The organism is Corynebacterium sp. ACRPJ (genome assembly GCF_022347345.1).
Classification (GTDB): domain Bacteria; phylum Actinomycetota; class Actinomycetes; order Mycobacteriales; family Mycobacteriaceae; genus Corynebacterium; species Corynebacterium tuberculostearicum_D.
Genome location: NZ_JAKRNC010000011.1, coordinates 56,719 through 101,669 on the forward strand (window position 1 = coordinate 56,719; position 44,951 = coordinate 101,669).

At 59.7% G+C, this 44,951-nt stretch carries 46 protein-coding genes, 2 tRNA genes and 1 pseudogene (1 of these 49 running past the window's edge); 14 read left to right on the plus strand and 35 right to left on the minus strand.

The genetic code is table 11. The features are described from left to right. Together MHY08_RS08615 and MHY08_RS08620 are read right to left on the minus strand one after the other, a co-directional pair. Window positions 1–93, minus strand: partial view of an S-(hydroxymethyl)mycothiol dehydrogenase gene (locus MHY08_RS08615; RefSeq protein ID WP_005327163.1) — the 5' end (the start) only. The gene continues 993 nt to the left of window position 1, outside the view; 93 of the gene's 1,086 nt are visible here — the first part of the coding sequence; the start codon lies at window positions 91–93; its stop codon lies off the left edge, out of view. A gap of 52 nt (window positions 94–145) precedes the next feature. Beyond that, the gene (locus tag MHY08_RS08620) at window positions 146–961 is read right to left on the minus strand and encodes a GDSL-type esterase/lipase family protein (protein WP_239236288.1); all 816 of its coding nucleotides are present in this window, start codon (window positions 959–961) and stop codon (window positions 146–148) included. 151 nt (window positions 962–1,112) lie between these two features. Here MHY08_RS08620 and MHY08_RS08625 point away from each other — a divergent pair, with 151 nt between their 5' ends. Beyond that, window positions 1,113–2,735, plus strand: coding sequence for an AMP-binding protein (locus MHY08_RS08625; protein WP_239236289.1), 1,623 nt, complete (start codon window positions 1,113–1,115; stop codon window positions 2,733–2,735). A 57-nt stretch (window positions 2,736–2,792) separates the two neighbouring features. Here the strand turns inward: MHY08_RS08625 and MHY08_RS08630 are convergent. Continuing rightward, a tRNA-Thr gene (locus MHY08_RS08630) sits at window positions 2,793–2,868 on the minus strand. 88 nt (window positions 2,869–2,956) lie between these two features. Next, on the minus strand, window positions 2,957–4,156 hold the full coding sequence (locus MHY08_RS08635) for a DNA polymerase III subunit delta' (protein WP_370658410.1): 1,200 nt from the start codon (window positions 4,154–4,156) through the stop codon (window positions 2,957–2,959). A gap of 37 nt (window positions 4,157–4,193) precedes the next feature. Here MHY08_RS08635 and MHY08_RS08640 point away from each other — a divergent pair, with 37 nt between their 5' ends. Continuing rightward, complete coding sequence (locus MHY08_RS08640; protein WP_239236290.1) at window positions 4,194–5,729, plus strand: adenylate/guanylate cyclase domain-containing protein; 1,536 nt, start codon at window positions 4,194–4,196, stop codon at window positions 5,727–5,729. 12 nt (window positions 5,730–5,741) lie between these two features. Continuing rightward, entirely contained in the window at window positions 5,742–6,986 is a 1,245-nt protein-coding gene (locus MHY08_RS08645) for a DUF418 domain-containing protein (RefSeq protein ID WP_239193771.1), read from the plus strand. Here MHY08_RS08645 and MHY08_RS08650 read toward each other — a convergent pair. Together MHY08_RS08650 and topA are read right to left on the minus strand one after the other, a co-directional pair. After that, complete coding sequence (locus MHY08_RS08650) at window positions 6,930–7,517, minus strand: hypothetical protein (protein ID WP_204610416.1); 588 nt, start codon at window positions 7,515–7,517, stop codon at window positions 6,930–6,932. The two genes, MHY08_RS08645 and MHY08_RS08650, sit on opposite strands and share 57 nt — an antisense overlap. A gap of 18 nt (window positions 7,518–7,535) precedes the next feature. Further along, window positions 7,536–10,511, minus strand: coding sequence for a type I DNA topoisomerase (gene topA, locus MHY08_RS08655; RefSeq protein WP_239236291.1), 2,976 nt, complete (start codon window positions 10,509–10,511; stop codon window positions 7,536–7,538). A gap of 248 nt (window positions 10,512–10,759) precedes the next feature. Here topA and MHY08_RS08660 point away from each other — a divergent pair, with 248 nt between their 5' ends. After that, window positions 10,760–11,389 carry a DedA family protein gene (locus MHY08_RS08660; protein ID WP_239230236.1) on the plus strand — a complete coding sequence of 210 codons (630 nt, stop codon included), beginning with the start codon at window positions 10,760–10,762 and terminating at the stop codon, window positions 11,387–11,389. A 30-nt stretch (window positions 11,390–11,419) separates the two neighbouring features. Here MHY08_RS08660 and MHY08_RS08665 read toward each other — a convergent pair whose 3' ends face one another. Beyond that, the gene (locus MHY08_RS08665) at window positions 11,420–11,623 is read right to left on the minus strand and encodes a cold-shock protein (RefSeq protein WP_204610420.1); all 204 of its coding nucleotides are present in this window, start codon (window positions 11,621–11,623) and stop codon (window positions 11,420–11,422) included. A gap of 175 nt (window positions 11,624–11,798) precedes the next feature. Here MHY08_RS08665 and MHY08_RS08670 point away from each other — a divergent pair, with 175 nt between their 5' ends. Then, complete coding sequence (locus MHY08_RS08670) at window positions 11,799–14,162, plus strand: DEAD/DEAH box helicase (protein ID WP_239236292.1); 2,364 nt, start codon at window positions 11,799–11,801, stop codon at window positions 14,160–14,162. Window positions 14,163–14,169: 7 nt separating this feature from the next. On the opposite strand, the gene MHY08_RS08675 is transcribed toward MHY08_RS08670, so the two are convergent. The 10 genes from MHY08_RS08675 to MHY08_RS11810 all read right to left on the minus strand — a co-directional run bounded on the left by MHY08_RS08675 (window position 14,170) and on the right by MHY08_RS11810 (window position 20,090). Further along, window positions 14,170–14,367 (minus strand): hypothetical protein, encoded by a 198-nt coding sequence (locus MHY08_RS08675; RefSeq protein ID WP_239236293.1) that lies wholly within the window; start codon window positions 14,365–14,367, stop codon window positions 14,170–14,172. Continuing rightward, entirely contained in the window at window positions 14,364–14,717 is a 354-nt protein-coding gene (locus tag MHY08_RS08680; RefSeq protein ID WP_239236295.1) for a hypothetical protein, read from the minus strand. Before MHY08_RS08680 ends, MHY08_RS08675 begins: the two co-directional genes overlap by 4 nt. Continuing rightward, window positions 14,714–15,040, minus strand: a complete 327-nt coding sequence (locus tag MHY08_RS08685) for an Rv3654c family TadE-like protein (protein WP_239236298.1) — start codon at window positions 15,038–15,040, stop codon at window positions 14,714–14,716. Before MHY08_RS08685 ends, MHY08_RS08680 begins: the two co-directional genes overlap by 4 nt. Beyond that, window positions 15,033–15,347, minus strand: a complete 315-nt coding sequence (locus tag MHY08_RS08690) for a hypothetical protein (protein WP_005323101.1) — start codon at window positions 15,345–15,347, stop codon at window positions 15,033–15,035. Before MHY08_RS08690 ends, MHY08_RS08685 begins: the two co-directional genes overlap by 8 nt. A gap of 55 nt (window positions 15,348–15,402) precedes the next feature. After that, a complete protein-coding gene (locus tag MHY08_RS08695) occupies window positions 15,403–15,540 on the minus strand; it encodes a DUF4244 domain-containing protein (RefSeq protein ID WP_083798057.1) in 138 nt (45 codons plus the stop codon). A gap of 1,062 nt (window positions 15,541–16,602) precedes the next feature. Next, the gene (locus tag MHY08_RS08700; RefSeq protein WP_239236300.1) at window positions 16,603–16,881 is read right to left on the minus strand and encodes a hypothetical protein; all 279 of its coding nucleotides are present in this window, start codon (window positions 16,879–16,881) and stop codon (window positions 16,603–16,605) included. A 555-nt stretch (window positions 16,882–17,436) separates the two neighbouring features. Next, window positions 17,437–18,177 carry a hypothetical protein gene (locus MHY08_RS08705; protein WP_239236302.1) on the minus strand — a complete coding sequence of 247 codons (741 nt, stop codon included), beginning with the start codon at window positions 18,175–18,177 and terminating at the stop codon, window positions 17,437–17,439. 18 nt (window positions 18,178–18,195) lie between these two features. Next, window positions 18,196–18,453 (minus strand): hypothetical protein, encoded by a 258-nt coding sequence (locus tag MHY08_RS08710; RefSeq protein ID WP_239236304.1) that lies wholly within the window; start codon window positions 18,451–18,453, stop codon window positions 18,196–18,198. A gap of 797 nt (window positions 18,454–19,250) precedes the next feature. Further along, window positions 19,251–19,445, minus strand: coding sequence for a hypothetical protein (locus MHY08_RS08715; RefSeq protein WP_239236305.1), 195 nt, complete (start codon window positions 19,443–19,445; stop codon window positions 19,251–19,253). 258 nt (window positions 19,446–19,703) lie between these two features. Continuing rightward, window positions 19,704–20,090 (minus strand): type IIL restriction-modification enzyme MmeI, encoded by a 387-nt coding sequence (locus MHY08_RS11810; protein ID WP_370658795.1) that lies wholly within the window; start codon window positions 20,088–20,090, stop codon window positions 19,704–19,706. Between the two features lie 490 nt (window positions 20,091–20,580). Between MHY08_RS11810 and MHY08_RS08720 the strand changes: the two genes are divergently transcribed. Together MHY08_RS08720 and MHY08_RS08725 are read left to right on the plus strand one after the other, a co-directional pair. Next, entirely contained in the window at window positions 20,581–21,297 is a 717-nt protein-coding gene (locus tag MHY08_RS08720; RefSeq protein WP_239236306.1) for an ATP-binding cassette domain-containing protein, read from the plus strand. Further along, window positions 21,297–22,085, plus strand: coding sequence for an ABC transporter permease (locus MHY08_RS08725; RefSeq protein WP_239236307.1), 789 nt, complete (start codon window positions 21,297–21,299; stop codon window positions 22,083–22,085). Before MHY08_RS08720 ends, MHY08_RS08725 begins: the two co-directional genes overlap by 1 nt. 431 nt (window positions 22,086–22,516) lie before the next feature. Here the strand turns inward: MHY08_RS08725 and MHY08_RS11680 are convergent. The 8 genes and pseudogenes from MHY08_RS11680 to ssd form a co-directional block, all read right to left on the minus strand. Continuing rightward, window positions 22,517–22,633 (minus strand): annotated as a pseudogene (locus tag MHY08_RS11680) (helix-turn-helix domain-containing protein); the annotation flags it as partial. Between the two features lie 1,032 nt (window positions 22,634–23,665). Beyond that, window positions 23,666–24,667, minus strand: a complete 1,002-nt coding sequence (locus MHY08_RS08730; RefSeq protein WP_239236308.1) for an AAA family ATPase — start codon at window positions 24,665–24,667, stop codon at window positions 23,666–23,668. Window positions 24,668–24,835: 168 nt separating this feature from the next. Further along, complete coding sequence (locus tag MHY08_RS08735) at window positions 24,836–25,117, minus strand: hypothetical protein (RefSeq protein WP_239236309.1); 282 nt, start codon at window positions 25,115–25,117, stop codon at window positions 24,836–24,838. A 2-nt stretch (window positions 25,118–25,119) separates the two neighbouring features. Then, on the minus strand, window positions 25,120–26,790 hold the full coding sequence (locus MHY08_RS08740) for a recombinase family protein (RefSeq protein ID WP_239236310.1): 1,671 nt from the start codon (window positions 26,788–26,790) through the stop codon (window positions 25,120–25,122). Between the two features lie 112 nt (window positions 26,791–26,902). Next, window positions 26,903–27,499, minus strand: a complete 597-nt coding sequence (locus MHY08_RS08745; RefSeq protein WP_239236311.1) for a type II secretion system F family protein — start codon at window positions 27,497–27,499, stop codon at window positions 26,903–26,905. Then, entirely contained in the window at window positions 27,496–28,284 is a 789-nt protein-coding gene (locus MHY08_RS08750) for a type II secretion protein F (protein ID WP_239236313.1), read from the minus strand. The genes MHY08_RS08745 and MHY08_RS08750 overlap by 4 nt, the downstream gene beginning before the upstream one ends. Beyond that, complete coding sequence (locus MHY08_RS08755; protein WP_239236314.1) at window positions 28,277–29,455, minus strand: TadA family conjugal transfer-associated ATPase; 1,179 nt, start codon at window positions 29,453–29,455, stop codon at window positions 28,277–28,279. Before MHY08_RS08755 ends, MHY08_RS08750 begins: the two co-directional genes overlap by 8 nt. Next, on the minus strand, window positions 29,452–30,519 hold the full coding sequence (gene ssd / locus MHY08_RS08760; RefSeq protein ID WP_204610425.1) for a septum site-determining protein Ssd: 1,068 nt from the start codon (window positions 30,517–30,519) through the stop codon (window positions 29,452–29,454). The genes MHY08_RS08755 and ssd overlap by 4 nt, the downstream gene beginning before the upstream one ends. A gap of 459 nt (window positions 30,520–30,978) precedes the next feature. Between ssd and MHY08_RS08765 the strand changes: the two genes are divergently transcribed. Continuing rightward, window positions 30,979–31,860, plus strand: a complete 882-nt coding sequence (locus MHY08_RS08765) for an HAD family phosphatase (RefSeq protein ID WP_239236315.1) — start codon at window positions 30,979–30,981, stop codon at window positions 31,858–31,860. On the opposite strand, the gene MHY08_RS08770 is transcribed toward MHY08_RS08765, so the two are convergent. Then, the gene (locus MHY08_RS08770; RefSeq protein ID WP_239236316.1) at window positions 31,857–32,573 is read right to left on the minus strand and encodes an oxidoreductase; all 717 of its coding nucleotides are present in this window, start codon (window positions 32,571–32,573) and stop codon (window positions 31,857–31,859) included. The two genes, MHY08_RS08765 and MHY08_RS08770, sit on opposite strands and share 4 nt — an antisense overlap. 108 nt (window positions 32,574–32,681) lie before the next feature. On the opposite strand from MHY08_RS08770, the gene MHY08_RS08775 reads away from it, so the two are divergent. After that, the gene (locus MHY08_RS08775) at window positions 32,682–33,185 is read left to right on the plus strand and encodes a phage holin family protein (RefSeq protein ID WP_370658409.1); all 504 of its coding nucleotides are present in this window, start codon (window positions 32,682–32,684) and stop codon (window positions 33,183–33,185) included. A 120-nt stretch (window positions 33,186–33,305) separates the two neighbouring features. Then, complete coding sequence (locus MHY08_RS08780; protein ID WP_239236317.1) at window positions 33,306–34,220, plus strand: alpha/beta fold hydrolase; 915 nt, start codon at window positions 33,306–33,308, stop codon at window positions 34,218–34,220. On the opposite strand, the gene MHY08_RS08785 is transcribed toward MHY08_RS08780, so the two are convergent. The 4 genes from MHY08_RS08785 to nth are packed head-to-tail and all read right to left on the minus strand — an operon-like array spanning window position 34,217 to window position 37,398. Further along, window positions 34,217–35,413, minus strand: coding sequence for a MarP family serine protease (locus MHY08_RS08785; protein ID WP_239193749.1), 1,197 nt, complete (start codon window positions 35,411–35,413; stop codon window positions 34,217–34,219). The two genes, MHY08_RS08780 and MHY08_RS08785, sit on opposite strands and share 4 nt — an antisense overlap. Window positions 35,414–35,470: 57 nt before the next feature. Further along, on the minus strand, window positions 35,471–36,172 hold the full coding sequence (locus MHY08_RS08790; protein ID WP_239193747.1) for a CoA pyrophosphatase: 702 nt from the start codon (window positions 36,170–36,172) through the stop codon (window positions 35,471–35,473). Further along, on the minus strand, window positions 36,169–36,732 hold the full coding sequence (locus MHY08_RS08795; RefSeq protein ID WP_239236318.1) for a TlpA disulfide reductase family protein: 564 nt from the start codon (window positions 36,730–36,732) through the stop codon (window positions 36,169–36,171). Before MHY08_RS08795 ends, MHY08_RS08790 begins: the two co-directional genes overlap by 4 nt. A 9-nt stretch (window positions 36,733–36,741) precedes the next feature. Continuing rightward, window positions 36,742–37,398 carry an endonuclease III gene (nth, locus tag MHY08_RS08800; RefSeq protein ID WP_239230271.1) on the minus strand — a complete coding sequence of 219 codons (657 nt, stop codon included), beginning with the start codon at window positions 37,396–37,398 and terminating at the stop codon, window positions 36,742–36,744. Between the two features lie 340 nt (window positions 37,399–37,738). On the opposite strand from nth, the gene glxR reads away from it, so the two are divergent. After that, a complete protein-coding gene (glxR, locus tag MHY08_RS08805) occupies window positions 37,739–38,422 on the plus strand; it encodes a CRP-like cAMP-activated global transcriptional regulator GlxR (protein WP_005323128.1) in 684 nt (227 codons plus the stop codon). A 221-nt stretch (window positions 38,423–38,643) separates the two neighbouring features. Here the strand turns inward: glxR and MHY08_RS08810 are convergent, their stop codons facing one another. The 4 genes from MHY08_RS08810 to MHY08_RS08825 are packed head-to-tail and all read right to left on the minus strand — an operon-like array spanning window position 38,644 to window position 40,463. Continuing rightward, a complete protein-coding gene (locus MHY08_RS08810; protein ID WP_239236319.1) occupies window positions 38,644–39,459 on the minus strand; it encodes an MBL fold metallo-hydrolase in 816 nt (271 codons plus the stop codon). A gap of 18 nt (window positions 39,460–39,477) precedes the next feature. Then, a complete protein-coding gene (locus MHY08_RS08815; RefSeq protein WP_239236321.1) occupies window positions 39,478–39,936 on the minus strand; it encodes a RidA family protein in 459 nt (152 codons plus the stop codon). Then, window positions 39,937–40,095, minus strand: coding sequence for a DUF4177 domain-containing protein (locus MHY08_RS08820; protein WP_005323131.1), 159 nt, complete (start codon window positions 40,093–40,095; stop codon window positions 39,937–39,939). It abuts the gene before it with no gap. A gap of 44 nt (window positions 40,096–40,139) precedes the next feature. Continuing rightward, a complete protein-coding gene (locus MHY08_RS08825; RefSeq protein WP_005323132.1) occupies window positions 40,140–40,463 on the minus strand; it encodes a WhiB family transcriptional regulator in 324 nt (107 codons plus the stop codon). Window positions 40,464–40,607: 144 nt separating this feature from the next. Here MHY08_RS08825 and MHY08_RS08830 point away from each other — a divergent pair, with 144 nt between their 5' ends. Beyond that, complete coding sequence (locus tag MHY08_RS08830) at window positions 40,608–43,121, plus strand: transglycosylase domain-containing protein (protein ID WP_239193737.1); 2,514 nt, start codon at window positions 40,608–40,610, stop codon at window positions 43,119–43,121. Between the two features lie 27 nt (window positions 43,122–43,148). On the opposite strand, the gene MHY08_RS08835 is transcribed toward MHY08_RS08830, so the two are convergent. Continuing rightward, entirely contained in the window at window positions 43,149–43,613 is a 465-nt protein-coding gene (locus tag MHY08_RS08835; RefSeq protein ID WP_204610441.1) for a GatB/YqeY domain-containing protein, read from the minus strand. Window positions 43,614–43,646: 33 nt separating this feature from the next. Here MHY08_RS08835 and MHY08_RS08840 point away from each other — a divergent pair, with 33 nt between their 5' ends. Further along, window positions 43,647–44,537 (plus strand): metallophosphoesterase, encoded by an 891-nt coding sequence (locus MHY08_RS08840; protein ID WP_204610443.1) that lies wholly within the window; start codon window positions 43,647–43,649, stop codon window positions 44,535–44,537. A gap of 78 nt (window positions 44,538–44,615) precedes the next feature. Further along, a tRNA-Pro gene (locus MHY08_RS08845) sits at window positions 44,616–44,692 on the plus strand. Window positions 44,693–44,951: the final 259 nt, after the last annotated feature.

The window sequence follows — 44,951 nt, forward strand, 5'->3', positions numbered from 1 at the left end:
GATGACATCGTTAGGGCCGGGGTCAGGAACGACAATGTTGACGGTTTCGACTTCCGCACCCTTGGAACGGGCGATAACAGCTTTTACAGTCATGCGCCCGAGCGTACCGATATTTTCAAAACCGGCGCATTATTGAAAACTCTTTTTAAGAGTGGGCGATGACGTTGGCCGCATGCTCGTGACCACGCTGGTTCATATGGATGGGCAGGTTGCCGTCGCCAGCAGTAAAGTCCACCAGACCAGCCCACATGCGCTGGTTTGCATCGGCGCACATGCCGTTATTGCGGGTAGAGGGCTTCAGATCCAGGAACTGCACGCCGGTGCGCGCCGCCAAGTCCACCTGCATCCACTGCGCCTTATTCTCAAAGTCTTGGATGCCCGGCAGGAAGGTGGAATCGGCCGGGCGCGGACCGAAGTGGAAGAGGCAGTAATAAGGGCCGGTGCCGATGGTGGGGTATCCTACGATCTGGACGCGAGCGTTCGGGGCAGCGCGCTTAATGCGCTCGATCTGCGGGGCGGTGCGGTCCGCGAACTGCTTGCGGATCTGCGGCAGGTTCATATCGCGGTGATTGTAGGTGTCATTAAAGCCGGTAGTAATAACCACGCGGTTGGTAGCCGGGCTCAGCGCGCCACTGCGAATGGCGGCATCCACCTGCTGGGACACCTGCGGGCCAGGGGACATGGACACAGCACCGGAACAAGAGAAGTCTCGCACGGGTAGGCGCAGCTTTGCCCCGGCGCGCTTGGCGTAATTATTGGAAGTGGGGCAATCTACGCCCGCAACCTTAGAGGGATCGAAACGGTGAGCAAAGTAAGAGCCAGCGTCTGGATCCGCGAGGACGGAATCACCGAAGGCGACTAGGTTACGCTCCGCGGCGGCGGCCTGCGGCGCTACTACCACACCTACGACGGCCAGCGCGGACGCCACCACGGAGAGGACTTTGAGCTGCAGAGATTTCATGAGATCCTTTTCTAGAAACACCAGTAACTTCAGATAACTGTAGTCACTTCTGTAACATAATTCGAGTTGGCGGCAACACCGCGCGCCTCTCTCACGATATCGTCCATGGTTACCTTTTTGTTATCTTCGCCTATTTGGAGCTATCCCAACCGTGAATTTCTCTGATTTCAAATTCCACGCCGCAGCCCTCGGCCGGTTCGTTCCGGCGCTTCTAAATGCCGGAATCGTCAGTACCCAAGGGGGCGTGAAGGCCCAGCTCAGCATGCTGCCCAATTTGGCTCGCTACCGCTTCACCACCGCGCGCGAGATCGAACAAGGCTACCTCGCCTGCCCGGAGCGTTTGGCGCTTATCGACGACGACGGCGCCCTCACCTACCGCCAGCTGCGCACCCACACGCAGGGCTTCGCCCGCTACCTCCGCTCGCTGGACCTGCCCGAAATCCGCCTCGGCGTCATGGCACGCAACGGCCGCGGCATCATCATTCCACTCGGTGCCAAAGGCTATGCGGGCGCTTCTATTTACCTGCTCAACGTTGGTTCCTCCCCGGAGCAGTTAGCGGGCTGCATCGAGGAAAACGGTATCAACGTGCTCGTGGTTGATGATGAGTTCATTAACCGCGTGGACACCGATATCCCCGTCATCATCGCGCACGATACCGGGGCAAGTGATCTGCCAAAGCTAGACAAAATTGTGAAGACTCCACCGGCCGCGACGCTGCCGCGATTCCCCAAGCACGGCCCGATCGTGCTCATGTCTTCCGGCACCACGGGCATTCCGAAGGGCATTGTGCGGCCGGAGCCAACCCTGCCGGTGGTACTGGCCTCCATCGTGAACACAATTCCGTGGCGCGGCGACCAACGCCTGCAACTGACCGCCTCTATCTTCCATACCTGGGGTTGGGCCTGCATCAATATTGCACTGGGCCTGCGCAATACCATTGTCACCCGCCGCGTATTCGACGCGGAGCAGGTGCTTGACGATGTCCAGCGCTACCGCCTCGATGGCATGATCTCCTCCCCCATCTTCTTCAAGCGCTTGGTGGAGCGGGATCCGGCCGGTGAGTTCGATACCGCGAGCTTGAAATTCATCGCCTCGGCCGGCAATGCGCTGACCCCGGAGGTGGTCAAGGAGACCAATGCGCGCTTCGGCGCGATCCTCTGCAATGTCTATGGCTCCACCGAGCTCGCGCTGGCGACGACCGCCACCATGGACCAGGTGGCCGCCAACCCCACCATCGCCGGACGCGTGGCCTCCGGCACGAAGCTGCGCATCCTCGATAAGGAAGGCCACCCGGTGCCGCGCGGCGAGGTGGGCGAGATTTATCTGACCAACTCCACCGCCATGACTGGCTATACCAACCCGAATCTGCGCCTCAATAAGGTGGACGGTCTCATTTCGATTGGGGACCTGGGCTATATCGATGAACACGACTTCCTGCACGTTGTCGGCCGCGCCGATGACATGATCATCGTCGGCGGCGAGAACGTCCATCCGCAGTCCGTCACCGAGATTCTCGAGGCCATGCCGGGCATCCATGAGGTCCACGCCGGCGGTGTTGAAGATAGCGAAACCTTCCAGCGCATCGCCGTGTGGGCAGTGCCTACTGCCGACGCCACCGGTAAGGCCCTGACCGCCGACGCCATCCGTGACTGGGTCCGCACCAAGCTCGCTGACCACTCCGTGCCGCGTGATGTGCACTTCATGGACAAGCTCCCACGCAATGCCACCGGCAAGGTGGTCCCGCGCCTGCTGAAAAGCCACGGGGACGCTTAAGCCACGCGCTGCCCCCAAAACAGCGAAAGGCCGCAGGCTATGCACCTGCGGCCACTGTGGAGCCGCCTGCGAGAATCGAACTCGCGACCTTTTCATTACGAGTGAAATGCTCTACCGACTGAGCTAAGGCGGCACGCTGCTTAGCATATGCCAATGCAGCAAGAGAAAGTTTAACCTAGGGGCGCCGCGGAATAGAAATCGGGCCCCGAGCAGGCACCCGTCTATAGGCACGCGCGGCGCAGGCGGCCCACCAGCCCATCAAAGGCAATTTGCGTGCCGACGTTTTGCGTCAGCTGTTCGCGGCATAAGGTGATGGCCGCTTGGCAGTCCAGCAGGCCTTCCTCGCTCACCCGCTGCGCGAGCTCGCCAGAAAGACCAGCGAAGTCCGGATGAGTCAGATCCACCTGCGCGCCGACCTTCTGCATGAGCGCATCGCGGTATACGCCAGAGAGATCGATAAGTACTAAATCCAAGTTGTCGATTACTCGGCGCTTCGCCCGCTTCTTGTGCTGCTCCTGAAGATCCTTGATGGCGGATCGGGCGTCGCGCTGTGCCTTGGCCGCACCCTTGCCCTTCGCACCGACGCCGAGGGTCTGCTCCAGCTTCGCCAGTTCGGCTTCTTCCTGTTCCTTATGCGATTCCTTCGCCTCTGAATCGACCAATTTCAGCAGCGAGGTCACCGCCTGAAAGCCTTGGGAGCCATGGAAGACCTCTTCTGCCAGGTTGATGGCCACGGCGCGGCGCTTTTGCACCGCCGGGTCGTTGACTAGGCGCCGTGCCCGGCCGACGTGGCGGAGGGAGGTGAGGGCGGCCAAGTGGGCGTCGTGATCCGAGGCGCCCTCGCTGACCAGCTGGGCGGTAATGCTCTCCACCGACGGGGAGGGGATGTAGAGGTGGCGGCAGCGCGAGCGGAGGGTCTGGGAGAAGTCCTCGGGTGCGTCGGAAGGAGCACACATAATAATCACAGTGCGCGCCGGCGGCTCCTCCACCGTCTTGAGCAGGGCGTTCGCACCGTTGTTAGTAAGGCGGTCGGCATTGTTAAAGATCACCACGCGCCACGGCGCCACCGTGGGCAGGCTGGCAGCACGGCCGATAACCTCGCGCACCGTATCCACCGGAATGATGACTTCCTGCGGATCCACCAGCACCAAGTCAGTATGCTGCTTAGCACCCAACACCGCCTGGCAGGCCTCGCACCGGCCGCAGCCCGGCTCCTCCGGGTCCGTACACATGAGCGCGGCCGCAAAATCGAGCGCGGCCAGGGAACGGCCGGAACCCGGCGGGCCGGTAAATAGCCAGGAATGGCTCATCGCCCGCGGATCTGCCCCCGCCATCCCCCGCGCAGCCCGGGCGGCATCCAGAATGGTGCGGGCCACACCTGGGGTATCTGCCAATCTTTGCGCAACGCTTCCGGTATTCACTCGCCCTAGCCTACTGGTCTTACTAAAGTATGAAGGCATGAACAGACTACTGCGCGGCGCACGATGGCTCATGGGTACCCAATGGCCGGTCTACGCCGCCTTAGTCCTCGGCGCCAACCTTATCGGTGCCATCGCGATTATGACCTTTGTCCTCTATTTCCTGCCGATGCCGGAGATCAAGGACTTCGCCGCCGAGTTGCCCAGCCTCATGGGCGTCGCCGCGGTGTATCTGATTTTTGCCGTGGTCATTGGCATCGCCGTTACCCTGCTGCTTTTCCGCCCGGTGCTGGACTGGCAGCGCAACCCGGACGAGCACGATCCGAATATGGTGCGCAATCTGGTGCTGCGCATCCCCGTCTACCAGTCCGTGGTGGCGGCGGCGGTTTGGCTCATCGGCATCATCCTGGCGGTGGTGATTTCCGGCCGGGAATCCGCCAAGCTCGGGCTCGTCGTGGGCGTTTCCGCAACACTCGCCGGTCTCGTGGTCATTATCTTGACTTATCTACAGGCTGAACGCCTCGTGCGCCCGGTCGCCGCCCAAGCGGTGGCACGGCGCTTTGAGGATTCCACGCTCGAGCCGCCCATCAAATACCGCCTGATTTCTACCTGGTTAATGACCTCCGGCGTGCCTCTGGTGGGTATCCTCCTCGTCCTCATCGCGCAGCGCACCGGACTTTTTCCCAGCACTGCAGGAGACCTAGTCCCTGCCATTACCGCACTCGCACTGACCGCCCTGGCTACCGGGTTTATCGGTACTAGCTTTGCGGTGATGAGCGTGGTGGACCCGATTGTGGAGCTGCAGGACGCCATCAATCGGGTGCGCCGCGGCGATACTAATGCAGAGGTCGATATCTATGATGGTTCCGAGCTAGGCGTGCTGCAGGCCGGCTTCAACGAAATGATGCGTGGCCTGCGGGAGCGCAACCGCGTGCGCGATATTTTCGGCCGCTACGTCGGCAGCGAGGTGGCCCAACGTGCGCTGGAGGAACGCCCAGAATTAGGCGGAGAGGATCGCAAGGTGGCGGTGCTTTTTATTGACGTCATCGGTTCCACCACCTTCGCCGTCAACCACTCCCCCGAGGAGGTGGTGGAGGAACTCAATAAGTTCTTCGAGCACGTCATCGAGGTGGTGCACCGCAATAAAGGAATTATTAATAAATTCCAGGGTGATGCCGCCCTGGCTGTCTTTGGCGCCCCGCTCAACGTTTATGATTCCACCTCTGTGGCGCTACAGGCCGCCCGGGAGCTGCGCAGTGAATTGCGTGGGCTGGAACAACTGCAAGCCGGCATCGGGGTGGCCGCAGGACACGTCGTCGCCGGGCATATCGGTGGTGCGGACCGCTTCGAATACACCGTCATTGGAGATGCTGTGAATGAAGCCGCGCGCCTGACCGAGCTGGCCAAGGACACCCCGGGCCAAGTGCTCACCAATGCCGCCACACTCAAGACCGCTAACGAGGCCGAGCAGGCCCGGTGGACTATGATGAAATCCATTGAGTTGCGCGGTCGCCATCGCATGACCCAGCTGGCTCGCCCTATCCGCGCTACCCTGGCAGAACGTTCCGAGGTATAACGAGGTTTTTAAGTGAGTTCAGCTCCCCGGCCCCGCATGATCGTGCCCGATGTGGCACGCGGCATGGCCCTATTAGGCATCGCCATGGCCAATATGACCACGGCGTGGATTATCACCACCGACCGGCCAGCAAGTTATTTCGGCGGCATCATCGACGGCAGCGCGTGGGACAAGGCCGCCGTCGTCTTCGGCGCCTTCTTTGTCCACAACCGCGGCCTGCCCATGTTTTCTACGCTGCTGGGCTTTGGCGTGGGGCTCATCGCGTTGAGTCTGTGGCGGCGTGGGTTTCCGGTGCAGGCGGCGCGCAGGGTCATCGCCAAGCGCTATGCCTTCTTAGCAGTGATGGGTGCGGTGCACATGACGCTGCTGTTTTGGGGCGACATCATGTTCTTCTATGGCGCGGCCGGAATCGTGATTGCATTCCTGCTGCGCAAGCGGGATTCTACCCTTATGCGCGTGGCCTATATTCTGTTCGCACTGTGCGCGCTGGGCGGGATCGTGGCCTTCATTTCCGGCGCTATGGATCCCCTCGGCGTGGTGGCTACGGAAGGCATCGGCACCATCGAGTCCTACCCCGATTTGCTGCTCAGCCAGCTTGTCACCCTAGGCAGCCAGGCCTTGGCCACGCCGATCATTTTGCTGATGTACTTGCCCGTCATGCTGGTGGGTTTTGTGTGGGCGCGCCGAGGCGTGCTTGCCGACGTCCCCTCTCACCGCCCCACCCTCCTCCGCTGGGTTGCCATCGCGGTGGTCATTACCGTGGTAATCGGCGCCCTGTGGTCTTTGAGCACGCTTGGGGTCATCGAGCAGCGCTGGGCGAATGCGGCCAATAATGCCAACTCCTTCCTCGGCGTCTTCACTGGCCCCGGCATCCTGGCCGGGCTCGCGTTGGTGCTGCAGCCAGTACAAGAGCGACTCTCGGCCGGTGCACCGCTGCCCGCGGTACTGTGGCCCTTCGCGGCGCTGGGCAAGCGCTCCATGAGCGGCTATGTGGGCCAGTCCATCCTCTTTTTCTGCCTCGTGCACCCATTCATGCTGAACTTTGGTCACGAGCTGGGAGCCTTCGGCCAGGCCGCGCTAGCCTTCGCGGTATGGCTGGCCACGCTCATTTTTGCCTGCGTGCTGGAGGCCGGCGGCCGCCGCGGTCCCTTCGAGGCCGTGCATCGCCGCTTGTCTTATGGCCCGACGATGCAGCCGCAGCTACCGCGCTCGGGTGCGGCTAAGGCCGTCAATCAGCAGCAGGTGGCCGAGAATTAAGGTGCCGGCTTCGGCCGCGCGCACTAGCCGCACCTTGCGCTTTCGCTGCTGCAGCGCCGCACGCAAGGCCGTTAGCCCCTCGGCCGCGACGAGCAGGTTGGCGCCGTGGCTCATGCCCTTGCCGGCGTCGGTGCGCAGCGCTGGGTCGCCCGCCAGTGCCGAGGTGGCCAGCACGGCCGCGCCACCCACTGCCACTGCGGCGGACGTCGGCTGGCTACGGGTACTGGCAACGCCCGCGCCCCATGCGGCCGCGCGCAGGCCCCAACCTAAGGCATCATTGCGCGCGCCGCGGCGATACAAACTCCAGGCATAGGCGGCGTGGCTCGCAGCCACGGCCGCCACGCCCAGCACAGAGGGGCGTGTCAGGCGGCGGGTCTTTTCCACCTGAGCAAGGACTCCGGCCAAGACTGCGGTGTCAACGGCGGGCTCTTCGCAGACCGAGGCGAGCAGCTGCGGCTGTGCGCTGATATCGGATACGGCGCGCCGCAGAGCCGCAGCGCCTTCGTGGGTGCGGGCAAGAAAATCGTTCATGCCCGCCACCTTACGCGGTTATTTCTTGCGCGAGCCGGCCTTCACCACGTTTTTCGTGCCGGGCGAAGGCTTCTTGGTTGCCTTCTTGCCGGCCTTCTTCGTGGACTTTTTGGTGGCCTTCTTAGTCGCCTTCTTCTTGGTCGTCTTTCTAGAGGACTTCTTGGTGGACTTCTTCTTGGTCTCGCCGGAAGCTTCCTTGGCACGGCGCTCGGAGAGGAGCTCGTTCGCGCGGGCGTCGGTCAGCTGCTCCGGGTCATCGCCGCGGCGCAGGGAGGCATTGGTGGTGCCGTCGGTGACGTACGGACCGAAGCGGCCGTCCTTGACGGTCATCGGCTTGCCGGAGACGTCATTATCGCCCAGCTGCTTGATCGGCGGCTGGGCCGCGGCGCGACCACGGCGCTTCGGCTCGGCATAGATGCGGCGGGCTTCGTCCAAGGTGATGGTGAAGATCTGCTCTTCCTTGGCCAAGGAGCGCGAATCGGTCCCCTTCTTCAGGTACGGGCCATAGCGGCCATTTTGGGCGGTGATCATCACGCCGTCATCCTCGCCCACCTCGCGCGGCAGGGACAGCAGCTGGAGGGCTTCTTCGAGAGTCACCGTAGAGGGTTCCATCGAGCTAAACAGCGAGGCCGTACCCGGCTTCAGCTTATTCTCGATGTACTCCTTGACGCGCTTTTCCTTCTGCTTTGCGGCCGTCTTGGTCTCCCAATTCTTGGCGCGCTTGCCCTCCTCGGCGCGTTGCTTATCCTCCTCGGCCCGCTCCTTGGCGACGACCTCTTCGGCCTCACCCTCGGCCTTCTCCCGCTCATCATCGCGGACAACCTCGGTGACATACGGGCCGAAGCGGCCCTCCTTAGCCACAATCATGCGCCCATTTGCCGGGTTTTCACCCAGTTCGCGGCCGCCCTGTGGGGTGGCAAAGAGTTTTTCCGCCAGCTCCTCGTTCAATCCGTCCGGAGTGACGGTTTCCGAGAGGTTAGCGCGCTGGTACTCGATGCTGCCGTCGTCATTGGTGCCGACGGCGCGCTCGATATACGGTCCATAGCGGCCCACGCGTACGAAGACATCGCGGCCCTCGGTATCGGTGTAAAGGCGCAGGGAGTTGACCTTGCGAGCATCGATGGCTTCTAGGTTGACGTCGATAAGTGATTTCAAACCACCGTGACGGGCAATAGAGGCCGCCTTTTGCTCATTGGCCTCGGCGTTGCCGAAGTAAAAGCCGTTGAGCCAGGCGGTGCCGTCCTCGATACCGGTAGCAATCTGGTCCAGCTCATCCTCCATAGAAGAGGTGAAGTCATAGTCCACCAGCTCGGTGAAGTTTTCCTCCAATAGGCCCACGACGGCGAAGGCAACCCACGATGGCACCAGCGCATTGCCGCGCGAGACCACATAGCCGCGGTCCTGGATGGTCTTGATGATGGACGCGTAGGTAGACGGGCGGCCGATGCCCAGGTCCTCCATCTTCTTTACCAGGCTGGCTTCGGTATAGCGCGCCGGCGGATTGGTGGAGTGGCCCTCGGCGGAGACCTCCTTGGCGGTCAGGGCGCGACCCTCCTCCAAGTGCGGTAGGCGGGTCTCGCCCTTCTTGTCACCCTTGGCGTCGTCCGCGCCGTAGGCCTTCAGGAAGCCGGGGAAGGTAATGGTGCGGCCGGTGGCGGAAAATTCCACGTCGTAGCTGCCCTTTTCGGTGGCGGCGGTACCGGCTACGGTGACCTTCATCGAGGTTCCCTTGGCATCGGCCATCTGGGAGGCGACGGTGCGCTTCCAAATCAGGTCATAGAGCTTAAACTCCTCCGCATCCAATTGGCCGGAGAGCTGGCCCGGGGTAGCGAAGGACTCGCCGGCCGGGCGGATGGCCTCGTGAGCCTCCTGGGAGTTTTTCACCTTGCGGTCATATACGCGCGGGGAATCAGAGACGTACTCTGCGCCATAGATACTGGTAGCGGAATTGCGCGCAGCGGACAGGCCCTGCTTGGACAGCGAAGTGGAGTCCGTACGCATATAAGTAATGTGGCCGTTTTCGTACAGTCGCTGCGCAATGCGCATGGTGCGCTCAGAAGTAAAGTGCAGGCGGCGGCCGGCCTCCTGCTGCAGCGTGGAGGTCATAAACGGCGCATAGGGCTTGCGCGTATAGGGCTTGTGTTCGACCCCAGCGACCTGCATATCCGCACCGCGCAGCGCGGTTTCCAGCGCCTTAGCCTGTGGCTCGGTGATGACGATGACGTCTTTGCTCTTGACGTTTCCGCGGTCATCAAAGTCGCGGCCCAAGGCCACGCGCTTGCTATTGACGGCCGTGAGGCGGGCGTCGAAAGTAGCAGGGTTGTCCGCATCCGCAGCGCCGATATCTAGCGTGGCGGCCAGGTCCCAGTAGTCGGCCGGGATGAACGCCATGCGCTCGCGCTCGCGCTCGACGATGACGCGGGTGGCCACCGACTGCACGCGGCCGGCAGAAAGCCGCGGCATGACCTTCTTCCACAGCACCGGGGAGACCTCATAGCCGTAGAGGCGGTCGAGGATGCGGCGGGTTTCCTGGGCGTCGATAAGGTTGTAATCCAGGTCGCGAGTATTGTCCGCGGCCTCCAGGATCGCGGACTTGGTGATCTCGTTAAAGACCATGCGGCGCACCGGCACCTTGGGCTTGAGGACCTCGAGTAGGTGCCAGGCGATGGCCTCGCCCTCGCGGTCGGGGTCTGTTGCGAGGTAGAGCTGGTCGCACTGCTTCAGCTTGGACTTGAGGTCCGCGACCTTCTTCTTTTTATCGGGGCTCACCACATACAGCGGAGCGAAGTCATCTTCCGGATTCACGCCGAGGCGCGCCCAGGATTCCTTCTTATACTTAGCCGGCACGTCCGCAGCGCCACGGGGAAGATCGCGGATATGACCCACGGAGGCCTCCACGATGTAGTTATCTCCGAGGTAAGGCTGAATCTTCTTCGCCTTCGTCGCCGACTCGACGATCACCAAGGTCTTTCCCGGCCCGGCTGCTTCTGCCACTTCGACTTCATCCCTTTCGATGATGCGAACAATAAGGTATGCACGCTTTCAGCAATCGCCCCTAGCGTACACAGTTGATCTGCGTTTCCTTTCTCGCACCATATACGCGGTTCTGCCAAAAGGCCGTTTTCAGGGGCACTATGTACCCCCACGGAACGGGTCTATACTGGCCTACTTAGAACGCCCAGTAGCTGTGAAAGCATTGTGGGGCACGATAGCACACCCAAGACGACGCCCGGGGAGTATTCATGGTTGACACCATCACTATGTGGATCGAATCCGTCATGTCCACAGAGTGGATCTACCCGCTGGTGGGCGTACTGATCTTTGGTGACTGCTTCTTCCCCGTGCTGCCTTCTGAAATCCCGCTCAATATGGCCGGCGCCTGGTCCGGCTCCCAGGGCTTTCCGCACCTGCCCACCATGTTTTTCGTGGCGCTCATTGCCGCCATGATGGGCGATAATCTCTGTTTCCTACTGGGCACGCGCTTCATGCCCCTGCTCCAGCGCGTACCTAAGGGATCGAAGGCCTACGAGGGGCTCAAGTGGGTCAAGCGCAATATGCGCCGCGGCGGCGGTGCGGCCATTATTATTGCCCGCTTCATTCCTTCAGCGCGCCTGTTTATGACCATCCTGCTGGGGTCGATGCGCTTCCCGTGGCTCGTCTTTGTCTTCTTCGACACCATCGGCGTCGCGCTCTGGGCGGCCGAAGCGCTCGCCATTGGCTACCTGGGCGGCATGGCCTTTTCCAATTCGCCGGTGCTGGCGGTGGTGGTCAGCATCATCGCCGCCGTGGTCATCGGCGTGGGCCTGCAGAAACTGCAGAATAAGTTCACCGAGTGGTGGGATACCCGGCGCGGCTACGCCGAAACGCCGTAGCGGGAAGACCTGAGCGAGGCAACCGGCCGCCTAAACTACGGACACGGACTGGGCCTGCTCGCCCTTCGGACCGGAGCCTACCTCGAAGGTGACCTGCTGATTTTCTTCTAGGGTGCGAAATCCGCTGCCCTGGATCTCGGAGTAGTGGACGAAGATATCGCCTTCGCCGTCCGCGCGCTCGATGAAGCCGTAGCCCTTTTCAGAGTTAAACCACTTAACGGTTCCTTGTGCCATGGTGTGCAGTCCTTTTCTTGATTGGCGGTGCGGCGATTCCGCGCCGAGGGGTTCGGTAAATGCGTCCTTTAGCAGTACCTTAAAGTGTAAACACCGCACCAAGACATCATTGGCCTCATATCAGTGTGACACGTTCCACGCCAAAGCGATAGGCCTAACCCACGAGGGGGTAAAAATGGCTCACCCGGAAACGGATAATCCTCTGGGAGAAGAGCTCCTCGAGTTCATCCAGCGCCGCCTCGATGAGTCCACTCTCACATTTCACACCACCCTGCCGCCGCAGCGCGCACAGTATGCCGAGTGGCCCGAATGGGTGCTGCCGGAATTGAAGGAAAAGCTGGTAGATGGGGGCGTCGGCAAGCTGTATAGCCACCAAGCCGAGCTGGCGCAGGCGGCCTGGGCCGGCGAGGATGCGGTGATTTCTACCGGTACGTCCTCGGGTAAGTCCCTGGGCTACCAGCTGCCCATTTTGAGCCGGCTGGCGCAGGAGCCGACCGCCTGCGCGCTGTATCTCACCCCCACCAAGGCGCTGGGATCTGACCAGCTGCAGGCGGTGCTCGAGCTGTGCCGGGGCATTCCGGCGCTCAAGGGCGTGGTGCCCTCGCCTTATGACGGCGATACGCCGCAGGAATCCCGCGCGGGCGTGCGCGATCATTCGCGGTTCATTTTCTCCAACCCGGATATGGTGCATATGTCGCTGCTGGCGGCGCACGCGCGGTGGGCGCGGCTGCTGCGGCACCTGGAGTTCATCGTCATTGATGAATGCCATTCCTACCGGGGCGTTTTTGGCGCGAACGTGGCGCTGGTGCTGCGGCGCCTGCTGCGCCTGTGCGCGCACTATGGCTCGCGGCCGACGGTAATTTATGCCTCGGCCACTATGAAGGACCCGGGCCGGCATGCGCAGCGCCTTACCAGCCGGCCTGCCCGCGCGATTACGGAGGACACCGCCCCCACCGGCGCGCGCACCGTGGCGCTATGGGAGCCGGGCTTTATCGAGGGCGCCGAGGGCGAGCACGGGGCGCCGGTGCGCCGCGCCGCCACCACCGAGGCGGCCGAGATGATGGCCTCCTTCATCGCCGAGGGCGCGCGCACCATGACCTTTGTGCGTTCGCGCCGCTCGGCCGAGGTAGTAGCCATGCGCGCGGCCGAGGTGCTCTCCGGTAGCCTCGGCCGGCCCGATTTTGCCCAGCGCATCGCCGCCTACCGCGCCGGTTACCTGGCCGAGGACCGCCGCAAGTTGGAGCGCGCGCTTGACGACGCCTCCTTGCTCGGCGTCGCCACCACCTCCGCCCTCGAGCTGGGTATCGACGTCGGTGGGCTCGATGCCGTGGTCACGGCCGGTTTCCCGGGTACCGTCGCGAGCTTTTGGCAGCAGGCCGGGCGCGCCGGCCGCCGCGGGCAGGGCTCGCTCGTAGTGCTCATCGCCCGCGATGAGCCGATGGATACCTACCTGGTCCACCACCCCGAGGCCCTGCTGGGTCGGCCCGTGGAGGCCAGCGTATTCAACCCGGCCAATCCGTATATCCTCTTCGGCCACGTCTATTGCGCCGCGGTGGAGAAGCCGCTGGATGATGCCACGATTGCCGCCTGGGGCGCCCAAGACGTGGTCCACCAGCTGGCCGAATCCGGCCTGCTGCGCCGCCGCGAGCGCGGCTGGTTCGCCGTGCCCATCCCCGCCCATGCGCCGGAGGAGCTCTCCCCGGAGACGGCCCATACCGCGGTGTCGCTGCGCGGCGGGGCGGGCGAGGAAGTCATGATCGTAGATTCCTCCGACGGCCGCCTGCTCGGCACCATCGATGCTGCCCGCGCTACCAGCCAAGTCCACCCCGGCGCGGTGTACCTGCACCAGGGCGAAAGTTTTGTCATCGAGGAGCTCATCCTCAGCGATTACCTGGCGCTGGCCCGGCCCGAGGCCCCGGACTATTCCACGACTCCGCGCTCCACCACGGATATCCGCATCCTGCGCGAGGCCGATAACTTGGTCAATTACTCCCCAGGACTGTGGGTGGCGGACGTGGAGGTGGAGGTGACCGACCGCGTCACCGGCTACCAGGTGCGGCTTGCCGACGGCACCATTGGCGACGATATCCCCCTCGATCTCCCCGAACAGCGCCTGGTCACCCGGGCGGTGGCCTACACCATCGATCCGATGGCGCTTTCCGCCATGGGTGTGACGGCCTCCGATACTCCTGGCACGCTGCACGCGGCCGAGCACGCCGCCATCGGCCTGCTACCGCTTATCGCCACCTGCGACCGCTGGGACATTGGCGGCGTCTCCACCGCGTTGCACCCCGATACGCAGCTGCCCACCGTCTTTGTCTACGACGGCCACCCCGGCGGCGCCGGTTTTGCTGAGGAGGGCTTTCGCCGCTTCCCCGAATGGATCGAGGCCACCTTCGAGGCGGTGCGCTCTTGTCCGTGCGAATCCGGTTGCCCGTCCTGCGTGCAATCACCGAAGTGTGGTAACGGAAATAATCCGCTGAGCAAGGACGGCGCCATCAAGCTACTGGGTGCGCTGGTCACTATGACGCAGGGCTAGCCGCAGCTTAAGCGGTTCTGCCTTTTTCTTCATTTACTCGCTGCGCCCGCGCGTATTCATAGTCCGCGCTGCGCTGCAACAGCTCTTCACGCCGATGAGGAAACCGCTCCAATATTATGCGCTGAATTTCCGCCGCTGCTCGGGCGCGAGTGCGCCGCACTTCCGGATCCGGCTCATAAAAAGGCGAGCCTTGCGGATGCCTCATGGAGCATCGCCTCTTTCTTCTTTCGGGGCAGTTTTGTCGAGCTCACCCTCTTTAAACTCTTGGGCAAAATCCCACAGTGTGTTGATAAAAGGGGAATCTCCTTCAACGTCCGATAATAATCCCAGAATTGTGGGGAGAAAATACCATCCAGTAATTTTTTCGGCTCTTTCCGCCGAGTCAGTCTTATCGATACACCACTGCACAATTCCCCACCATCTATCTTGTTCCCGCCTATGATCCGATTTGATTTCTTCGCGTACCTTTCGGCGATATTCCCGCCAAGCAATGAAGCCTGCTACGGCTGCCACCGCGGTGGGGATAAGGCGCACTACTGCTTCCTGCCAGGTCATACCGGCCCGGCCTTCGCTTGAGTGGACCGGCCACGGACCGTGGCGGTGACGATGACGTCGCGGCCGGATTCGGAGCAGGTTTCTAAGGTGGCGTCGTTGAGCGCGGCGGTATCGCGCGCGGCGGCACAAGCATCTTCACCCGTAGCGAGGGCCCAGGCACCGGCAACCGCCGCGAGGTCGGCCGCCACCTGAGCCTCGTGTCGCGCGGCCACCCGCGAGCCCACTGCCGTCACGATAAGCAGCAGGCTCACGATGGCGACGATGATGCCGGCCGCGGCAATGGTGGCATAGCCTTCCTCGCCGCAGCGCCTCGGCCTACTCATTTCCGCCCACCTCGGCCGGAAATACCGCTTCGGAGCGCATGGTGCCGACGGGGGCATCGACGCTTACCGACGCCCTCACCAACCCACCGCTTTCTTCCACGCTAACCTGGGCATCCTCGCGCGGGGGATGGTATTCGACGCCGATGGCGTGCGAACGCGCGGCCGCGCCCGCCATGTCCACCGCGGCGATATAAGATGCCAGCGTGGCAATGGCACCCACGATTCCCGCCGCGACCAAGACCAGGGAGCTTAAAGCCAAGGCGGCCTCGATGGTCACGGAGCCATCGTCATCAAATACCCTGTGCATCATTCCTCCTTTCTGCCGGCAGGCTGGGCCCGCCGGCCACGGTTAGAGAGCGGCGCTAGCTCGGGGTATTCGAGAGGGCGTCGGTAATGATGCCCTCGATGGCATCGACCACCCCGCCGCCGTTGATGACCATGTAGAGCACCCCGGCAAGCGCGGCGGCCGCCAAAGAGCCCATGGCATACTCGATTGTCAAACTTTTATACCCTAGAAGATGCGAGACTGCTCCGGGTGTGTGAGCATACGAGTGCCACAACCCCCCTGTGGAAGTGGTGTCGGTTGGAGATAGGCGGGGAGCTCCCCCGTGCTCACTGCCCCCACCGAGGCCCACAAAACTTCCGGTCGGAATCGTTGGGTTAATAGTAATTAAGGGGAATCCCTATGGGGGGATTCCCTAGTAGGGTATATATCCTTGTATCCAACAGTTCTTATGAGTGATAGTTAAATTGTCTCCAAGGGTGAACACAGGGCACCTACCAAGAGGGAGCCACCTTCGATAACGTTGTTCACGTGTTATACCGGTCTTGATAGCATCGGGCTATGCAAACAGCACTTACCGCAGTAATAGCCTTATTGTCACTATCCCTTGTTTCTTGCTTCCTTGATAAAGAAATCTTCGAGTATTGCATCAACGAGAAAAAACTGAAGGGAGTGACGTGGGTATACATTGCTATGGTTCTACTGCTATTGGGTTTGGCTCTATTCGCGCTTCCTAACACTGCACAGGCCGAGAGTTACAGCGACGCTGGGCGAGTGGCACAGACCGCTTACTACGGCTGTGCTGTCGTTTCGGTTGGCACCTTCCTTATACAGGCCTCGATTAGGTACACGATACTGCACGATAGGAAAGAGCAGGAGAACCGTGCAAAAAGAGAGCAAAGAGCGCGAGAAGCACGTACAGCTAGGCGTACCAAATTGAAATCTTAGTTAACATTCGCCGAGGCGCTAAATAGCTACATTTTCGGCCTTCCCAAGTACATTATGAGCCAATAAAAATCCTTGGCTAGGCAATCAGTCCAAAGAAATTTTAAATCGCCTTAGAATGCGATACAGCGAATTAGCGTCTCTAAATACGCAGGTCATAACGGGTGGAAAATCGGCCTGAATCAGCCCCACAGGCAAAGCCGAGGAGCGTATCAACGGGAATCAACCTCTGGTTGAGTTCCCTCAACCGAGGGGCGGTAAACAACCACCACCGGCCAATAGGCCCTAACCCCACCAGGAACCAGCCCGAGGAGGTTAGGACACTCAAACCCCTCTACTCAGCCCTAGGAGAAATCCAAAGCTGACCAGGCGGGGCACAACCAAGGTCGGTAGCAAAGACCGCGCGGAACCAATCAGCGAGCGACACCTCGGCCAATTCACCCGCACTGGAAACAAAATCATGCTCAGTGTTCCCAGCCATGGCATAGCAATAAGCCTGAGTCTCCTCAACCCACTCACTGAACGGAACTTCCACAGGGTAAGTATGAACCGGAATTTGAGCCGCAACATCAGCCGGGGTGATACCACGCTTTCTTCCCTTGCGAACCGTCATGACCGATTCCCCCAGCGAGTCTTAGCAGCTTTACGAGCTTGACGCTGCCTTTGCTCAGCCTTAGCGGCGGACTCCTCGTCGGACTCTGGAAGGCCTAGGCTCTTTAATAGCCTGTCAAGCAGTGATGTCTGCGCGCGGGCTTCTGCGATTAGAGGCGAAATGACCTGTTGACCTTGGGAGCCCTTCACCATAAGCGGGGACTGAGCCGCTGCCTCTTCGAGCTGAGCAATCCGGTCTGTAGTTCGCGCCGCCCTCAACAACAAGGCCTGCTTTGCCGGTTCGCTAGAAAAGTCGAACTCGCTGGTAATATTCTCAACCAGCCGGGCCCCAGAGGGACCTAGATCCTCAACCAAATTAATCACTTCCTAAAAATCCATAAATAAAACAGCATACAAGATCGCAGACGCAATACCGTCCGGTGGAGCTTTGGGGGGCGGGGCTATACCCCCTGGGTGCCCCCATGGTGGGTGACTACCAACCAACAGGACATATTGCCTGCTCATAGGGTGTTTTAGGGAGCCTTAACACTCAGGCTCCCCAACAGCTCTTAGAGGCTTATAGCTTTAAGTCCCGACGGAGAGTAAGCCATGCTTGTTCATCCATGCCCTGACGTGCGTGCTCCTGTTCCTGCGCAGCCTCGCTCGCCTGTGCTGGTGTAGCTACACGCAGATACGCACCCTCACGCAGGGCCCGTAGGAGGGGCGGCAACAGGGCGTCATACCCCTTCTCCCCAGTGTGCTCCTCCTCAAGGAATAGACAGGTAAGTCCAGCCACATTTCCGGGCTCGCACACTAGGAACCACTTCCCCCAGCCATCCAGGCGTTGTCCCGGGAGGTCTAGCAATTCCCACAGCCAATCAGCAGCCCAACTGATAACACCGGCGGCTTCTCGTGCCGAGTGGTAAGCTACACGCTCCGGCTCGCTAAAGTTGAGCACGTCCTCAGCGGTAAACTTTCCGGTAGGAAGCTTCTCTACCGCTTCTGCATACGCTTCAGCAGCAGGATTAAAGATAGCTTCTACCTGCTTCAAATAGGAATTTAGATTATTATTTACTTCAGCCTTTAGTTCGCGCTCGATAGTGTTTTGCGCGAGGTTGATAGCTTGACGGCGTTCTTGGCCGTTATACAAAGTGAATCGGGTGTGTTGGTCTATCGCTGACTCAAGTGTCTCAGCAGAAAGGAAACCATCGTTAGACGGTGCTGGGGCGTGCACAAGCTCCTCGAGCTTAGCTCGGGCCTCCAGGAGGTTTTCTACGGCCTTTGGGTTCTTCAAAGTCCAATTCTCAACGTTCAACATTTAAATTTCTCCTTCGATTTAATAGACAGCTTTTAACAGGGCATCTAGTAGCGGATCGGGGCGTTTAGCCTTACCGGGATACCCATGGCCTTGGGATGGGTCGGTAGCTCGTTGCGGGGTACCGCTCTTGACAGCACCATTCGTGCCATCTGGAGCCTCCTCGTTAGCACTAGCCAAAGCATCTCGTAGCACGGTGGCGGGCGTTTGACGGCGTTCTAATTCGCCGTTAACTCGTTCGATGACCTTCTCTCCATTAAGCGGAACATGGTTGCTCACAACTAATTCTCCTTTCCACAAAAGAACATTGACTGCCTCTCCTCAGCGGTGGTTACATAAAAGTCAAGCCCTCCATACCGAGCGGCACGGGGGGCTGAATCATCTTGACTACAAGGCAACTTCGATGGTGGCGGGTCTTGTAGGCGGAATGTATGGATATTATTCGCAATCCTTCGCATTCTTCTTCTCCTCATTCAGGGCCAATAAGGCTAGTAGCCGGAACGGCAAAACTTTCCGATTAGTTTTTCGCTTATTCTCCAACTGAGTACAGGGAGCTAGATTCCAGGGCACATGCCCAGGAGTATCCGGCGCTGAGAGCGGAATAATGTGGTCTAGCCCATAGTTCTCAGGCGTGAGCGGGGTACCCGAGTAAGCAGAAGACCAGGGATCGATTCCCGCAGAGCTCCAGTACTCGTAAACATCTTTTGCCTTAAATTCGACCGTTGGAGCACCTAGCTTCTCAGCACGTTTATACCCATCCCGAATACGTCCAGGGAGCGGATTAAGCTCCCTATACCTCTTACACTGAACCGCAATCGCCTCTGCATTATCAGCCTTGTACCGACGCATACGGGCTAGTTCGCGGTCATGATTAGCGTAGTGCCAGCTGTGTTGGCACTCACGGCATTGATTTCGGTACCCATCGCGCTGGCGGTTGAACCCGCTTAATTCCTTGACACACTGGCACCCGTAGCAATACTTAAGCCCTTCCGAATCCAGTTCTTCCCTAAGCGCTTTAGACAATCGCTTATGCCTAGGATTAGATAAATAATCCTTAATTCGAGTTTCTAGGCCGTTCACTCTTCTTCGAATCCTTCCTTAATCAGCGCGGCCACACGTACCGCGTCCATCCTCACAACAGCTTCTTTCGGCTCCCCTAGGGCCTTAGAAATATCCGCAATCCAGGTTCGAGCTTCTTTCTGCCTACGCCGATAGTTTCGGTTGTGGCGGGCCTGCTCTTCCTGGGTCTTCCCATTCGAATAACGTTTCATTTAATAAACCCTTTCTAATCCAACTAAGTAACGTTAGCTTCTTAGGCACAAGAAAAAAGGGCCCCGGGTAACCGGGGCCCTAGTCCTTCGGAAGGAGCGACCTAGAGTTAAAGCACAGCCAAGAAACTTAAACCTAGAGAAAGCTGAATGCACCGCCGAGTACCAGACGGCAGAGTATTGAGGCCTAGCCAAAAATTAAGCCTCTACTATTTACATAGGTAGGATTCTCACCATTCATGTCACAAATACCCCTCTGTGTTATAAAATTGTTATAGAACGGGGGTAACCTACCTCAGTCAGCCGTTGATAATTAGAGAACAGCAACTCGAGCCGTTGCCTGTCATTCGTGAGTTTGCGAGGCGCACCAAAAGCTCGGTCAACCTGACGGTCCAGCGCTTCGTGAGCCTTAACGAGCTCTGGTGCCATTGCAAGCGGGCTGTAGTGTTCTGCTAATGAGCGCTCGGGATGAGCAGCACGAGCCTCCAAAACCTTCTTACCAGCCTTAATAATGCTCTCTCGTTGCTTGTCCGAAAGCTCCGGAACCGGGAAATTATTCCAAACTAGTGTTCCTGAGAAGCGAAGCCGTGACTCAAGCCGCCCTCCAACGGTCTTTTGCCAAGTAATAAACATTGAGCTGGAAAGCAGCGCGAATTGAGGTTAAGGGTCAAAATGTGTGCCTGTCTCCCTTAGCGTCTTAGGGTTGTCCGCTCGCCTGAAAAAGGGCGCGCGGGACAGCCCACGTCACGCGCGGGCCGCACCGCGCACCGACGAGGAAGCCACGTCCACACCCCACCACAAGTAGCGGGGTGTGATTGTGAACCAGCACTAACGCTAGCAGTCACCCCTGACGAGACCTAGAAGCGTGATTCCATTCCTGCCTTTATGAAGTCGTTTACGAGGTAAAACGTGCGCAGAGTTACTCGTAGCCGTACTTGGACTCATCAATCTCGTCGTGTGGAGAATGCTTTCTCTAAATCGTATTGAGCAGGTTACTCGTAGGTTAAAGAACTGTGTGTAGCTAATAAATATGAAAAGCTTGATTTAAATGTATTGTTGCTAGATTTTCGCATGTCCATTTGTTGCGTACCTAGGCAGGTGATTTTCGTGGCTACACCGTTTTACAGAAAGGGAGAAAATGACAAGCTCGCTTGTCGCCGACGGAATAAAAATAGTCCGTGGGAATAGAGTTATCATCAACGATTTTTCGTCAAAGCTGAGCTCCAGTGACATCGTGGCAATGGTAGGGCGAAATGGGGCCGGAAAATCTACCATTATGTCAGCGCTGACAGGCCATCTCATACCTACCGAAGGAAACATTCACGTCCTGTCGGATAAAAAAGAGGAAGGTGACGACCTATCTTCTTCGGTTGCCTTCGTGTCACAAGGCCGTCCCCTTTATTCGAGTATTACGGTAGAGCAGCATACTCGACTGGCCCGTGATATTAACGACTCTTTCAACTATCAATGGGCAAAAGAAAAAATTGAGTCACTCGGAATATCCGGGAAATCAAAAGTATCTCAATTATCTGGTGGACAGCATACTCAAGTTGCGCTGATTATTTCGCTCGCGCGGAATAAAAAATTCATGATTCTCGATGAACCTATGGCTGATCTAGATCCAGTAGTTAAAATCTGGGTTCGAGAACTCTTGGAAAAGGCAGCGAAAGAAGACGGCGTTGGGATATTAGTATCATCGCATACCGTATCTGATTTATCTGCAATACTTACCCATCTTTGGGTAATTGAAGAAGGGGATCTTCTTGCGTCTGTAGCGAGAGAAGAAATTGATTCGCAGAAAGATGGCGCCTTTGAAGAATTTGTGCTTGAACATCTGACTAGGAAAGGCCTCTAATGCTAAAAGTAGCTTTACACTACTTCAAAATTGACCGACCCGCTTGGCTATCATGTGCGGCAATTCTTGTGCTACTGGCGTTACTGGCGGCATACGAAGTCAATTTCAAGCCTTATCTTGGGATGACTGAAATGCTGGCCGGTATTGTGCCCATGTTCGCCGGAATTGTGTGGGCAGTGGCTTTATTCTCTAAAGAATTTGAGACGAAATCTGTTGTCTGGTCCTTAAGCCAAGATCTCTCTTCCTCCAAGTGGTTTTTCTGCCGTATTATTAGCCCTCTAATCTCAGCACTAATCTTTGGAGTTTGTGTATGGGGGATTGTGGAAGTCAGTCAGCTGCGCTCGGACGGGTTGAATCAAGGTAAAAACATGATGTCGTACTCGTACATCGCTGGCCATGCCCTCTACCCAGCTGTGGTGACGGTACTAATGGTGTCTATTGCTTCGATTGCTGGCGTAGTTTTTAAAAAATCAATTCCCGCTGTGGCCGTAACTTTCGCATTAGGTTTATTGGTAGGAACGACAGGAGCTTCTTGGCTTAATCCTCTCCTTCCCGTTGAAAAGGGGGAATTTTCAGGGCCACACCCAGATCCAGCCCTTCTTCCAGTCCCCGGCGATATTCTTGAATCAGAGCCAATCGAAAACGGAAAATACTTGGTTGAGTTTTATCCAAATTCAGCATTCTGGCAAACGCAGACGCTTTACACCTTAATGTGGCTCCTACTCTCACTAATCATCTTGGGCTCCACGCTTTTTCTATTTAAGCGGGCTTCCAAAAAGGCGATTTAGTCTCTGGAGAAAGGGTCTGCGCTTAAACGCAGACCCTTTCCAGCATTAGCGATAAGAGCTACGACCTTGATTGCCAACTCCAGCTTCTTCCCGGAAGTGGTTTCAGGGTCTTTTCCTTTATGGCTGAGTGTGCCCAATGAGTGCTTATCCATTGTCCGTCTCTCTTGCCTGACTGGACTCGCAACATAATATCGCCTCCGACCCGTATCGCAGCTTTCCACGGTGGGAAACGCGCACCGAGTTACTCGTAGCCGCCCTTAAGTCTGTCGATTTCACCGCCCAACACCCTAGCTAGACGTACAGAAGAGCAAGTAGAACTACGTAAATCCGAGCATACGCTATAACATATGCCTAAACATATGTCCCGCCATATGGCAAGACATATAACAGGACTGACGGGCACGCTGATTTACCGTTACGACTGCACTACCCTAGGCGTTTTTCAACGCCCGATACACCGTAGGACGGGTCACCCCGAATTCCCGCGCCAGAGCTGCTTTCGACTCCCCTACCAGTGTGCGCCGTTTAATCTCTGCTACCTGCTGCGGGTTTAGGGCGGGTTAGCAGCCCTCAACAGTGCTATACCCCTAACACGTTACAAGAGGCCCATAGAGGCCCCTAGCGTCCATTCTGAGAGCCTCCCAGACGTTCCAAGGGTAAAATACACCAGAGGAGAGGTTAAAACGCCCAGAATCGATTCTAGGGAACTCAACCAGAGGTTAGGGAAGTCAACCACAGGTTGATTCCCGATATCGCTCCTCGAGCTCCGCTCTGTGGGGCTGATTCCCGTTTATCGCTCCCTGAGCTTCGCTCATGGTGCTAGAGCGTTACAGCACCGCAGGCACGAGGAGCATTACCATCGGCTCAGAGGAGCACCTGAGCCTATCCAATGGAGTATAAATAATTATTAATGCAAGGTAGTCTACCTTGCTCTTAGGAGAGTAAAACCACCGGCCACTATGGCCGGGTAATAGCGGCGATAAGCCGCTTTATCAATAGAGGCCACTAGGCCGACTAAGGGGCAATAGCACTCGAGGGCTATTGCTACTATGCGGCCACTCAGGCCGCTGTATATCAGTGGAGGTCGATAGACCGACTAATCGCAATAGCGCTTTCCGGCTATTGCTCATGCCTAGGAAATAGATAAATACAAGGCGGCGATTTTGCCGCCTAAACAATATGCTCCTACACAACCTCCAGAGTCGGTTGCTACTCGCATAACGCAACGGGCTTAATATCCATAAGCCCTTATGCTTTATCCGGTCGATTACCAGCCCGACGCTTTGGAGGTCGGGCTAATAATCTCCCTGTGTTTAATCGTTCATTCATAAGCACGAAGTAATCGTGCTCATTCTTTCACTTCCTATGCTCACAATCACGGCTAGACCATAGCCGTAATTATTCGCTTCCCTACGCGGGCGCTCATTGCGCCCTTCTAGGGAATAGATAAGTGGGGGATACTATAAGGGGGGTGCAGTGTGCATGTGCACGTCTGTGACCAGGGGAAATGCAGAAGAGTGCACACCCTAGGTGTGCATTTTGTAACCCTGTGACCTGCATAAACAGAAAAAGTGCACACCCTACATTTTCAGCTTAGGGCCGGGAGAATATACACCGTTGGTCTTGTTCTGGTTCTTCACCAAAAGTCCGATACTCACAAGCTCCGGAAGTTTACGAGCGCTCAATGTGCGAGCAGTTGTTCCAACCTCAGAAGCAATATCCTCAGCTACACCCGTAACAGTAGAAGCCTTAGACCGTGCAGCGAGTCGGGCAATCCGAGCATTCTTATCCAGAGTCTCATTATCCCTCTGCTTTGGTGCTGGTTTCTCAGCCTGCTCTTCAGCCACAACGATGCCCGGGTCGATGATGCGGAAATTGCGTGCCACGCCCTGACCATAACGGCTCTTAGACCTAAGCTCCCTCAACGGCTCAGAAGCAAACTTAGTATTCCCCTTGGTGAACACCTCAACCTCGCACCTTGAGAACTGAGTGACGCCAGAATTGCCCATAGGCCGGTGTGACACCTGGCCCTGGAAAGTAGAATCCGACGAATGAGCTACCACGATAGTGGGAACGTTCAGGCTACGCACATGCTCTTGCCAAAACTTTTGCCACGGCTCACGGGCGATAACGTCACCATCAACCACACCCGTAGCATGGTCAACAATCACGTAGTCATAGCCGATATAACGCACAGCTTCTGTAATCATTCCCCACTGGCCCGGGGTGATAACACCAGCGTCAGCCATGTACTCCACCGCGCCGGTGGCGTTAATGTTATGCAGCCGTTGCTTGTACTCGAACTCAGCCTTAGCATCAGAACAAATAACCAACCCTTTTAACCCGCTCTGGGCTGGTTTAATATCAAAAAAGTTCCTGCCATCAAATAAGCTGGCGATTATGTTACTAATAACCATTGATTTACCAGCCGAAGCTTGACCATAGACAACGGTATTCGTAGTGCACACAACACCGGGAATAAGCCAATTATCCGCCTGTGTAGGCAGGCCTAAATCCTCATCTTTAACGATGCCCAGAATGTCTCTCAGAACCTCCGGTGTATCGAATAAACTCTGCTCCATATTTCTTAAAACACTCCTTCTAATCTAAATAAACAAACAACGGCCATTAGAGGCCTCTAGCACCACAGAGCGAAGCTCGAGGAGCGGTTAACGGCCTCATAGAGCGCCTAGCGACACTCCAAAGGGGTAAACATACCGAAACCATGTTCTAAGGCCTTAAAACGGCTCTCAGGACATGTGCTGAATATCAGGGTGCGGACTAGCCACCAGCTCACCATCAAGCTCGAGCAGCAAACCATCCTGAACCAACTGCTCCAGCATCTGCTCGAGACTCCAGCCCAACTCAGCCGCTGCATCCTCGATGCTGACTAGCTGGTTAGCTTCCTCGTTCCAGGCTTCTACCGCTTCACTAGCCGACTCATAGAGTCGCTTTTGGATTTCTAACTGAACTTCCGGGGTACGAGGTAGAGCGGCGAGCTGTTCATCGGTTAAGCAGTGCAATTTCTCCATCGTTACTTCTCCTCTGTTTCTGTCTGAATCACAATCTTGTGCCCCTCAGGCACCTTCTCGAGTACCTGCACAGCACGAGAAGCGCCTTCCCCAGGCTCTAACTCCGAAACAACACCCGGAATATTCTCGTAAGAAATCTGTACATCCGGAGCTTCACCACGTTTACGGTTCTCCCGATGTTCGAATGTGACCTTAACCCCACATTCCCTGAGGTAAGCGTTTCTTTCTACAACCGAGGAGGCCTCCCACCAATCACGGATCGTTTGGCCGGTGGGCTCCCAAACCCAACCAGCGGGCCTAACACCTTCAGCTTCGAGTTGGTCTAGACGCTCTTGCATTGTCTCGATATTCGATGTAATTGCATCGAACGCGGTAGTACCAGCACGGTAACGAGGCAACTCGTTAGCAAGCTCACGAATACCAGCCTCAAGCTCAGCAAGCTCTTCGGAGTGGTCAACACCCTCATCCCAGACCTTTACAGCTCTTACACTGTCCCCGAGCAGACCTAGGAATGAATTGGTAACCGTATCTTCGATGAACTCTTCATCAACCTGCAAGGTCTTAGTAGAACATTTACCGTGCTTGCCTAATTGAGCAGTGGAACAACGGTAGGTAGGTCTACGTCCATTGTTCGGACTCATCTTATAAGCAGGATTACCGCAGATACCGCAAAACAGGACATTGAGCAACAGGGAATGCGAGCGGGCTGAAACATCAACTTCTCGAGAAGCAAGCTCCTTGCACACCCTTTCCCAGGTGTCCCGGTCTAGGATGGCCGCAGCACGCTTTACCGGGGCTCCATCTTTCACCACAACCTTGGCTTCGGGCTCATAAATCTTCTGGCCGCTCCTATTGCGCTTTGGCTTACCGCTCTTATCCAGAACAGGCTCACGAATCATCGCATAGCCCAACATTGCCTTCGAGGTAATCATGCTCTTGAGCCGGTTACCGCGCCACTGACTCTTACGCGGCTCACGGCCTTGACGCGCATCATTCAACGCCCTAGGGGTTAACTCACCCGCTGCATTAAACTGCCTGGCAATCTCGTTCATGCTCACGCCCTGGAGCACAAGCCCCGCTGCCTTATGAACCTGCTTAACCTGTACAGGGTCTGGTTCAACCTTCCATCCACCAGAACTATCTTGCACTGGCCTATAGCCCCAGGAGGGCACAGCGCCCCTGTACTTGCCGCTAATAATGCGGTGGTGTTGGTCTGCTCCAGTACGCTCCCTAATCGCTGCAAGTTCAACTTCGGCAAAAGAGCCTACGAGCATCGCCATAATCCGGCCCATGTCAGTAGTGGTGTCAATATGACTTTCGGTAGCCGACTTTAGGTAAACGTCTCTCTGCTCACACCAGCCCATAAGGCTAGAAAGCTGAGTCATGCTACGGACCAGGCGGTCTAGCCTCCAGAAGACTATTACGTCGAACTCGTGGGAGCGTCCAGGGTCATTATCCTTACCAGAGCCCAACCATGAGCCCAGCTCTGGACGCTCGAACGGTGTAGTGGCACCAGCACTTACGTTAAGGTCACTAGCAACTCCTACTACCTCCCAGCCCATTCGCTGGCATAGTTCCCTGCACTCCTGCTCTTGCCTCTCCGGGGAAGAAGAGGCTTCCATTAGTCTAGAAATACGCACTACTACCAGTGCTTTTAGCTTATTATCCATCATGGTATAAATCTTAGACTACAGAGTATTCGATGGTGCTCATCCCCTCGTCATTGCGGATGAGCTGGGAATACTTATTTAGTGCGTGCATGATTAGTGTCCTTTCACGTGAGGTTTAGAGAAGTTGTGCGCCCAAACTGATGACTACGGGCGCAAGTCCTAGAACGATGAATGCTGGCAGGAAGCACACCGCCAGCGGGAGGGCGATAAATACTCCTGCGCGCTCCGCCTGCGCCGTGGCGTGGGCGGATGCTTCCGCGCGCAAGGAAGTACAGATTCGTTGGCATCCGGCCGCGATGGTGGCGCCGGATTGGCCCGACATGATGACAAGCTGCGCTAAGTCCTCCAGCCCCGCATGGCCCTTCATGTGGCCCCACGCGGACTGCGCGGGAACGCCCACGCCGAGCAGCGCGGCGACGGTCTCCCACAGTTCCTTGGTCTGGGCATCCGCGGTGCGGGCCACCGCGGTGGTGGCGCCGTGCACGGATAGCCCCGCGGCCAGGCATGCTGCGAAGAGTTCGACGTCGCCAGCTACTGCCAGTGGGTCCAGCGGTGCTGCGGGCTTCAGCTTGCTTATCAGTCCCCCGCGCGCGGTCGGGCCATCGCGCGGGGTCTTGGCGGTGGTCTCGGTTGCGCTGGCAGGCGCCAAGCGGGCGGTGTGCGGCGGCAGGCCAATAAGGGCGGCCAGGGCCACAAAAATGAGCGGGGTCATGCTGCCGCCTTCCGGATAATGACGCGCGACCAGGCGAACCCGCCGCAGGCCAGCGCCACGCCCGCCACGAGGAGGATGCCGCCTAATCCGCCGCCTAAAAGGAAGCCGAGGGAGTTGGCACCCATGGCCCCGCCCATGGCGATGCCGGCTATGGGCAGGCATGCGAGCACCGTGGCGGTGGCTTGGGGGCCTTGCAGGCTAGCGGCGGTGGATTGCTGGTGGCGTCGGGAAGCGTCGAGGCGGCTTTGGGCTTGGTCGAGCAAGCTGGCCACCGCTATGCCGTGGTAGGTGGATAGCTCTAATAAGTGACCTAAGCGGTGAAGCTCTGGCAGAGCCTTGCCGCCCTGCGCTTCTATCAGCGCCATGTGCGGCGGCGCACCGCGCGTGGCGAGGGTGGCCGTGGATTCTAGTGCTGCGGATACCTCGCGCGGGGTGGTAGCTGGAAGGGACTCCACGCCGCGGGCGAGCGCCCCAGCCAAGGTCGCCCCTGCACGCAGGTCCGCGGTGACCACGCCCAGGTAGGCGGCCAGCCCCTCGCGGCCGCGCCGCTCTGTCCGTGCGGCCACAATATCCTTCGCGTACCAGGACACACACCACGCGATAATGGCGGCAGCGATGGCGATGCTAATGCGTCCCACCGAGTAGAAGACCAGGCTGCCGCAAAAGACTGCGCCTAGGATCACCACGGAGCTGGCCTGTGCCCGGCGCGTGGCTGAGGCCAAGCGGCCGGCACTCGAGGGCGCGGGTATAAGCAGCGCAGCAGCAAGGATGAGGTAGCTAAGCATGGCTGACCTCCCCGGCATGCTCGCCCAGCAGCTGCGCGGAGAATTCCGCGAAGCCGTCTGCCGGGCCATCTTCGGCGCTCCAGATGATGCGTGGGGTCACTGGGTTTCCCTCGAGCAGGCCGATATGGGCGAGGCGGCGGCCCTGTGGGGTGCGCTCCATGGCTAGCACCATGTGCACAGCCGCCGCCAATTGCGAATGCAGCGCCGCGCGGTCCAAGCCGCCGAGGGCGGCGAGAGCCTCCATGCGGGCTGGGACTTCAAACAGGGAATTGGCGTGCAGCGTGCCGGCGCCGCCGTCGTGGCCGGTGTTGAGCGCGGCGAGGAGATCCACCACCTCGCGGCCGCGGATCTCTCCCACCACGATGCGGTCCGGCCGCATGCGCAGCGCTTGGCGCAGCAGTTGTGACATCGTGACCTCGCCGCTTCCTTCCGCGTTGGCCCGGCGCGAGACCACGCTGACGCAATGCGGGTGGTGTGGGGAGAGCTCGGCGGTGTCCTCGATAACGAGGATGCGTTCGCGCTCGGAGACGGTTCCCAACAGCGCGGAGAGCAGGGTGGTTTTGCCGGAACCAGTGCCGCCGATGACTAGAAAGGAGATGCGTTTGTCCACCACGGCGCGCAGCAGCGCCGCGATGTCTTTTGGCAGCGTGCCATTGTCTACAAGCTGGGGCAGGGTGGTCTGCGCTTGGCGCAATACGCGCAGGCTCAGGCAAGTCCCGGCCACTGCGGGCGGGCTCAGCAGTGCGTGGACGCGCAATACGACACCATCGGGGCGAGTGACGCGGCCATCGGCAAAGGGCTGCGCATCATCGAGGCGCGTGCCTGAAGCTGCCGCAAGCCGGCTGGCCAGCTGGCGGACCTCGGCATCATCGCGGAAGGTGATATCGGTGCGCTCGAGGCCTTCGCCGCGGTCCATGAATACCGCGTGTGGCCCGTTGACTACGACGTCTGTGACACCCTCGCGCCCCAGCACCGCATCGAGCGGGCCCATCCCGGTGGCGTCTTGGCGCAGGCGGCGCAGCAGGTCGAGCACTGCAACGTCACTAATCACGCCGGCTTCTGCGCGAATGCGCCGGGCCAGAGCTGCCGCATCATGCACCAATTCGGGCTCGGCGGCAATGATGCGCTGCATCTTTTCCAGCGTTTCTTGTGCTGCTTTATGCTCGCTCATACGCCGACCTCCTCGAGGACCGCGCGGGCGGCCTTGCGCAAGGGTGCGGGGAGGCGCTGCGGCAGGCCGCCGATTTCCACCGCGCGGGTGAGGCCCCGGAGCGTCGGCAATTCTGCCAGCACCGTGCTGTGGACGATGCGTTCTACTTCTGCCGCGCTTAACGACGCCCACTGGCGTTGCCGCAGCACCACCACGCATCTGCGCCGCGCAGCATCGAGACGCACCAGAAGTTGCGCGGCCGACGCGGCCGATCGCACCTCCGCGGCCACCACGATGACCACGTGGGTACAGGCATCCGGGATAGTCTCCGGGGTGCAATCCACCACGCATACCCCTTCGCCCGCATGGGCCGCCCCTACCACCCGGGCAAGCAGGTCCATGTCCAAGCGGAAGGGATCCGCGACGGTGCTGCGCGCGGCCGAGAGCACCGCTACCCCATCAGGCGTGGATGGCAGCGCGCGGTAGAGATCGGCGGCATCGATGCTGCCATCGCCCACGGTAAGCTCCGGCCAACGCGCCCCCGGTTCCGCTTCTACGCCGAGCAGGAGGTCGAGGCCGCCGGAGTATGGGTGGGCGTCGATAAGCAGGGCGCGACCGTCGGCTGCGCACTGGGTGCGGGCCAGCGCGGCCGCGAAGGTAGAAGCGCCCACCCCACCGCTCGCGCCAACCACGGCGATGGTCGCACTGCCCGGCCACGCTTCCTGCGGCGCGCCCGCCGCGGCGATGCTCGCCAGCAACTCCTTCACCTGGGCGGGGATGATAAAGGCGCTCTCCGCGTGGCAGGCGAGCGCCGCCTCGTAGTCAATCGGCCCGGGGTCCGCGGCCAGGAAAAGCACGGGCGCAGGCGCGGTGTGGGTGCGCCGCGCTGCTGCCACCACGCGGGCCATCAAGGAATCAACCAGCACCGCATAGGCGCCGGGCAAGCTGCGCGGGACATCGCGGGGATCGGTTACGGTCAGCACATCGTGGCTGGTCGCAGCCGCGGCGTGAACGGCCTCGGCGCGCAGCGCTTCGTCACCAATAGCGACAACGATGACGGCGGAATCAGGGTGTAATGCGTTCATGCCTCATAGCCTGAAGCAGTCGCGCAACCGCAGCGAGGCTCTGGCAGCAGCGTTGTGGATAACCCGCCAGACGTCACCATGTGGACCTAGTTTGGTTGTCGTTTCAACCAAAAATCTGTGGATAACCCGCTCCGCACGGCGGTAGATATAGGTGACGGCCCGCGCATCGGGGGGTGTGCGCGCGGGCCGTCAGTAACCCGGCCTCGGGGGGGTGAGCCGGGGCAGGCCGCACAGTATATCGGGGCCTTGCACGCATTATTATGACATGTTCGCCACCCAATCACAACAGCTAACAGCAGATTTCCACGGTCACGGCGCTGACCTGCACCGAATGCATGTTCACTCAGCGCCACCCCCACGCGGGTTCCCAATCCCACATTAGTGACATACAAATCACCGTTAACGCCAGCCACTTCTACACCAGCAAGCGCTGAGGGCGGCTACACTCGGCAGCACATCATGCCTACTTCCCGCGAGCCCCGTCATCCCCGCCCCGCCAGCGCAACCCGCACCGGCGGCGACCCCGCACGCACCGCGGCGTTTTTCGATCTCGATAAGACCATCATCGCCACCTCCTCGGCCTATGCGTTTGGTCGCGAGTTCCTCCACAACGGGCTCATCTCGCCGGCCGAAGCACTGCAGCTCTCACTTGCTAAGGCCAGCTATATGTTTTCCGGCCTGACCAGCGAAGGCATGGATTCCACCCGCGACCAGCTCACTGCACTGGTCACCGGGTGGTCCGTGGACGAGGTGCGCGCCATCGCCCGCGACACCATGCATCACGTGGTCACGCCCTTCATTTATGCCGAGGCCCGCGAACTCATCCGCGCCCACCGCTCCGCTGGCCACCACGTGGTCATCGTCTCTGCCTCCGCGGCCGTGCTGGTGGACATCATCGCAGAGGAACTCGGCGTCGAGCACGTCATAGCCACCGAATTGGCAGAGGAAAACGGCCGTTTTACCGGCGAGGTGCTCTTCTACTGCAAGGGCCCCACTAAAGCAGAGGCCTTGGAGCGGACCGCAGCGGCAGAAAACCTCGACCTTAATGCCAGCTACGCCTACTCGGATTCCGCTACCGATGTCCCGATGCTGGAAAAGGTAGGCCACCCCGTCGCCGTCAACCCGGACAAGCAACTAAAGCGCCACGCCCTCGCCCACGAATGGGAGATCCGCTCCTTTAAGGACCCAGAGCCGCTCCTGCCTGCACCGACCGCCAAAGAAATTGGAATCGGCGCCTCCGTTCTGGCAGGTACCGCGGCAGTTATCGGCGCTGGCCTGTGGCTCGCCCAGCACCCGGGCCGCCCCGGCCCGCCCAAGCGGGGCCCACGGCGCGCCTCCTAGGCCGCGCGGGCAATCGCGTCGGCTTCTTTGCCGCCGGCGGTCCAGGCGGCGAGGTGGGTTAAGAGGGCGTCGGCAAGCGCGGTGCGGTAATTGCCCACCGCGGCGGCATACTCGGCGCGGTGGCGGGTGTAGTAGACCTCGGGCACGGCGAAACCGCGCGGGTCAAAGCCCGTATGCACCGCGGCGAGGCGGGAGGCAACGCGGGCGACGAGGCCACTGCGAGGGCCAAAGAACTCGCCGACGGCAATCTCGGCATGGACCACACTCGGCAGCAAGAGATCGAAGGCGGGACCGCCACCCTGCGCGATGAGCCGGCCCAGCCCTTGCAAGCGCGCACTCTCGCCGGCCGGAATACCAGTGCCGCCGGCCGCGACGTCAATGCGCGCCAGTACCTGCAACGGTGCCCGGGCAAAGGAGCGCACCGTGGCATCTAAGAGTTCCGGGGCGGCCACGGAATAGGCGCTGACAGCGCTGGCCAGCGGCCCTTCTTCCATATCTTCCGGTCCCGGATGTGGGGGGATGGCGTGGCCGTCCAGCGCCACGCTGGCACGGGCGCCGCGCATGAGGGACTCCGCAGAGATAACCTCAAACTTGCGCAATCCTGCAGGTCGGCGGTGTGCGCGGGCGATGGCAGCGGCGGCCTTTTCTGCACTTTCTTTCACCCCCGGCAGGCGAAACAGCGGGGATAACGCGTCATTTTCTGACATATCCATTAGGATAGCCGTGGAAGTCCCTAAGTATGCGTGGCACCATGGGATAATAGTGATTCCATTATTATTGGGGACATTACAAGGTTTAGATAAACGCGAGGAGAATTAATCGTGAGCAACGATGGACTTTTTACCGACGGTACTGATCAATTTGCACCGAAGGTGAACTCTATCCCTTTGAGTGACGTGGATACGTCCTCGTCCGAGACCTCGGTAGGCCAGCTGGTCTCCAACGCCACCGAGCAGATGTCCCAGCTCGTGCGCTCCGAGGTGGAGCTAGCCAAGACCGAGCTGGCAGAGTCCGCTAAGAAGGGCGGCATCGGTGCAGGCCTCTTCGGCGGCGCAGGCACCATCGCACTGTATAGCTCCTTCTTCTTTTTCTTCTTCCTGGCCGAGCTTCTCGCCGTCTGGCTGGACCGCTGGGCAGCGTTCCTGATCGTCTTCCTGATCATGATCGTCCTCGCCGGCATCCTGGCCTTCATTGGCCTGAAGAATGTCAAGCAGGTCAAGGCCCCGCAGAAGACCATTGATTCCACCAAGGAGCTCAAGAACCTGGTTCCGGGCAAGGCGCAGAAGTCCCTGGACCGTAAGAACACCCACGGCCTCTACACCTAAACCGGCAGGCGCCACGCGTACGTGCACCCCTCTATCCGCCCTAGCTAGCCTGGGGCGGATTTTGTGTACTTCCTCCCCTTTTCTCTACCGTTTCTGCCCCAACTATAGAAAGGCGGCACCATGGCCTTCGCACCCCTGCCTCCCTCAACGGTGGAGCTGGATGGACCTTATGCGCATGAGTTCGTCCACACCCGCGGCATCCGCTTGCACGTAGCCACGGCGGGCGATAGCACGCAGCCCCTAGTGGTGCTTATCCACGGCGCTTTTGGCGGGTGGTTCGATTATCAGGACGTCATAGCGCCGCTTGCCCAACGCGGCTTCCACGTCGCGGCCGTGGATATGCGAGGTTTTGGCATGTCCGATAAGCCACCCATTGATCCGGGACAGGATATCCGTACCTTGGTGGGCGATATTAGCGGGCTGATCCAAGCCTTGGGCCACGACGACGCCTTTGTAGTAGGCGCCGATACCGGCGGCGCGGTGGCTTGGTGCCTGGCTGCTGAGCGCCCTGAGCGGGTGCGCGGCCTGGCCTCCATTTCCGCCGCCCACCCGGTAGATCTGCGCCGCGCGATTGCCGCCCGGCCGTGGGATTTTGGCTGGATTAACCTGCGCTCGCTGCTGTGCCGCCTGCCGCGCGTTACCCGCGCCCAAAACCTGCTGCTTAGCCCCCGCGCCTATCGCAAGGAGCTGGAGCTGGATACGGGGCCTTTGCTTGCCGACGCCACCCTAGACCGCATCCTCGATCTCCGCCTGCGCGCCTCCCGCATCGGCAGCGTCCGCCGTGGAATCTTGTGGAACCACCGCATGCGCACCGCCGTGGTCCCCTTGACCTGGGTGGAACTGGCAGTAGAGCGTCCCGTTCTCTTCATCCACGCCCAACAGCGACTGTGGAACCCTGTGGTCCGCCGCGCCGCCTCGCGCGCCCGCCGCGGATTCACCGCCACGACCGTCCCCGGCGCGAAGAACCTTCCTCACCTGGAAGCACCGGCGGATTTCGTTTCCATGCTGGCGGCCTGGCTACAAGAACATAACTAGTGCGCCACGCACTCCCCGGTATCAACCGGGTGGGTAAGCTGCGTGATGTCTCCGATCTGGGCGTTGACCTCATCGGCGGTTAAGGCATAGCCCGTCTCGGAATCATCCACCGAGGCGCCGAAGACCACGCCGAGGACCTCGCCGGCCGTGTTGACCAGCGGCCCGCCGGAATTTCCTTGTTGGATCTTGCCGCGCACGGTGTAGGAATCGCGTTCCACGCGACCATGCGAGTAGATATCCGGGCCGGAAATGGTGATGCGATCGCGCACGCGCGCCATCTCGGCGTCGAAAGGCCCGGAGTGCGGGAAGCCCATGACCATGGCATCATCGCCCGTCTGGGCTGGGGCCTGGGCCCATGGCAGTGGATCGATGCCCAGGTCGCGCGAGTGCAGCACCGCCACATCCACATCCGGGTTGTAGTAGACCACGGTCGCGTCCTTAAGGCCCACCTTGGTATCCAAGCGCACGGTCTGCGTGCCGGCCACGACGTGAGCATTGGTGATCACGTAGTCATCGGCCGCCACGAAGCCGGAACCCATGAGGCGGCGGGAGCACTCTTCGGCGTCGCCAAGCACGTGAATGATAGACGGCCGCATGCGCCGCACCATCTCCGGATCCTGCACGTCTGGGTCCGGCTCTTCTACTTCCTCGGTGCTAATCGAGTTTTGCCACGGCGAGACTAGCGGCGGCAGGCCGGACTCGTTGAGCATCGCCGCCACCCCATTGGGCAGCGACGCTACCTGCGCCGGTGCGGCCGAGTTGAGGTTGCCCAAGATGCGGGAATCGCGCAGGCCCTGGCCGGCCGCACCGCCTAAATTAGTGGCCACGGGGATAGAAATCAGCCATATAACCACCAAGGCGGCAAAGGCTTGAAAAACCGCACCCACGGCAGAATCGAGGCGCTGCGTCTTGCGCGCTTTCATGCGATCGCGCACGCTGCCGCCCAACGAGGACCCGATAAGCTGCCCGATGCCCACAAAAAGCACCAGGATTCCCACCAATAGCAGCAAGCGCAGCGAGGGCTGCTCCACCAAGCGCAGGGCGGCTGGGGCCACGGCAATGCCTAGCACTACCCCAGCGCCCACACCTATGGAGGCCAATACCGCCGCGAGGGCGCCATTGCGCCACCCGCTCAGGAGCGCTATGAGGACGGCGACCACAATCAGGCCGTCAACGAAGAGCGCAGGAGTCATGGCTATGGGTTCTTTCTATCTGGGGTTTAAGACGTATACGTACCGCGGCACCAGCGGTTAGGACATCTTCTCATTATTGCGGGAGTTTGTGAGGGAGTCACGCAGGTCCATGACTGAATTGTTATCCCATGGCACGCTCCATCCGGAATGCTGCAAAAGCGCCGAGAGCACGCCGGCGGTAAAGCCCCAAATGACGTAGCCATTGGCGTGAAATGCTGGTCCCTGCCATTTTCTAAAGCCCACCATGAAGCGGTTGCGCGGATCGACTAACTCCCGGATCGGTACGAGAAATACATCATCGGTCTCATCGGGGCTGGCGGGATAGACCTCCCCCGGCTGGGTCCAATGCGCCAAAATCGGGCTCACCGGATTGCCGGTGGCGCGAATATGCAGCTGCTCCCACTGCTCCAGCGGGGTTACGGAGTTGCGCTGCAGGTCCGTTTCCTCCCAGGCTTCCCGCAGCGCGGTATCCACCAGGGAAGTATCCGCGGGATCCCGGCGGCCGCCGGGAAAGGCAATCTGGCCCGAGTGCGAGCGCATGGACGGCGAGCGATGCGTGAGCAAGATGCTGGCCTCCTCCGCGCTCTCACCGCTCAGCAGCATGAGCACGGCCGCTTCCCGCTTGACCGGCACCTGCACATTGGTGCCATTGAGGGACGAAGCCTGGCGGTTGCCAATGAGCTCTTGCACTTGGCTGGGGTCTACCCCCAGCGCCGGCTTGAGCCATTCTGGCGTGCGCTCGGGAAGGAGTTGACTCATGCCGCAATCGCCTCCTCCACGGCCTTTTCAATCTCCGCTGCGGAGCTAAACGGCTGCGCAAATTGCTTGCGCACCTCGCCGTCCTTGAGCACCACGGTCACCGGCACCACGCCCGGCAGGCCCAGCTCACCGGCGAACTTATTATCCGAATCTTGGAAGCTCGGCAGCTCCACGCCCAGGTCATTCAAGAAGGCTGCACCACTTCCCGCGTTCTTATCCGCGTGCACGCCTACGACCTGCCAGTCCGGGTGCGCTTCCGCCACATCCTGCAGATAGGGAAGCTCCGCGCGGCACGGCTCGCACCACCACGCCCACACGTTAACCACGGATACGCCCTCATCGGCCGGCTTTCCGGCGGCCGCACCGCCTAGGCACTCCAGCTCTACCCCAGCCACAGTGCCGGCCGGGCAGTCTGGGCGCTGCGGGACTTCTTGCGGGGAAGCCTCGCTTGGCGACGCCTCCTCGGATCCGTCCCCACCCCGCAACTGCGAGACCCCAGCTACCGCAATGACGGTGATGAGGATCGCGGCAATCACCGTGCCAAGGACGTAGTTCTTCATACCGTTAGCCTAGCGCCCACGAGCGGCTGGACACATATCCCGCAGAACACATGCTTCGCACTCCGGCGTGCGCGCATGGCAGACCTGACGCCCGTGGAAGATGACGCGGTGCGAAAACATCGTCCACTCTTCCTCCGACACGAGCTTAGCGATGTCCCGCTCAATCTTGACCGGGGTCTTCTCCCCCGTCAGCCCGAGCCGCTGCATGAGGCGGCTAAAGTGCGTATCCACGGTCAGCCCAGGAATCCCGAAGGCATTTCCGAGCACCACCAGTGCGGTCTTGCGACCAACACCGGGCAAGCTGGTCAGTTCCTTGACCGTGCGCGGGACCTCGCCTTGAAAATCTGCCACCAGCTTCTCCCCGATGCCCAAAAGGTGACCCGCCTTGGCGCGCTGAAAGCCCAACGGCCGCAGGATGCTCTCCAAGTCCGAACGCTGCGCAGCCGCATAATCTGCCGCCTCGGGGTAGCGGGCAAAGAGTTCAGGGGTCACCGAATTCACGCGTTCATCCGTGCATTGTGCGGAAAGAACGGTGGCAATGAGCAGCTGCAGCGGGGAGTCATAATCCAAGGCACACCGTGCATCCGGATATTCCTGCGCCAAACGCCGATTTACTTCCGGTGCGCGTAGCTCCGGCGCGCTGGCCGCTGACAGTGCTGAATTCATGGGGTTTAGCTTAGTAGACTAGGAAAACATGATTTCACTCGTGATTCTGGTACCACTTGCCATCGCCCTTTTCGCCCTCCTTATGGAAAAGCTCGAGGCAGTCGTTTTTGCTGACTAGGCCGCAAAACTGCTGGCCTGAACCGTGCACTAGCACGAGTAGAGTTTCTATAGTGTGACAAAATTTCTGTGAAGTACCAAAAGTGACCAATTACACTGTAAGATGAAACGCGTTACACAGTGACCCCGCTTGTTCCGCATTGTCGAGTGCATGAAAGACCGCACCCAGATGTGGCACAGGCTCATCTATGGACTTTCGTAGTCGACATCCAAGGAGTAAAACGTGGAAGGCGTACAGGACATCCTCTCCCGCGCCGGAATCTTCCAAGGCGTTGATCCCGTTGCAGTGCAGCACCTTATCGAGCAGATGGAGACCGTGCGCTACCCGCGCGGAACCACCATCTTCGACGAAGGCGAGCCCGGTGACCGCTTGTACATCATCACCTCGGGCAAGATTAAGCTCGCCCGCCACGCCCCGGATGGCCGCGAAAACCTGCTGACGGTCATGGGCCCATCCGATATGTTTGGCGAGCTGTCCATCTTCGATCCGGGCCCGCGCACCTCCTCCGCCGTGTGTGTGACCGAGGTTCAGGCCGCCACCATGAACTCCGAGCTGCTCAAGAAGTGGGTTGGTGACCACCCCGAAATCGCTCAGCAGCTGCTGCGCGTGCTGGCACGCCGCCTGCGCCGCACCAACGCCAACTTGGCTGACCTCATCTTCACCGACGTTCCGGGCCGCGTGGCAAAGACCTTGCTGCAGCTGGCTAACCGTTTCGGTGTTCAGGAAGGCAGCGCCCTGCGCGTGAACCACGACCTCACCCAGGAAGAGATTGCCCAGCTGGTGGGCGCTTCCCGTGAGACCGTCAACAAGGCGCTGGCCACCTTCGCGCACCGCGGTTGGATCCGCCTCGAAGGCAAGTCCGTGCTCATCGTCGATACCGAGCACCTCGCCCGCCGCGCTCGCTAAGACCGCGCCAGTTCGCTACCCCGCTCCGGCGGGGTTTCGCTGGTTTTACCCCCTTTTAACCAGTTCCGCACCGCACTTGTGGCCACGGTACGCTCCACTCCGCACCGCCTGCAGGCCCCACCGCGGCCATACGTCGGCCCTGCGCTCCTCCTGCCTCAGCCCACAAACACAGTTAAGCCCCTCTCCCCACCAAAGAGGAAGAGGGGCGAACGGAGACAGGCTTATTTAGCCTCGCCGTCCAAGTACTTCAGCGCGGTGCGCGTGGACTGCTCCGCAGCGTGGCGCAGCACCGGGTCCACGTCGTCATACATCTCGTTGACCAGGGTATTCAAATCCACATCATCGCCTAGGCGGGAGCGGATCTCCTTAATCTGGTCAAGGCGGTAGTGGCGGCGGTCAATGTACTTGCGGGCCACCTGCGAGGTGTCATCCAAGTCCGGACCGTGTCCTGGGAACAGCGCAATATCCTTGCCGCGCTCTTCCAAGGTGTCGAGGGTCTGCAGGTAATCAGCCAAGTTACCGTCCGTCTCCGAAAGCAGAACGGTGTGGCGGCCGGCGATGGTGTCACCGGAGATAATGCCTTCGAGGCGGGAATTTCCTACCTCACCGCTCCACGCAAAGAAGCAGGTGGAATCCGCGGTATGGCCTGGGGTGTGAACGACCTCGAGACTTGGGGTGATGCCATCGAGGGAGATGTGCTCGCCGTCCTGAAGGGCCTCGGCACCATTGCAGTAGCTCGGATCGAAGGCGCGGATGGGGGCGCCAGTCATCTGCCGCAAGCGCTGTGCGCCCGAAGCGTGGTCATCGTGGCGGTGGGTAATCAAAATCAAAGCCACCTCACCTGCGTTGCGGTGCACAACGTTGAGATGGCCTTCATCCTCGGGACCCGGATCCACGACGATCGCCCGAGAGTCTTCAGCGGCGCGAATAATCCACGTATTCGTGCCCTCAAGGGCGGTGTAGCTGGGGTTATCACAAAGGACTACGCCAACGGACTGGCTGACGGGACGCAATTGACTATATGCGGGGTGCTCCATAGTTACTAGCCTATCCGATCAAGCAGCAATTTCTACGATTAGTTCGATCTCTACCGGGGCGTTTTTAGGCAACGCAGCTACGCCCACGGCGGACCGGGCATGCTTTCCAGCATCCCCAAAGACCTCACCGATGAAATCGGAGGCACCATTGATAACTACCGGTTGGTCTCCATAGGCCGGATCGGAGGCCACAAACCCCACGATTTTTACCACGCGGGAGATATTGTCCAGGCCAACTTCGGCATCAATAGCGGCAAGCGCATTCAGCGCCGCGATGCGTGCCTGTTCCTGGGCTTGTTCCGTGGTGACTTCGGCGCCAACCTTGCCGGTGAGCGGCAGGGCGCCTTCTACGAGGGGAAGCTGGCCAGAGGTCCAGACCTGATCACCCACGCGCACGGCCGGCACATAGGAAGCTAACGGCTTGGCGACGCCCGGTAGCTCATACCCCAGCTCCCGCAAGCGAGCATGAAAGCCCATTTACTCTGCCACCTCGCGCTTGAAGTAGGCCACGACGTTTTCCGGGTTAGGACCCGGGGTGACGGTGACCAGTTCCCAGCCATCTTCACCCCAAGAATCGAGGATCTGCTTGGTGGCGTGGGTAAGAACAGGTGCGGTTGCGTATTCCCATTTAGTCATGGGCCCATTCTAACTATTAAATACGCCCCACGCCGTCTAAATTCTTAAATCCCGACGAGCTCGCCGCCTTGGGCCAAGTAGTGAGCCCAATCCGTGATGTGGGGGTTCTTGCGCAGCAGGGCTCGGCGCTGACGCTCGGTCAGCCCGCCCCAAACACCGAACTCGACGCGATTATCCAGGGCGTCAGCGCGGCATTCGGTTAGCACCGGGCAGTGGCGGCAAATGACGGCCGCCTTGCGCTGTTCCGCACCGCGAACGAAAAGAGCATCCGGGTCGCCCTTGCGGCATTTGGCCTGGGTGACCCACTCACCACGCTCGGGATTTCGGGCTGTATTAGACATTCCAGCAGTCTTCACACGAACGGTCATGGGTGAGTGTGCTCCTTCCCAGACGGAATACTATGTAACGCATCTAAGTCTATTCATCCAGGTAGAAGATTGTCTAACACGTCACACTTTAGGGGGTGCGAGTGATCTTCCACCTACCAAGGGCGACCACGTAGGGTATGGGGCGTGACTGTCATCAAATCTTTGGCCAAGATAGCCCTGTCTACGGTCTTGGTAGGCGCGCTCATCGCCCTGGCTCTTGCCCCCTTCGCGGGCATTTCCGGTGTAGCGATTGCCCGCACTAACGAAACCATGCAATCTGACCTGCAAGATCTGACTGCCGGCAATATCCCAGGCGTCACCACGATCAAAGACGCCAAGGGCAAGGACATGGCTTATGTCTTCAGCCAGCGCCGCCACCCGGTGGAGAGCAAGAAGATCTCTAAAGCCATGAAAAACGCCATCGTCTCCATTGAGGACGAGCGCTTTTATGATCACGAAGGCGTGGACTTCCAAGGCAATTTCCGCGCCCTGTGGACCAACCTGACGTCGGGCGGCGTCTCCCAGGGCGCTTCCACCATCGATCAGCAGTACGTCAAGAACTACCTCTTGCTGGTCTCTGCCACCACCGATGAAGAGCGCGCCGCGGCCACCGAACAATCCGTGGCCCGCAAGCTGCGCGAGATGCGCATGGCCACCAAGATGGATGCGGAATTGGATAAGGATGACATCCTCACCAACTACCTCAACCTAGTGTCTTTTGGTAACCATGCCTACGGCGTCGAGGCGGCGGCCCGCACTTACTTTGGCACCCATGCTTCCGAGCTCACGGTGCCGCAGGCAGCGATGCTGGCCGGCATGGTCCAATCCTCTGAGCGCCTCAATCCCTATACCAACGCGGCGGAAGTAACCGAGCGGCGCAACCTAGTCCTGCAATCCATGGCGGATAACGGCCATATCAAGCAACAGGAAGCGGATAAGTATAAGGGGGAGAAGCTGGGCGTCGGCAAGAAGCCTAAAACGCTAGCCAATGGCTGCATCGGCGCCGGCGACCGCGGTTTCTTCTGTGATTATGTGCTGAAATACCTGGATAAGAAGGGCATTAGCGAGGAGCAGCTGGCGCGCGGTGGCTACACCATCAAGACCACCCTGGACCCAACGGTGCAGGATAAGGCCCTCGAGTCCGTCCAAAGCCATACCAATCCGGATGCCCCGGGCGTGGCTGAAGTCATGAACGTCATCAAGCCCGGTAGATCGGACCGCAAGGTACTGGCCATGGTCTCCTCGCGCGACTATGGCCTAGACCTGGATAAAAATGAGACCATCCTGCCACAGCCCTATTCCTTGGTGGGCAACGGTGCAGGTTCCGTCTTCAAGGTCTTTACCGCCGCGGCCGCGCTCGAAGCGGGCTATGGCATCAAAAACACCGTGGATGTGCCCACCCGCTATGAGGCGGAGGGCCTGGGCCACGGCGGCGCTGCCGGCTGCCCGGCGAACCGCTACTGCGTGGAAAACGCTGGTGCCTATAAGGCCACGATGACGCTGCAGGAAGCGCTGGCGCACTCCCCCAATACGCCGTTTATCAAGCTCACGGAGCAGGTAGGCGTGGCACCCATCGTCGATATGGCCGTGCGTTTGGGCCTGCGCTCCTACGATGACAAGGGCAGCTTTGATAAAGAGACCTCGATTGCCCAGCACACCAAGGACGCCAACTCCGGCTCCTTCACCTTGGGCCCGGACCAGGTCAACCCGCTGGAGCTTTCCAATGTCGGCGCCACGCTGGCCGCGGATGGCAGGTGGTGCGAGCCCAACCCCATCTCCCAGGTCACGGATAAGGAAGGCAACGAGGTCTATCTCAAGGAAACCCCGTGTGAGCAGGCCGTTGATAAGGGTGTTGCCCGTGCGATGAGCAACGCCCTGTCCGAGGACGCCAAGCAAGGCACGGCCAAGAATGCCGCCCAGGCGGCCGGTTACTCCAGCCCTATCGCGGCCAAGACCGGTACCACCGAGTCCAACCAGTCCTCCGCATTTTTGGGATTCAACGAGGGCATTTCCGCCGCGCCGTATATCTATAACGATGGCACCTCCACCGTCCCGCTGTGTACCGGCCCGGTGCGCCAGTGCGCGGGTTGGGGCAACCTCTACGGCGGCTTGGAGCCGGCGCAGACCTTCTTCAGCATGGCTACGCAGCTGCCGATAGCCACCAAGGCCGGGCTGCCGAATTACAACAAGAAGTACGACAACGGCACCACGGCCGATAAGACCCTTGATAGCCTGCGCGGCAAGTCCGAGGCCGAGGCCCGCCAGACCTTGGAGTCCAAGGGCTACGTGGTCAAGACCTCCCGGGTTATCGGCGGCAATGTTCCTTATGGCCGCGTGGTTCGCGCGATTACCGGCAAGGACGGCAAGAAGAAGGGCGCGGAGATTACGCTGCAGCTTTCCGACGGCGCCGGGGCCTCCCAATCCCCTTCCTCCGGCGTGGCCGACGCCGACTCCACCGGCGCACAAAATAGCACCGGCGGCGGTAATGCCGACGGTGCTACGAGCCCGGGCCGCTCGACTGGCGACACAGGCGGCAGAACGGGTAACGGTGGTGGCGGTACCGATACCGGCGGCGGGTTCTCGCCGGAAGACTTTGGCATCCGCCAAGAGGACATCGATAGCTTTGCTAACGATGTCCGCAGCCTCCTTGGCCGCTAAGCCTCGCCCGTTGCGGTCTCGTCCGCTTTAGCTCAGCTGGGACTTGACCTCAGCGGACAGGCGCTTGCCATCTGCCTGGCCGGCGGCCTTGGCATTGGCCACCTTCATTACTGCACCCATCTGCTTCATGGTGGGTGCTTCGCCGTTTTCGGCCTCTACCTCCGCGATAGAGTCCTTCACTAGGGCCTTAAGCTCGGACTCGTCCAGCTGGCGGGGTTGGTAGGCCTCGAAGAAGGGGACGTCGGCAAGCTCGGCTTCCGCCAGCTCCGGACGGCCGTTTTCCTCATAGACCTCGGCGGACTCGCGGCGCTTTTTAATCTCGCGCGCAATCACCTTGAGGATATCGGCGTCCTCCAGCTCATGCCGGGAGCCATTGGTCTCCTCGGCCTGGATGGCGGCCAGCAAGGCGCGGATGGCGCTGGTGCGCTGCTTCTCCTTGGCCTTCATTGCGGTTTTCAGATCTGCACGGATGGTTTGCTTTAGCTCGCTCATGCCTATCAATGTACGCCAGGTAGTGTGGTAGCCGTGAAACTTTTACGTATTCTTGGCGGCCTCACCGCTGCCGGCCTGGGCGCCGCGGCATGGGGCTATAGCGAACTGACCAAATTCGAGCTCAAGGAATATACGCTCCCCCTCCTGCCCAAGGGCACGCTGCGCGGTAAGTCGGAATTTCGGCTGCTGCATCTGTCCGATCTGCATATGATCCCCGGCCAGGAGACCAAGATTGCCTGGGTTTCTGCCCTCGACGCCCTAGAGCCGGACCTCGTGGTCAACACTGGCGATAATCTCTCCGACCAGCAGGCCGTTCCCGATACGTTGCGCGCTCTCGGTCCTTTGCTGGCTCGCCCCGGCCTCTTCGTCTTCGGCACCAATGATTACTGGGCACCGCAGCCGGTCAATCCCTTCAAGTACCTGCTGGGCAAAAAGCGCGAGCCCTCCTATGTGGACTTGCCGTGGCGCGGTATGCGCGCCGCCTTCTTGGAGCACGGCTGGCGCGATGCCAACCAGGCCCGCCATGAATTCAAGGTGGGCAATGTCCGCCTTGCCGTCGCCGGCGTGGACGATCCCCACCATGATCTAGATGACTACTCCGAAATCGCCGGCCCGCCCAACGAGGACGCCGACTTGTCCCTGGCGCTCCTCCATGCCCCCGAGCCCCGCGTGCTGGAAAAGTTCGCGGCCGACGGCTACCAACTCTCGCTGTCTGGACACACTCACGGCGGCCAAATCTGCCTGCCCGGCTCCCGCGCACTGGTAACCAATTGCGGCATCGACCGCGACCGCGTGCAGGGCCTCCACGACTTCGGCCCGATGAAGATGCATGTTTCCAATGGTCTGGGCACCTCCAAATTCGCCCCGGTACGCCTTTTCTGCCGCCCTTCCGCCACTCTGCTGAAAATCACCGAGGTGGACTAAACCCGGCCACCTGCCGTTTTGTTGATTGCGCTCAGCTTGCGTTAAAGTATCCAGGTACCGCTTTTCAAGGCGGAACGCCGGGATATGGCGCAGGTTGGTAGCGCGCTTCGTTCGGGACGAAGAGGTCGCAGGTTCAAATCCTGTTATCCCGACCAACAGCCCGCAGCTTTGCTGCGGGCCTTTTCGTTGTTACGCCAGCATCCCTACATTTCCCCGGGTGCTCTTGAGCGCTGAACTTAAACCTCGCTGAAAAGTCAGATGTTTTTCACCTAGACCAAATCCACTTATCAAGGGGGTTAAGTAGCAGAATGTGTGTCCGCTCGGCGTGTCGCGGGCGGGTACACGGTTAGTTACTTCATGGGGCCTTTTCTGATTCCTATCGAGTGTTCGTACTCGGTTGGGATAGCGTTGTCG

Coding starts and splice junctions, on each gene's coding strand:
- MHY08_RS08740 (WP_239236310.1), bottom strand. CDS start 26,790: ATGATGGATAATAAGCTAAAAGCACTGGTAGTAGTGCGTATTTCTAGA.
- MHY08_RS08715 (WP_239236305.1), bottom strand. CDS start 19,445: ATGAAACGTTATTCGAATGGGAAGACCCAGGAAGAGCAGGCCCGCCAC.
- MHY08_RS08755 (WP_239236314.1), bottom strand. CDS start 29,455: ATGAGCGAGCATAAAGCAGCACAAGAAACGCTGGAAAAGATGCAGCGC.
- ssd (WP_204610425.1), bottom strand. CDS start 30,519: ATGAACGCATTACACCCTGATTCCGCCGTCATCGTTGTCGCTATTGGT.
- MHY08_RS08680 (WP_239236295.1), bottom strand. CDS start 14,717: ATGACCTGGCAGGAAGCAGTAGTGCGCCTTATCCCCACCGCGGTGGCA.
- MHY08_RS08770 (WP_239236316.1), bottom strand. CDS start 32,573: ATGGATATGTCAGAAAATGACGCGTTATCCCCGCTGTTTCGCCTGCCG.
- MHY08_RS08700 (WP_239236300.1), bottom strand. CDS start 16,881: ATGACGGTTCGCAAGGGAAGAAAGCGTGGTATCACCCCGGCTGATGTT.
- MHY08_RS08720 (WP_239236306.1), top strand. CDS start 20,581: ATGACAAGCTCGCTTGTCGCCGACGGAATAAAAATAGTCCGTGGGAAT.
- MHY08_RS08815 (WP_239236321.1), bottom strand. CDS start 39,936: ATGGGCTTTCATGCTCGCTTGCGGGAGCTGGGGTATGAGCTACCGGGC.
- MHY08_RS08750 (WP_239236313.1), bottom strand. CDS start 28,284: ATGCTTAGCTACCTCATCCTTGCTGCTGCGCTGCTTATACCCGCGCCC.
- MHY08_RS08660 (WP_239230236.1), top strand. CDS start 10,760: ATGGTTGACACCATCACTATGTGGATCGAATCCGTCATGTCCACAGAG.
- MHY08_RS08705 (WP_239236302.1), bottom strand. CDS start 18,177: ATGTTGAACGTTGAGAATTGGACTTTGAAGAACCCAAAGGCCGTAGAA.
- MHY08_RS08735 (WP_239236309.1), bottom strand. CDS start 25,117: ATGGAGAAATTGCACTGCTTAACCGATGAACAGCTCGCCGCTCTACCT.
- MHY08_RS08835 (WP_204610441.1), bottom strand. CDS start 43,613: ATGAGCGAGCTAAAGCAAACCATCCGTGCAGATCTGAAAACCGCAATG.
- MHY08_RS08685 (WP_239236298.1), bottom strand. CDS start 15,040: ATGAGTAGGCCGAGGCGCTGCGGCGAGGAAGGCTATGCCACCATTGCC.
- MHY08_RS08665 (WP_204610420.1), bottom strand. CDS start 11,623: ATGGCACAAGGAACCGTTAAGTGGTTTAACTCTGAAAAGGGCTACGGC.
- MHY08_RS08620 (WP_239236288.1), bottom strand. CDS start 961: ATGAAATCTCTGCAGCTCAAAGTCCTCTCCGTGGTGGCGTCCGCGCTG.
- MHY08_RS08670 (WP_239236292.1), top strand. CDS start 11,799: ATGGCTCACCCGGAAACGGATAATCCTCTGGGAGAAGAGCTCCTCGAG.
- MHY08_RS08640 (WP_239236290.1), top strand. CDS start 4,194: ATGAACAGACTACTGCGCGGCGCACGATGGCTCATGGGTACCCAATGG.
- MHY08_RS08675 (WP_239236293.1), bottom strand. CDS start 14,367: ATGAGGCATCCGCAAGGCTCGCCTTTTTATGAGCCGGATCCGGAAGTG.
- MHY08_RS08745 (WP_239236311.1), bottom strand. CDS start 27,499: ATGACCCCGCTCATTTTTGTGGCCCTGGCCGCCCTTATTGGCCTGCCG.
- MHY08_RS08810 (WP_239236319.1), bottom strand. CDS start 39,459: ATGGAGCACCCCGCATATAGTCAATTGCGTCCCGTCAGCCAGTCCGTT.
- MHY08_RS08785 (WP_239193749.1), bottom strand. CDS start 35,413: ATGACTCCTGCGCTCTTCGTTGACGGCCTGATTGTGGTCGCCGTCCTC.
- MHY08_RS08820 (WP_005323131.1), bottom strand. CDS start 40,095: ATGACTAAATGGGAATACGCAACCGCACCTGTTCTTACCCACGCCACC.
- MHY08_RS08795 (WP_239236318.1), bottom strand. CDS start 36,732: ATGAAGAACTACGTCCTTGGCACGGTGATTGCCGCGATCCTCATCACC.
- MHY08_RS08725 (WP_239236307.1), top strand. CDS start 21,297: ATGCTAAAAGTAGCTTTACACTACTTCAAAATTGACCGACCCGCTTGG.
- MHY08_RS08730 (WP_239236308.1), bottom strand. CDS start 24,667: ATGGAGCAGAGTTTATTCGATACACCGGAGGTTCTGAGAGACATTCTG.
- MHY08_RS08780 (WP_239236317.1), top strand. CDS start 33,306: ATGGCCTTCGCACCCCTGCCTCCCTCAACGGTGGAGCTGGATGGACCT.
- MHY08_RS08790 (WP_239193747.1), bottom strand. CDS start 36,172: ATGAGTCAACTCCTTCCCGAGCGCACGCCAGAATGGCTCAAGCCGGCG.
- MHY08_RS08825 (WP_005323132.1), bottom strand. CDS start 40,463: ATGACCGTTCGTGTGAAGACTGCTGGAATGTCTAATACAGCCCGAAAT.
- MHY08_RS08690 (WP_005323101.1), bottom strand. CDS start 15,347: ATGCACAGGGTATTTGATGACGATGGCTCCGTGACCATCGAGGCCGCC.
- MHY08_RS08765 (WP_239236315.1), top strand. CDS start 30,979: ATGCCTACTTCCCGCGAGCCCCGTCATCCCCGCCCCGCCAGCGCAACC.
- MHY08_RS08650 (WP_204610416.1), bottom strand. CDS start 7,517: ATGAACGATTTTCTTGCCCGCACCCACGAAGGCGCTGCGGCTCTGCGG.
- nth (WP_239230271.1), bottom strand. CDS start 37,398: ATGAATTCAGCACTGTCAGCGGCCAGCGCGCCGGAGCTACGCGCACCG.